Origin of the sequence: Scandinavium sp. M-37 (assembly GCF_043558715.1) — a bacterium.
GTDB classification, from domain to species: domain Bacteria; phylum Pseudomonadota; class Gammaproteobacteria; order Enterobacterales; family Enterobacteriaceae; genus Scandinavium; species Scandinavium vulneris_A.
On sequence record NZ_JBIGIN010000007.1, the window covers coordinates 114,321 to 171,991 of the forward strand.

A 57,671-nucleotide genomic window follows, 5' to 3' on the forward strand; every position below is an offset into this window, starting at 1 on the left:
ATGAACTTCACGTCACGCTCATCCTGGAAGATGTTGCCGTAACCACCGCCCCAGCTTGGGATGTCGGAGTGGTTGTCGTATTGAGTGAAGTGCAGTTTGAACAGCGTGCCTTTCGCACGGCCTTCCTGCACGGTGTACATCGCATCAAAGCTGTAAGAAGACTCTTTGATTTTGTTCGAGGCGTTGTCTTCACGCTGACCCGCGCTGTTGATATACCAGTCTGCCGGTTTGGCATCCCAGGCATACACGTAAGATGCACCGACGGCCCAGCCCGGCATATCCCAATTTTTCAGGTCATACATCGCACCGAAGAACACCGCTTTTTCGCCGTTGGCGTTGAAGTCTGAGCGGTTATCCCACCAGATATCGAGACGACCGTTGGAGGAGGCATAGGTCGGGGTCATACGCTGGAGGAAGTAACCCTGCTGGCCTTCTGCTTTTACCCACGTCCCTTCAAGGCGCAGGTCAACCACGTCAGCCACTTTATAGCCGAAGGTCAGTGCCTGTAACCACGCGGTGCCGTCGTAGATATCGTTAATGGTGTTGCTCTCAACGGTGTCACGCGCCCCATAGAATTGGTAGCTGGTCGAGAGTGGTGCACCGGCGACATCAAATTTGTAGCTGGCTTTGGCGAAGTACTGATCCATAAAGCCTTCTGCCTGACCAAATGCCGCTTCCAGCACCAAGTCATTTTTGAAATCATACTTAGCACCAATGGAGTGCAGATACTCAACTTTGGTCTTCTTATCGTTCTGATAAAAATGATCTGTTTCGAGGTGCCATGGAGCCTTGTATTCGTTGGTCCACATATAGGAGAAACTCAACGCGCCTGCATCACCGTAATCAAAGTTAGCCCCGGCTTCTGCCCCTTGATACGTACCTGGCATAAAGCTCCAGTGCGGCGCTAAAAGCGTTTGCCCGGTTGGCTGAATATAACCTGCTCGCGCCCAGGTTGGGCCCAGTTTGAATTTCGCGGCAGCTTTATAAAGGCTGATTCCACTCTTATCGCCAGAGTAATCTTCGTCGTAACCTTTATTAATGGATGAGAATGCAATTTCGTTTGGGTGTCCGCTTTCTGATGACTCCGCCATTTCAATAGCGGTGAAAGCAGCAATATCAAGGCCGATAAAATCGGCGGCATAGCCAGACTGGAAGTCGAGGTTAGCGTTCCAGGTGGAATGGGAAAGGTTGGTTTTGTACTTGTCGCCGTCGGTGACGTCTTTACGGTCACGTTCACGTTGCCAGTAATAGACACCGCCGGTTAAGGTTGAATCGTCTACGAATCCTGCTGCACTGGCTTGCGGAACTGCAATCCAGCCCGACATTGCGGTGACCCCGGCAATAGCCAGCGCCAGCGTACTACGTTTGCCACTGAACGTACGCATGTGTATATCCTCTTTGACTTTTAAAAACGCGCTCACAAAGGTGAACAGCGATAAAAATAAGTACTGCAAAAAAGTAGCGAGGCAGAAATGTCCTAACGCTATGTCGGTAGACTATTTTTCGCGACGCGAATTATCAATCCTTTTTCCGCACGAAAGCACAAGATTATGACAGGGCGCACATATTTGATTGCGTTTTGTTACAAAGTTGCGTTTTTAAAGGAGATGCCGCAAGGTGCATTAGGCTGGGGTTTTACAACGAATTAGAGAATAACGTCAGTTGAAAATGTAACAAGGCAGAGGCGGTGTTTCATAGATCGAAATGATATTATTTCGCATCACGAAAATGACATAAAAAAAGCGCCGCTCAGGGCGACGCTTCTTCATTTTGCGATAACGGAACGGTTACTCGCCCGCTTTCGCCCAGGTATCACGCAGACCCACGGTGCGGTTAAACACCAGCTTCTCAGCGGTGGTATAACGGCTGTCGAGGCAGAAGTAACCCTCACGTTCGAACTGATGCGCTTTGCCCACTTCAGCGGCTTTCAGCGAAGGCTCAGCATAGCCCTGCTTGATAACCAGTGATTCTGGGTTGATGACAGCCAGGAAGTCCTCTGCGGCCCCCGGGTTCGGCACGCTAAACAGACGATCGTACAGGCGAATCTCAACCGGCAGCGCATGCTGAGCGCTAACCCAGTGGATCACGCCTTTCACTTTACGACCATCAGCCGGATCTTTACTCAGCGTATCGGCATCATAAGTACAGAAGATAGTCGTAATGTTGCCTTCTGCATCTTTCTCTACGCGCTCGGCCTTAACCACGTAAGCGTTGCGCAGGCGCACTTCTTTGCCCATCACCAGACGCTTGTACTGCTTGTTGGCTTCTTCACGGAAGTCAGCGCGATCGATCCAGATTTCCCCACTGAACGGCACTTCACGGCTGCCCATTTCAGGTTTGCTCGGGTGGTTCGGCATGGTGACGATTTCGCTTTCACCCTGCGGGTAGTTTTCGATAACCAGTTTAACCGGATCGATAACCGCCATCGCACGCGGTGCATTATCGTTGAGATCTTCACGAATGCAGGATTCCAGCGATGCAATCTCGATGGTGTTGTCCTGCTTGGTGACGCCGATGCGCTTACAGAACTCACGAATGGACGCTGAGGTATAGCCGCGACGACGCAGACCGGAGATGGTCGGCATACGCGGATCATCCCAGCCTTCAACGTGCTTGTCGGTAACCAGCAGGTTCAGCTTACGCTTGGACATCACGGTGTATTCCAGATTCAGACGAGAGAACTCGTACTGACGCGGATGGACCGGAATGGAAATGTTGTCCAGCACCCAGTCGTACAGGCGACGGTTGTCCTGGAATTCCAGCGTACACAGCGAGTGGGTAATGCCTTCCAGCGCATCGCTGATGCAGTGAGTGAAGTCATACATCGGGTAGATGCACCACTTACTGCCGGTCTGATGGTGATCGGCGAATTTGATGCGATACAACACCGGATCGCGCATCACAATAAACGGCGATGCCATGTCGATTTTGGCACGCAGACACGCTTTCCCTTCTTCGAAGCCCCCGGCACGCATTTTTTCAAACAGCGCCAGGTTCTCTTCCACACTGCGATCGCGGTAAGGGCTGTTTTTGCCCGGCTGCGTCAGGGTGCCGCGGTATTCACGGATTTCGTCTGCGGAGAGTTCGTCCACATACGCCAGACCTTTGTTGATAAGCTCAATCGCATACTCGTGCAGCTTATCGAAGTAGTCAGAGGAGTAGCAGATGTCACCTGACCAGTGGAAGCCTAACCACTCGACGTCATGTTTGATCGACTCCACGTATTCGATGTCTTCTTTCACCGGGTTGGTGTCATCGAAACGCAGGTTGCACTGACCCTGATAATCCTGGGCGATGCCGAAGTTCAGGCAGATCGATTTCGCATGACCGATGTGCAGATAACCGTTCGGCTCAGGCGGAAAACGGGTGTGCACGGTCGTATGCTTACCAGTGGCCAGATCTTCATCGATAATCTGGCGAATAAAGTTAGTCGGGCGGGCTTCTGCCTCACTCATCGCGGGTTCCTCAAGGCGTAAACAACATATAACGGAATATGATCTTATAAGCTGAGGGCGGAGACAACCCTTAGTTACAGAAAAATGGGGGTTAACAGAGAATATTGGGGCGGCGGGAGCCATAAAAAAGCGGCGGAGGATTTCCCCCCGCCGCTAAGGCACTTAAGTTCTACTCAGGAACGATTACTTGCCTTTAATCTCATACAGCGGCGTAACGCCTGCAACAACCTGACCCTGCGCCTTGATAACCAGGCCGCTGAAATCATCGATGTTGCTGCACACCACTGGGCTAATCATTGAGCGTGCGTTAGCGTTCAGGAAGTCCAGATCCATTTCCAGGACCGGCTGACCTGCAACCACTTCGGCACCCTCTTCTACCAGACGCGTGAAGCCTTGGCCGTTCAGTGCAACGGTATCGATCCCCATGTGGACAACGATTTCCGCGCCTTTTTCAGTTTCGAGGCAGAACGCGTGGTTGGTATTGAAGATTTTAACGATGGTACCAGCCGCCGGAGAAACAACCGTTTTTTCAGTTGGTTTCACCGCCACACCGTCGCCTACTGCTTTGCTGGCGAAGGCTTCATCAGGCACCTGATCCAGAGCGACCACATCCCCGGTCACTGGCGAAACCAGTGCAGCGATGGTGACCGCGTTTGGCACAGCCTGCGGTTTAGCCGCGGCCTGGGCTGGTACTGCTGCCGGAGCGGCTTCTGCGGCGGCAACGTGACCGGTGGTTTTCATCGCGTTAGCGATTTTTTCTGCCACAAAGCCCACGATAATCTGCACGCTGGTTTTGTTCAGACGAATCACACCAGAGGCACCCAGACGCTTAGCCAGCGCTTCGTTAACCAGCGCGGAATCTTTCACGTTCAGACGCAGACGAGTGATACAGGCGTCAATCCCGGTCAGGTTGTCAGAACCGCCCACTGCGGCGATGTACTGGCGTGCCAGCTCGGACGCATCCTGCTCTTTATCACTGCTCACATTCACGTCCTGGCCATCGGCTTCGCTACCGGCAACAGCCAGTTCGCGACCCGGAGTCATCAGGTTGAATTTGGTGATAGTGAAGCGGAACACCACGTAGTAGATAACGAAGAACACCAGACCCTGAGGGATCAGCATCCACCAGTGTGTCGCCAGCGGGTTACGCGAGGACAGCACCATATCCACCAGACCGGCGCTGAAGCCGAAGCCCGCAATCCATTGCATGCTGGCAGCGATGAATACGGAAATACCGGTCAGCACAGCGTGGATGAAGTACAGAACCGGCGCCACGAACATGAAGGAGAACTCCAGCGGTTCTGTGATACCGGTGAAGAAGGCCGCGAATGCGCCCGCCATCATGATACCCAGTACCTTGGCCTTGTTTTCTGGACGAGCACAGTGGTAAATCGCCAGTGCCGCACCCGGCAGACCGAACATCATGATCGGGAAGAAGCCTGCCTGATAACGGCCGGTGATGCCCACCACTGCTTTACCGGCTTCGATAGACTGCGCGCCGCCGAGGAAGTTAGGGATATCGTTAATGCCGGCAACGTCAAACCAGAATACGGAGTTCAGCGCGTGGTGCAGACCTACCGGGATCAGCATACGGTTGAAGAACGCATATACGCCTGCACCGACAGAACCCAGTTTCTGGATGTGCTCACCAAAGGCCACCAGACCGTCGAAGATAACCGGCCAGACATACATCAGTACGAAAGCGACGGCAATCATGACGAAGGAGGTCAGGATCGGAACCAGACGGCGACCGCTGAAGAACGACAGCGCTTTTGGCAGCTCAACGCCGCTGAAGCGGTTGTACAGTTCCGCAGAGATAATACCGACAAGGATACCGACGAACTGGTTGCTGATCTTACCGAATGCCGCCGGAACCTGGTCCGCCGGAATTTGTTGGATCATGGACACCGCTGCCGGAGAGCAGAGGGTTGTTAATACGAGGAAACCCACAAAGCCGGTCAGCGCTGCTGCACCGTCTTTATCTTTAGACATACCGTAAGCCACACCGATTGCGAACAACACGGACATGTTGTCGATAATCGCGGAGCCTGACTTAATGAAGAACGCAGCCAGTGCGTTAGATCCGCCCCAGCCCACCGGGTCAATCCAGTAGCCGACACCCATCAGGATGGCTGCGGCCGGCAGCGTGGCCACTGGCACCATTAGTGCGCGGCCAACTTTTTGTAAATAACCTAGAACACTCACTTTTATTCCCCCTTGAGACCCCGACCGACTGAGTTACAGCCGTTTTTTTATAGTGTGACTATCTTGAAAGCACAGCAATGTATCACTTGCCTTCAGAGTGTGTGAAAAATTAATTCGTCTCGCAAATTAAAAGCACCTTTTTTGTGATTTTTATCACCAAATATCGTCTTCACCCCCTCATCCGACTGGCTAACAGGGAAAACTTATTTTATCATTCGAAAAATCAGGACGGATTGCCCCCTCTCCTTGCTAATCCAGGTTACTCTTAACAGAGATACGGTGCCAATCCGCCAACATTTATATTAACTATTGAGGTGAACAATGAGACTGATTCCCCTGGCGACAGCTGAACAAGTAGGTAAATGGGCCGCCCGTCATATCGTCAACCGCATCAATGCGTTCAAACCCACCGCGGACCGTCCTTTTGTTCTGGGTCTGCCAACCGGCGGTACTCCGCTCACCGCGTATAAAGCTCTGGTTGAGATGCACAAAGCGGGCCAGGTTAGCTTCAAACATGTTGTGACTTTCAACATGGATGAGTACGTGGGCCTGGCAAAAGAGCATCCGGAAAGCTACCACAGCTTTATGCACCGTAACTTCTTTGATCACGTTGATATTCCGGCAGAAAACATTAACCTGCTGGATGGCAACGCGCCAGACATCGACGCAGAATGCCGCCAGTACGAAGAAAAAATCCGTTCTTACGGCAAAATCAACCTGTTCATGGGTGGCGTAGGCAACGACGGTCATATCGCGTTCAACGAACCGGCGTCTTCACTGTCCTCTCGTACCCGTATTAAAACCCTGACCCATGACACCCGCGTGGCAAACTCCCGTTTCTTCGACGGCGACGTGACTCAGGTGCCAAAATATGCGCTGACCGTGGGCGTGGGTACGCTGCTTGACGCAGAAGAAGTGATGATTCTGGTGTTGGGCCATCAGAAAGCACAAGCGCTGCAGGCGGCGGTTGAAGGCAACGTGAACCACATGTGGACCATTAGCTGTCTGCAGCTGCACCCGAAAGCAGTGATGGTGTGCGACGAGCCGTCCACCATGGAACTGAAAGTGAAAACACTGAAGTACTTCAACGAATTAGAAGCCGAAAATATTAAAGGTCTGTAATTGAATCCCCGCCCCTCTTCAAGGGGGCGGATGCTTTTTTGACACCGGGGGTCGTAATGTATGCATTAACCCATGGCCGAATTTATACCGGCCACGAAATTCTGGATGACCATGCGATTGTTATCGCCAATAGCCTGATTGAACAACTCTGCCCACTGGCCGATTTGCCGTCCGGGATTGAGCAACGCTCGTTAAATGGCGCCATTCTTGCTCCCGGTTTTATCGACGTCCAGCTGAATGGCTGCGGCGGCGTGCAGTTTAACGACAGCCCGGATGCGGTGACCGTTGAAACGCTGGAAATCATGCAGAAAGCCAACGAGCGATCTGGTTGCACCAGCTATCTGCCAACGCTGATCACCTCCAGCGATGACCTGATGAAGCAGGGTATCCGCGTGATGCGTGAATACCTGGCGAAACACCCGAATCAGGCGCTGGGTCTACATCTGGAAGGTCCGTGGCTGAATATCGTTAAGAAAGGGACGCATAACCCGGATTACGTGCGTAAGGCTGACGACGACCTGGTCGACTTCCTGTGTGCTAACGCCGATGTGATTACCAAGGTCACTCTGGCACCGGAAATGGTTCCTGCCCAAGTTATTACCCGTCTGGCTAACGCCGGAATTGTGGTCTCTGCGGGCCACTCCAACGCCACGCTGAAAGAAGCCAAAGCTGGCTTCCGCGCAGGCGTGACCTTCGCAACCCATCTGTATAACGCCATGCCGTACATCACCGGGCGTGAGCCGGGTCTGGCTGGCGCTATTTTTGATGAACCGGACGTTTACTGCGGTATTATCGTCGATGGTCTTCACGTTGATTTCGCTAACGTTCGTAACGCCAAACGCCTGAAAGGTGACAAGCTTTGTCTGGTTACAGACGCCACCGCACCGGCAGGCGCGAATATTGAACAGTTCATTTTTGCTGGTAAAACAATATACTACCGGGATGGACTGTGCGTGGATGAGAACGGCACCTTAAGTGGTTCCGCATTGACGATGATTGAAGGCGTACGTAACCTGGTGGAACACTGCGGTATCGCACTCGATGAAGTGCTGCGTATGGCCACGCTGTATCCGGCCCGTGCCATCGGCGTCGATAAGCAACTGGGCAGCATCGCCCCTGGCATGGTAGCCAACCTGACCGCGTTCACTCGCGATTATAAAATCACTAAGACCATCGTTAATGGTAACGAGGTCGTTGCTGAGTAAGTAAAGTATGACATCAGGCGGACACGCTCAAATTGGTAATGTTGACCTCGTTAAACAACTTAACAGTGCGGCCGTTTACCGCCTGATTGATCAGCACGGACCAATCTCGCGCATTCAGATTGCCGAACAGAGCCAGCTCGCGCCCGCCAGCGTGACCAAAATCACGCGTCAACTAATTGAACGCGGCCTGATCAAAGAAGTCGATCAGCAGGCCTCCACCGGGGGCCGCCGCGCGATTTCGATTATTACTGAAACCCGCAATTTTCACGCCATCGGCGTGCGTCTGGGCCGACACGATACCACCCTCACGCTGTATGATCTAAGCAGTAAAGTCGTCGCCGAAGAGCATTATCCGTTGCCGGAACGCACCCAGGAAACCCTGGAACATGCGCTGCTCAACACCATCGCCACCTTTATTGAAAACAGCCAGCGCAAGATCCGCGAGCTGATAGCTATCTCGGTTATCCTGCCGGGGTTGGTTGACCCAGAAAGCGGCGTGATCCGCTATATGCCGCACATTCCTGTGGAAAACTGGGGACTGGTTGGCGCGCTGGAAAAACGTTTTAACGTGACCTGTTTTGTCGGGCACGATATCCGCAGTCTGGCGCTCGCTGAGCACTATTTCGGTGCAACTCAGGACTGCGAAGATTCTATTCTGGTGCGGGTGCATCGCGGCACCGGGGCTGGGATCATCTCGAACGGCCGCATTTTTATCGGCCGAAACGGCAACGTCGGCGAGATTGGCCATATTCAGGTTGATCCGCTTGGTGAACGTTGTCACTGCGGAAATTTCGGTTGTCTGGAAACCGTTGCTGCCAATGCGGCTATCGAGCAACGAGTACGCCAGCTGCTGGAAAAAGGCTACCAGAGCAAAGTCTCGCTTGATGACTGTAACATCAAAGCCATCTGCAAAGCCGCGAACAAAGGCGATGCCCTGGCCAGCGAAGTGATTGAGCATGTTGGCCGCCATCTCGGCAAAACTATCGCCATCGCCATCAACTTGTTTAACCCACAGAAAGTGGTTATCGCCGGTGAAATCACCGAAGCGGAGAAAGTGCTGTTGCCTGCCATTCAGGGCTGCATCAATACCCAGGCGCTGAAAGCGTTTCGCCACAATCTGCCGGTAGTACGTTCGGAGCTCGATCACCGCTCCGCCATTGGCGCCTTTGCTCTCGTCAAACGCTCAATGCTTAACGGTATGCTGCTCCAGCGACTGCTGGAAAGCTAAACCGCCCTCCTCCTCCCGCGCCTCAGGCGAACGGGAGGATAATGTGTATAATTACGCCTTTCTTAAATACGACGTCGGACTGTCCATGACCATTCAGAACATCATTTGCGATATTGACGGCGTGCTGATGCACGATAACGTAGCCGTGCCCGGTGCAGCGGAGTTTTTGACCCGCGTGCTGGAAAAAGGCCTGCCGCTGGTATTGCTCACCAACTACCCTTCGCAGACCGGGCAGGACCTGGCCAACCGTTTCGCCACCGCCGGTGTCGACGTGCCAGACAGCGTGTTTTATACCTCTGCGATGGCGACCGCGGATTTTCTGCGTCGCCAGGAAGGTAAGAAAGCCTATGTGGTGGGCGAAGGTGCACTGATCCACGAATTGTACAAAGCCGGTTTTACTATCACTGATGTGAATCCGGACTTCGTCATCGTGGGCGAGACCCGTTCCTTCAACTGGGAAATGATGCATAAGGCGGCGTTCTTTGTGGCCAACGGGGCGCGCTTTATCGCCACTAACCCGGATACGCATGGTCGTGGTTTTTATCCGGCCTGCGGGGCGTTGTGTGCGGGTATCGAGAAAATTTCTGGCCGCAAACCATTTTATGTCGGCAAACCGAGTCCATGGATAATCCGCGCCGCGTTGAATAAAATGCAGGCCCACTCGGAACAGACGGTGATCGTCGGCGATAACCTACGCACCGACATTCTGGCAGGCTTCCAGGCCGGTCTGGAAACCATTCTGGTGCTTTCGGGGGTATCCACGGTGGATGATATCGATAGCATGCCGTTCAGGCCGTCATGGATTTACCCGTCGGTCGCTGAAATCGACGTCATTTAAAGCATGTGCCCGGCGGCGCTTGCTGCGTGCCGGGTCTACATTCCTTCCTCGCAAACATAAAACACCATCTAATAAAACACGCCAAAAAATGCATAATCGTCAATAACCGCGACTTAATGCTGCGCGTTTTTCACTATTCTTTAATCCTCATTGCATTATTTTCTTTCAGCCCGGTAATTCTCTTGCGCAGGCGGTCGCTTTCCGGCATTTTTTAAGTCATGCAACGCCACAACAACACGCTACAGAATTAACGGAGAAGTCGCTATGTGTTCTATTTTCGGTGTACTGGATATCAAAACGGACGCGGTCGAGCTGCGTAAAAAAGCGCTGGAGCTCTCCCGTCTGATGCGCCATCGCGGCCCGGACTGGTCAGGTGTATATGCCAGTGATAAAGCCATCCTTGTCCACGAACGCCTGTCGATTGTCGACGTCAACGCCGGTGCCCAGCCGCTGTACAACGAAAAGAAAACCCACGCGCTGGCTGTGAACGGTGAAATCTACAACCACCAGGCTCTGCGCGCTGAATACGGCGACCGCTACCCGTTCCAGACCGGTTCTGACTGCGAAGTCATTCTCGCGTTGTATCAGGAAAAGGGCCCGGAATTCCTCGACGATTTACAGGGCATGTTCGCTTTTGCGCTGTACGACAGTGAAAAAGACGCGTATCTGATTGGCCGCGATCACCTCGGGATCATCCCGCTGTATATGGGCCACGACGAGCACGGTAACCTGTACGTAGCGTCTGAAATGAAAGCCCTGGTGCCGGTATGCCGCAGCATTAAAGAGTTCCCGGCGGGCAGCTATCTGTGGAGCCAGGACGGCGAAATTCGTCCTTATTACCAGCGTGACTGGTTCAGCTACGATGCGGTCAAAGACAACGTGACCGACAAAGCCGAGCTGCGTCAGGCACTGGAAGAGTCCGTTAAAAGCCACCTGATGTCTGATGTGCCTTACGGCGTTCTGCTCTCCGGCGGTCTGGATTCGTCTGTTATCTCTGCTATCACCAAAAAATATGCCGCACGCCGGGTAGAGGATCAGGAGCAGTCTGAAGCCTGGTGGCCGCAGCTGCACTCCTTCGCCGTTGGCCTCGTGGGCTCACCGGACCTGAAAGCGGCGCAGGAAGTCGCCCACCATCTCGGCACCGTGCACCACGAAATTCATTTCACCGTGCAGGAAGGTCTGGACGCTATCCGCGACGTGATTTATCACATCGAAACCTACGACGTGACCACGATTCGTGCCTCGACGCCAATGTATTTGATGTCGCGTAAAATCAAAGCGATGGGCATCAAGATGGTGCTGTCGGGTGAGGGTTCTGACGAAGTATTCGGCGGCTACCTGTACTTCCATAAGGCACCTGACGCTAAGGAACTGCACGAAGAAACCGTGCGTAAACTGCAGGCGCTGCATATGTTTGACTGTGCGCGTGCCAACAAAGCGATGTCAGCCTGGGGCGTTGAAGCGCGCGTGCCGTTCCTCGACAAGAAATTCCTCGACGTGGCGATGCGCATTAACCCGCAGGATAAAATGTGCGGCAACGGCAAAATGGAAAAACACATTCTGCGTGAATGTTTTGAATCCTATCTGCCAGCGAGCGTGGCGTGGCGTCAGAAAGAGCAATTCTCTGACGGCGTAGGCTACAGCTGGATTGACACCCTGAAAGAAGTGGCGGCGAAGCAGGTGACGGATAAACAACTGGAAACTGCCAGCTTCCGCTTCCCGTACAACACACCGTCGTCTAAAGAAGGGTATCTGTACCGCGAAATTTTTGAAGAATTGTTCCCGCTGCCAAGCGCTGCGGAGTGCGTGCCGGGTGGCCCGTCCGTCGCATGTTCGTCGGCTAAAGCTATCGAGTGGGATGAAGCGTTCAAAACCATGAACGATCCATCAGGCCGTGCTGTCGGCGTTCACCAGTCCGCCTACAAATAATGTCTTGTTTTTGATTCAGGGCCCTTCGGGGCCCTTTTGTCATTTATCAGCGGTAATCTGGCGATAAAAAAGGCGTAATAATCAATTTTTGCCGATAAATTCGCCGCGCTGTTCGCAACCTAACCAAACAGTCACATTCCAGCGATTTTCCTTGAAAAAGAAGTTGACGCTTATTGGCTCAATACGCATAATGCGCCCCGCAACGCCGATAAGGTAACGCGAAAAAAAGATGGCTACGTAGCTCAGTTGGTTAGAGCACATCACTCATAATGATGGGGTCACAGGTTCGAATCCCGTCGTAGCCACCATCTTTTTTTGCGGGAGTGGCGAAATTGGTAGACGCACCAGATTTAGGTTCTGGCGCCGCAAGGTGTGCGAGTTCAAGTCTCGCCTCCCGCACCATTTCCAAAAGCGTTGCACGGATGGGGTATCGCCAAGCGGTAAGGCACCGGTTTTTGATACCGGCATTCCCTGGTTCGAATCCAGGTACCCCAGCCATTTTTCCCTGACTAAGCATTTTTTCGCGTGAGTCATTTGGGGTATCGCCAAGCGGTAAGGCACCGGTTTTTGATACCGGCATTCCCTGGTTCGAATCCAGGTACCCCAGCCAGTCAGGCACTGGCAAAACAAAATTCAGGCTACGTAGCTCAGTTGGTTAGAGCACATCACTCATAATGATGGGGTCACAGGTTCGAATCCCGTCGTAGCCACCAAATTCTTGGGGTGTCGCCAAGCGGTAAGGCTCTGGTTTCTGATACCAGCATACCGGGGTTCGAATCCCTGCACCCCAGCCAATTTAGTAAACGATGAACCAAAACTGAAAAGAACACCTGATGGGGTGTCGCCAAGCGGTAAGGCACTGGTTTCTGATACCAGCATTCCGGGGTTCGAATCCCTGCACCCCAGCCACTTTTTCAGTCTCATCGTCAGCATCAAAAAATCTGTTGGGGTATCGCCAAGCGGTAAGGCTCTGGTTTCTGATACCAGCATTCCGAGGTTCGAATCCTCGTACCCCAGCCACATAAAACAAAAAGCTCGCTTCGGCGGGCTTTTTTGTTTTCATGCTTCAGCCTTGACAGAAAATAGAAACAGGCCACCGCGATGTCACGACGGCCTGCCTTGTTACAACCCTAACGCATACTTCAGCGCCTGACGTTTGAGCACGCCTGCACGCTCGGCGGCCATCAGGCCGATATTGCGCAGCATTCTCAGCGGGGCGAGATCGTTGCTGAAGCTGGCATAAAACAGATCCATGCCGGATTGCATTAAATAGTTATCCGCCATTCTGCGGGTCTGGTAGCGCTTGAGCACCGGCAGACTCGCCCAATCTTCGCCGTGGCTGCGGGCATTAATCAGAACGTCCAGCAGCGCATCGACGTCACGATATCCCAAATTAACGCCCTGCCCGGCCAACGGATGAATGGTATGGGCGGCATCCCCCACTAACGCAAGTCCAGGCTGAACGTAGCGCAACGCATGGCGGCGGGTCAGCGGAAATGCCCCGGCGGCAACCGGTTTGATATGGCCCAACCGCGACGGAAAGGTTCGCACAATCTCCTGCTGCAGTTGTTCTAACGACAGCGTCTGTAGCTGACGAATACGGGCCGGGGTGTCATACCACACCAGCGAGGCCCAGTGTTCGAACAGCGGTAAAAAGGCACGCGGCCCGTTCGGCGTAAACTGCTGCCAGGTACTGTCCCCCGGTTCCGCTTCGCACTCGACGGTAATCAACATGCAGGACTGGGGATATTGCCAGGCGTGAACGCCAATCCCGGCCATCTGCCGCACCTGAGAATTTGCGCCATCGGCACCTATCACCAGTTTCGCCTGCATTTCGCTGCCGTCGGTGAAGCCCAGCAGATAACCCTCAGTGCCATGCAGCATCGTTTCCAGCGAGGAAGGCACACACAGCCTGACCTTGTCATGCGCCTCCAGCGCCTGCCACAACGCGAGTTGCAGCACGTTATTCTCCACCATGTAACCGAGTTCCGGCAGCTTAAGCTCCGAGGCGTTAAACACCACGTGCGCGCTTTCCCATTCCCAGGTTTCCAGTTGGCGATAACGGTGGGTGCGCATGGCATGAATAGCATCCCACACGCCAAGCCCGCGCAACAGGCCAACCGACGAGGCACTTATGGCCGAGATCCGCACATCCGGCGGGCTCGCCGCATCAAATGCGGGCGGCGTGGTTTGCTCTATCACGGTCACGCTGAATCCCTGCTGTGCCAGGCCCAGGGCCAGGGCTGCGCCGACCATTCCGCCACCGACAATGGCGACATCAGTATGTTGATTGCTCATGGCTCGTTTCCTTAAACCTCAATCCCTTAAGTTTACCGGATTTTTTGTCCTTTGGGCGTTGAGTCGGTCATACTGGTCACACTCGCTGCAAAGCATTACAATACGCGCCCTGCGTTCCCCTGAGCATGAGCAAAGCTAAGTCGATGACAAAAAAACTCCATATTAAAACCTGGGGCTGTCAGATGAACGAGTACGATTCATCAAAGATGGCCGATCTGCTGGATGCCACCCACGGCTATCAACTGACCGATAACGCGGAAGAAGCCGATGTACTGCTGCTGAACACCTGCTCGATTCGTGAGAAGGCGCAGGAGAAAGTGTTCCATCAGTTGGGTCGCTGGAAGCTCATCAAAGCGAAACGCCCAGATGTAATCATTGGCATCGGCGGCTGCGTCGCGTCTCAGGAAGGCAAACTGATCCGCCAGCGCGCTCACTATGTCGATATCATTTTTGGCCCACAGACCCTGCACCGCCTGCCGGAAATGATTAATACCATTCGCGGCATGCGCGATCGCCGTAAGCCGATCATCGATGTCAGCTTCCCGGAAATTGAAAAATTTGACCGCCTACCGGAGCCGCGTGCCGATGGCCCGACCGCGTTTGTGTCGATCATGGAAGGCTGCAACAAATACTGCACCTACTGCGTCGTGCCCTACACGCGTGGTGAAGAAGTCAGCCGTCCTTGCGATGATATCCTGTTTGAAATCGCACAGTTGGCCGCTCAGGGCGTGCGTGAGATTCACCTGCTTGGCCAGAACGTAAACGCCTGGCGCGGCGAAAACTACGACGGCAGCACCGGTTCGTTTGCTGAATTGCTGCGTCTGGTTGCGGCCATTGACGGCATCGACCGCATTCGCTTCACCACCAGCCACCCTATCGAGTTCACCGATGACATTATCGACGTCTATCGCGATACGCCAGAACTGGTGAGCTTCCTGCATCTGCCGGTGCAGAGCGGGTCTGACCGCGTGCTGAACCTGATGGGTCGCACGCATACTGCGCTGGAATATAAAGCCACTATTCGTAAGCTGCGCGAAGCGCGCCCGGATATTCAAATCAGCTCTGACTTCATCGTCGGCTTCCCGGGGGAAACCAACGAGGACTTCGAGAAGACCATGAAGCTGATTGCCGACGTCAATATGGACGTCAGCTACAGCTTTATCTTCTCCGCGCGTCCTGGGACACCGGCGGCGGATATGGTTGATGACGTTTCGGAAGAAGATAAGAAACAGCGTCTGTATATTTTGCAGGAGCGCCTCAACCAGCAGGCAATGGCCTGGAGCCGCCGTATGGTCGGCACCGTCCAGCGTATTTTGGTCGAAGGCACATCGCGTAAGAGCCTGATGGAGCTGACCGGGCGCACGGAAAATAACCGCGTGGTCAACTTCGAAGGGACGCCTGATATGGTCGGTAAATTCGTCGATGTGGAAATCACCGACGTGTATACCAACTCCCTGCGCGGCAAAGTCGTTCGCACCGAAGCGGAGATGGGCCTGCGCGTGGCGGAATCACCGGAATCCGTGATTGCCCGTACTCGTAAAGAAAACGATCTCGGCGTGGGCACTTTCCAGCCGTGATCCCGTGGCCTGCCCCTGCGGGCAGGCCCTTGCATTTCCTCGCCCTGCCCCCACATCGATTGCAATGCTTGCACCTTTAATCGCTTGCGCGAATAATTTCCTTTGTACATGTACAAAAACGCCCGCCGTGGCACCAGGTAAAAGAGGAACAGTTTGAATACAGAAACCCGTGAAATCACCCTCGAGCCTGCGGACAACGATCGTCTGCTGAGCCTCTGCGGTCCGTTTGATGACAACATCAAACATCTTGAGCGACGACTGGGTATCGAAATCAACCGCCGCGATAACCACTTCAAACTCACCGGACGCGCTATCTGCGTGAACGCCGCCGCAGATATCCTGCGCAGCCTGTATGTCGATACGGCGCCTATGCGCGGCCAGACGCAGGACATCGATCCGGAACAGATTCATCTGGCTATCAAAGAAGCCCGCGTGCTGGAGCAAACCGCCGATAGCGTGCCGGACTACGGTAAAGCCATCAATATCAAGACCAAGCGCGGCGTTATCAAACCGCGTACCCCGAACCAGGCGCAGTACATCGCCAATATTCTCGACCACGACATCACCTTTGGCGTAGGCCCTGCGGGGACCGGTAAAACCTATCTGGCCGTTGCGGCCGCGGTCGATGCGCTGGAGCGTCAGGAAATTCGCCGCATTCTGCTGACCCGTCCGGCAGTTGAAGCCGGTGAGAAACTGGGCTTCCTGCCCGGCGATTTAAGCCAGAAAGTTGACCCGTATCTACGTCCGCTGTATGACGCGCTGTTCGAGATGCTCGGCTTCGAAAAGGTTGAGAAACTGATTGAGCGCAACGTGATTGAAGTGGCACCGTTGGCCTATATGCGCGGTCGTACGCTGAACGATGCGTTCATCATTCTGGATGAAAGCCAGAACACGACCATCGAGCAGATGAAGATGTTCCTGACCCGTATCGGCTTTAACTCGAAGGCGGTGATCACCGGGGACGTAACCCAGATTGACCTGCCGCGTAACGTCAAATCGGGTCTACGACATGCCGTTGAAGTGCTGGCGGAAGTAGACGAAATCAGCTTCAACTTCTTCCATAGCGAAGACGTGGTACGCCATCCGGTGGTAGCCCGCATTGTTAACGCCTATGAGGCGTGGGAAGAAGCAGAACAAAAACGTAAAGCCGAGCAGGCCGCCGAGCGCAAACGCGAAGCGCTGGCAACGCAGGAGCAAGAGCATAAATGAGTTCGGTTATTCTGGATTTACAGGTCGCAACGGAAGACGAAAAAGGTCTGCCGCAGGAAGCTCAGTTTCAACGCTGGCTGGATGCTACCATCCCGGCGTTTCAGGCCGAGTCTGAGGTGACTATCCGTCTGGTTGATGAAGCGGAAAGCCACGAGCTGAATCTGACCTATCGCGGAAAAGACAAGTCGACCAATGTCCTCTCCTTCCCGTTCGAGGCACCACCGGGCATGGAAATGCCACTGCTCGGTGACCTCATCATCTGCCGTCAGGTGGTTGAGCGTGAAGCCGAAGAACAGGGTAAACCGCTCGAGGCCCACTGGGCGCATATGGTTATCCACGGCAGTCTGCATCTGCTCGGCTATGACCATATTGAAGACGAAGAAGCGGAAGAGATGGAAAGTCTGGAAACGGAGATAATGCTTGCTCTGAACTATGATGATCCGTACATTGCCGAGAAAGAGTAACCTGTGCGGCGGCTAGCCGCCGCGCTGGCATTTTATGCCGTCTGATGCTGTGTTTACGCCAGACGGGAAGATTTATTTAACATGAGACCCCACACGACGCCATGAGCGACGACAACTCACACAGTAACGACACCTTAAACAGCAAAAAGGGATTCTTCTCCCTCTTACTGAGCCAACTGTTCCACGGCGAGCCTAAAAACCGCGATGAACTGCTGGCGCTGATCCGTGATTCCGGGCAAAACGACCTTATCGACGAAGATACGCGCGACATGCTCGAAGGGGTTATGGATATTGCAGACCAACGCGTCCGCGACATCATGATCCCCCGTTCTCAAATGATTACCCTAAAACGCAGCCAGAGCCTGGACGAATGTCTCGATGTCATTATCGAGTCCGCCCACTCGCGTTTTCCAGTGATCAGCGAAGACAAAGATCACATCGAAGGGATTTTGATGGCCAAGGATCTGCTGCCGTTTATGCGCAGCGATGCCGAAGCTTTCAGCATGGATAAAGTGTTACGCCAGGCGGTGGTGGTGCCGGAAAGCAAGCGGGTTGACCGTATGCTGAAAGAGTTCCGCTCTCAGCGCTACCATATGGCGATTGTGATTGACGAATTTGGCGGCGTCTCGGGTCTGGTGACCATCGAAGACATCCTCGAACTTATCGTCGGCGAAATTGAAGACGAATACGATGAAGAAGATGACATCGATTTCCGTCAACTGAGCCGTCACACCTGGACCGTTCGCGCACTGGCCTCGATTGAAGATTTCAACGAAGCCTACGGCACGCACTTTAGCGACGACGAAGTTGATACCATCGGCGGCCTGGTCATGCAGGCGTTCGGTCACCTGCCTGCGCGCGGTGAATCGATTGTCATTGATGGTTACCAGTTCAAAGTTGCGATGGCTGACAGCCGACGTATCATCCAGGTACATGTCAAACTTCCGGAAGATGCGCCACAGCCCAATCTGGAAGACTAATTTTACGGGACGACAACGCTAAATGGCATTTGCCTCTCTGATTGAACGCCAGCGCATTCGCCTGCTGCTGGCGCTACTTTTTGGTGCCTGCGGAACGCTGGCTTTTTCACCTTATGATTTCTGGCCTGCGGCGATTGTGTCGCTGATAGGGCTGCAAGGATTAACCCTCAACCGCCGTCCGCTGCAAAGTGCCTGGATTGGTTACTTCTGGGGGCTGGGCCTGTTTGGCTCAGGCATCAACTGGGTGTACGTCAGCATTGCGCAGTTTGGCGGTATGCCAGGCCCGGTGAATGTTTTCCTGGTGGTATTGCTCGCGGCATATCTGTCGCTGTATACCGGGTTATTCGCCGGGGTGCTTTCGCGTCTGTGGCCAAAAGCGACCTGGATTCGCGTGGCTATTGCTGCACCTGCGGTGTGGCAAATCACCGAGTTCCTGCGCGGTTGGGTGTTGACCGGTTTCCCGTGGCTGCAGTTCGGCTACAGCCAGATTGACGGCCCGCTGAAAGGCCTCGCGCCGGTGATGGGCGTGGAGACCATTAACTTCCTGCTGATGATGGTTAGCGGCCTGCTGGCGCTGGCGTTAATGACCCGCAACTGGCGTCCGCTGGTCGTGGCGGTGGTGCTCTTCGCCCTGCCTTTCCCACTGCGCTATATCCAGTGGTATCAGTTGCTACCCGAGCGCACCACCGGGGTGTCGCTGGTACAAGGCAATATTCCTCAGTCGCTGAAGTGGGATGAAAAAGAGCTGATCAACACGCTGCAGATTTATCTCAATGCGACCGAGAAAGTCATGGGCAAATCACAGCTCATCATTTGGCCAGAATCCGCCATTCCGGATCTCGAAATCAATCAGCAGCGCCTGCTCAGCATGATGGACGATATGTTGCGCGCCAAAAACAGCTCGTTGATAACCGGGGTCGTCGATTCGCGTCTTAACGCCCAAAACCGTTACGACACCTATAACACCATCATTACGCTCGGCAAAGATAACCCGTACAGCTACAACTCTACCGACCGGTACAACAAGAACCATCTGGTGCCATTCGGTGAATTTGTACCGCTGGAGTCAATTCTGCGTCCGCTGGCACCGTTCTTTGACCTGCCGATGTCATCGTTTAGCCGTGGGCCGTACGTCCAGCCCCAGCTCTCGGCGCATGGTCTGAAGCTGACCCCGGCGATTTGCTACGAGGTTATTCTCGGCGAGCAGGTGCGCGACAACCTCCGCCCGGATACCGATTTCCTGCTGACCATCTCTAACGATGCGTGGTTCGGTAAATCGATTGGCCCGTGGCAGCACTTCCAGATGGCACGGATGCGCGCCCTGGAACTGGCGCGACCGCTGCTGCGTAGCACCAACAACGGGATTACCGCGGTGATTAATCCGCACGGCGATGTGCAGGCGATGATCCCGCAGTTTACTCGTGAGGTACTGACCACCACGGTAACGCCAACCTCCGGCCTGACGCCATACGCCCGCTTCGGCAACTGGCCACTGTGGATCCTCACCGCACTGTTCGGTTTTGGCGCCCTGGTGATGAGCCTTCGAGGTAAACAGCAAAACCGTCGCTGATGCGATGGTTTTTAGTCCCTTCACCCTCTCCTGCGGGAGAGGGCCGGGGTGAGGGCATCAGCCTGCCCCCTAATTATCCCCTCGCCCCACCCCCATTTCTGGCACGCCAATTGCTTTGTTAATTCAGAGAGCTGCGTGATTTGCCTCAGTGCAACCCGGTCGCACCAATAACGCTCAGCGGTAGCACCCTTTCGGTGCAATGGAGCATTTTTGCCTTAAAACGGTGCGGCGCACTTCGCAAAAACAAACAATATCGCAGCAAAATCTTTACATTAAGCCAAACTAAATGTTAACAAACTGGCTTAACACTGCACACACAAGTGGCAGGCTATAACAACACAACACTCACATGGGTATCTGCGCGTCACTGACGCCACGATAAGGAAGGAGTTGGATATGCAATTACGTAAACTGGCCGCAGCAATGCTGGTGATGGGAATGTCCGCCGGACTGGCACATGCCGATGATGCAGCGCCGGCAGCAGGCAAAAGCACGCTGGACAAAATCGCCAAAAATGGCGTGATTGTGGTCGGCCACCGTGAATCATCCGTACCGTTCTCATACTACGACAACCAGCAGAAAGTGGTCGGCTACTCACAGGACTATTCCAACGCTATCGTTGACGCTATTAAGAAGAAGCTCAACAAACCTGACCTGCAGGTAAAGCTGATCCCGATTACCTCCCAGAACCGTATCCCGCTGTTGCAGAACGGAACCTTTGACTTCGAGTGTGGTTCTACCACCAATAACCTCGAGCGTCAGAAACAGGCTGCGTTCTCTGACACCATCTTCGTGGTCGGCACCCGCCTGCTGGTCAAGAAAGGTGGCCCAATCAAAGATTTCGCCGATCTGAAAGGCAAAGCGGTGGTCGTGACCTCCGGTACCACCTCTGAAGTGCTGCTGCACAAACTGAACGATGATAAGAAAATGGACATGCGCATCATCAGTGCTAAAGACCACGGCGACTCCTTCCGTACTTTGGAAAGCGGCCGCGCGGTGGCGTTCATGATGGATGACGCGTTGTTGGCAGGCGAACGTGCAAAAGCGAAGAAACCTGACAACTGGGAAATCCTCGGCACGCCGCAGTCTAAAGAAGCGTACGGCTGTATGCTGCGTAAAGACGATCCGCAGTTCAAGAAGCTGATGGATGACACCATTGCCCAGGCGCAGACCTCGGGTGAAGCGGCGAAGTGGTTCGAAAAATGGTTCAAGAACCCAATCCCACCGAAGAACCTGAACATGAACTTCGAACTGTCTGACGACATGAAGACCCTGTTCAAAGAACCGAATGACAAAGCACTTAACTAATTAAAACAACGATGGGCGGGTTCGCCTGCCCTCTCGATTGTCGGGAAGCATGGACAGACTATACGCGGAGTGGTCGTTCCCCATTCAGCGCGAAAAGAGCTTCTCACCAATCTTCGAGGGTAGCGCTGCTACCCTTTTTTTTCGGAGTCCATTTATGTCAATCGACTGGAACTGGGGTATTTTTCTGCAACAAGCCCCGTTCGGCAACACCACCTATCTTGGCTGGTTGTGGAGCGGATTTCAGGTCACCGTGGCGCTGTCTGTCACGGCCTGGATTATCGCTTTCCTCGTCGGCTCGCTGTTCGGCATTCTGCGTACCGTACCCAACCGAATCCTTTCCGGAATCGGGACGCTGTACGTTGAACTGTTCCGTAACGTTCCGCTGATCGTTCAGTTCTTTACCTGGTATCTGGTTATCCCGGAACTGCTGCCGGAAAACCTCGGTATGTGGTTTAAGTCAGAACTTGATCCCAACATTCAATTTTTTGTCTCTTCAATGATGTGTCTGGGCCTGTTTACTGCTGCTCGCGTCTGCGAGCAGGTGCGAGCCGCGATTCAGTCGCTGCCGCGCGGACAGAAAAACGCCGGGCTGGCAATGGGCCTGACGCTGCCACAAACCTATCGATATGTGCTGCTGCCAAATGCGTACCGCGTGATCGTGCCGCCAATGACCTCCGAGATGATGAACCTGGTGAAAAACTCGGCCATCGCCTCGACAATCGGTCTGGTGGACATGGCGGCGCAGGCCGGGAAACTGCTGGACTACTCGGCGCATGCCTGGGAATCCTTCACTGCCATCACTCTGGCCTACGTCCTGATTAACGCGATTATCATGCTGGTGATGAATCTGGTTGAACGTAAGGTTCGCCTGCCGGGCAATATGGGAGGCAAATAATGTACGAGTTTGACTGGAGTTCCATCGTTCCTTCGATGCCCTACCTGCTGGCAGGTCTGGTCATTACCCTGAAAATCACCGTTACCGCAATCATCATCGGGATTGTCTGGGGCACGCTGTTGGCGGTCATGCGCCTGTCAACGTTCAAGCCGCTGGCGTGGTTTGCCACGGCCTACGTGAACGTGTTCCGTTCTATTCCACTGGTGATGGTGCTGCTGTGGTTCTACCTGATTGTGCCGGGCTTTTTACAACAGGTGCTCGGGCTGTCGCCGAAGGCCGATATCCGTCTGATTTCCGCGATGGTGGCATTCTCAATGTTCGAGGCCGCCTATTATTCGGAAATTATCCGCGCAGGTATTCAGAGCGTTTCGCGTGGGCAAGGTAACGCCGCACTGGCGTTGGGGATGACCCACTGGCAATCGATGAAACTGATCATTTTGCCGCAGGCGTTCCGGGCAATGGTGCCGTTGCTGCTGACCCAAGGGATTGTCCTGTTCCAGGATACCTCGCTGGTGTACGTCCTGAGCCTCGCCGATTTCTTCCGTACCGCATCGACCATTGGCGAGCGTGACGGAACCCAGGTTGAGATGATCCTGTTCGCAGGAGCCGTCTACTTTGTTATCAGTTTAAGCGCCTCGCTGTTGGTCACCTATTTGAAGAAAAGGACCGTGTAATGATTTCCCTGAAAAATGTTTCGAAATGGTATGGTCACTTTCAGGTGCTCACCGACTGCTCCACGGAAGTGAAAAAAGGCGAAGTTGTGGTGGTATGTGGCCCATCGGGTTCCGGTAAATCCACGCTTATCAAAACCGTTAACGGCCTGGAACCGGTGCAGAAAGGTGAAATTCTGGTCAACGGCACCCAGGTTAACAATAAGAAGACCGATCTCGCCAAACTGCGTTCGAACGTCGGCATGGTGTTCCAGCATTTCGAGCTGTTCCCGCATCTGTCGATTATTGAAAACCTGACGCTGGCACAGGTCAAAGTGCTCAAGCGCGATAAAACCGCCGCGCGAACCAAAGGCCTGAAACTGCTGGAACGTGTCGGTCTGTCTGCCCATGCGGATAAGTTCCCGGCGCAGCTTTCCGGCGGGCAGCAGCAGCGTGTGGCGATCGCCCGTGCGCTATGTATGGATCCGGTGGCAATGCTGTTTGACGAACCGACCTCGGCACTCGATCCGGAAATGATCAATGAAGTGTTAGACGTCATGGTTGAGTTGGCGCACGAAGGAATGACGATGATGGTGGTCACCCACGAAATGGGCTTTGCCCGCAAAGTGGCGAACCGCGTTATCTTTATGGATGAAGGCAAAATCGTCGAAGATTCCGACAAAGACGACTTCTTCAATAATCCGAAGTCAGACCGCGCGAAAGATTTCCTCGCGAAAATCCTGCACTGATTTTACTGTTAATAGCCCGGCAGCGCTGACGCTGACCGGGCCAACAACACCGTGGTATTTGATTAAGGCTCAAACGCCTTACGCTGAAACTGGTCATGGCCACATTTCGGGCACAGGGGCAGCACGTCAGGCGAATAGACCGCCAGATGGAAATGGCATTTTTCGCACACCAGATTCCCCAGCCCCACCACTTCTCCGCTGTGATACACGCCGTGATGATTCAAGTCCTGAAACACCTCGCGCCATTCGAGCTGCGTTTTATCGGTAATATCCGCCAGTTCCTGCCAGATACTTTCCTTTATCACCCGCATAAACACGCTGTCTTTTAGCTCGTCCTGGCTTTCCCCATAGCTGATGGCGAACTCCTCGAGATCGCGGCGCACCGCCCTTGTCAGCTCGTCGACTTCGGTTCGGGTTAACTCCCCGGTCTGGCTGACACGCTCCCGCGCCTGTTCGACCAGCGCGTCAATATCGCGCTCTCCGTTACGCAGGCGTTCCGTTAGTGTCGTCACCAGTTCACGATAATATTGAGCAACCTTGTTCATTGTTTCATCTCCCGGGCGGTTAACGTCCTCTAATGATAGACCTTATTTCCTGATAGCTTTGTCAGGTTAGCCACAGAGACGGTAAATAAACGCCTGTCAGGAGTGTGCGAAAGGCTGTTTTGACGTGGCCGTTTGGGCTATGCTATGCGGATCTGAATGACCACATCCATTGGCTACGTTTGTAGCTGTATTGAAAACAGGACCACTGGCTGCCATGCAAGAGCAATACCGCCCGGAAGAGATAGAATCGAAAGTCCAGCAACACTGGGACGAAAAGCGCACATTTGAAGTGACTGAAGACAACAGTAAAGAGAAATACTACTGCCTGTCGATGCTTCCCTATCCTTCTGGCCGACTACACATGGGCCACGTGCGTAACTACACCATTGGTGATGTGATTGCCCGCTACCAGCGTATGCTGGGCAAAAACGTGCTGCAGCCTATCGGCTGGGATGCGTTTGGCCTGCCGGCTGAAGGGGCGGCGGTGAAAAACAACACCGCGCCTGCACCGTGGACCTACGACAACATCGCCTACATGAAAAACCAGCTCAAAATGCTGGGCTTCGGTTATGACTGGAGCCGCGAACTGGCGACCTGTACCCCGGAATATTACCGCTGGGAGCAGAAATTCTTCACCGAGCTGTATAAAAAAGGCCTGGTGTACAAGAAGACCTCTGCCGTTAACTGGTGTCCGAATGACCAGACCGTTCTGGCGAACGAGCAGGTTATCGACGGCTGCTGCTGGCGCTGCGACACCAAAGTTGAGCGCAAAGAGATCCCACAGTGGTTTATCAAAATCACGGCTTACGCCGACGAACTGCTGAACGATCTGGATAAAATGGATCAGTGGCCTGACACGGTGAAAACCATGCAGCGCAACTGGATTGGCCGCTCTGAAGGGGTGGAAATCACCTTTGACGTCGCCAATTACGCAGACAAGCTGACCGTGTACACCACGCGTCCGGATACCTTCATGGGTGCGACCTATCTGGCCGTTGCCGCGGGTCACCCGCTGGCACAGCAGGCTGCCGCCACCAATCCGGCGCTGGCTGCTTTCGTTGACGAATGCCGCAACACCAAAGTCGCAGAAGCAGAAATGGCGACCATGGAAAAGAAAGGCGTCGACACCGGCTTTAAAGCGATTCACCCACTGACCGGCGAAGCTATCCCGGTATGGGCCGCCAACTTCGTGTTGATGGAATACGGCACTGGTGCCGTCATGGCCGTTCCGGGTCACGACCAGCGCGACTACGAGTTTGCCAGTAAATATGGCCTGACCATCAAGCCTGTGATTCTGAACGCTGACGGTTCCGAACCGGATCTGTCCGCTCAGGCGTTGACTGAAAAAGGCACCCTGTTCAACTCTGGCGAGTTCAGCGGCCTGAGCTTCGAAGAGGGTTTCAACGCCATCGCCGATAAGCTCGCGGCACTGGGCGTCGGCGAGCGCAAAGTGAACTTCCGTCTGCGCGACTGGGGCGTTTCCCGTCAGCGTTACTGGGGGGCACCAATCCCAATGGTGACTCTGGAAGACGGCACGGTGATGCCTACCCCGGAAGATCAACTGCCGGTTATTCTGCCGGAAGACGTGGTCATGGACGGGATCACCAGCCCAATCAAAGCCGATCCTGAGTGGGCAAAAACCACCGTTAACGGTCAACCTGCGCTGCGTGAAACTGACACCTTTGACACCTTTATGGAGTCTTCCTGGTACTACGCGCGCTACACCTGCCCTGACTATCAGGAAGGGATGCTCGATTCCGACGCAGCTAACTACTGGCTGCCGGTCGATATTTATATCGGCGGGATTGAACATGCGATCATGCACCTGCTGTACTTCCGCTTCTTCCACAAACTGATGCGTGATGCAGGCATGGTGAACTCTGATGAGCCCGCTAAACAGCTGCTGTGTCAGGGTATGGTTCTGGCAGACGCCTTCTATTACGTAGGTGCAAACGGCGAACGTAATTGGGTATCACCAAAAGACGCTATCGTTGAGCGTGACGAGAAAGGCCGTATCGTGAAAGCGACGGACCCGGATGGACACGAGCTGGTGTATACCGGCATGAGCAAGATGTCCAAGTCCAAGAACAACGGCATCGACCCGCAGGAAATGGTTGAGCGCTATGGCGCCGACACCGTACGTCTGTTCATGATGTTCGCCTCTCCGGCAGACATGACCCTCGAGTGGCAGGAATCTGGCGTTGAAGGCGCTAACCGCTTCCTGAAACGCGTGTGGAAACTGGTTTACGAGCACACCGCCAAGGGTCCGGTTGCGGCGCTGGATGTTGATGCGCTGAGCGAAGATCAACAGGCGCTGCGTCGTGACGTGCATAAAACTATCGCCAAAGTAACCGATGATATCGGCCGTCGTCAGACCTTCAACACCGCCATTGCGGCGATTATGGAACTGATGAACAAGCTGGCGAAAGCCCCGACTGAAAGCGAGCAGGATCGCGCTCTGCTGCAGGAAGCGCTGCAGTCGGTGGTGCGTATGCTGAACCCGTTCACCCCACACATCAGCTTCACGCTGTGGCAGGTACTGGGTGGCGAAGGTGATGTGGACAACGCACCGTGGCCGGTTGCCGACGAGAAAGCGATGGTGGAAAACACCACTCTGGTCGTGGTACAGGTTAACGGTAAAGTTCGCGGCAAAGTCACTGTGCCGGTGGATGCAACCGAAGAACAGGTTCGTGAGCGTGCAGGCCAGGAACATCTGGTCGCAAAATATCTGGAAGGCGTTACCGTGCGTAAAGTCATTTACGTTCCGGGCAAACTGCTGAACCTGGTCGTTGGCTAAGCGCGGGAGGAAGCGTGCGATTTCTGACAACGTTATTGGTATCTCTGGCGGTGCTTGTCACCGCTGGTTGTGGCTGGCATCTGCGTAGTACTACGCAGGTTCCGGATAACATGAAAAAAATGATATTCATCTCAAGCGATCCTAACGGTCCGCTAAGTCGCGCGGTGCGTAACCAGCTGCGTCTGAATGGGATTGAGATTGTTGAGGCCAGCTCATTACGCCAGGACGTTCCGTCCCTGCGTCTGGGCGGTGCGTCGGTTGCTAAAGACACAGCATCCGTATTCCAGGACGGTAAAACGGCGGAATACCAGATGGTGATGAACGTCAGTGCCAGCGTGCTGATCCCAGGCCACGACATCTATCCAATCAGCACCAAGGTTTATCGTTCGTACTTCGATAACTCGCAGAAGGCGCTGGCGAAAGATGCCGAGCAGGACCTCATCATTCAGGAAATGTACGACAAGGCCGCTCAACAGCTGATCCGTAAGCTGCCAAGCGTCAAAGTGGCGGATGCCGAAGCCACTAAAGAGGACGAGCAGCCTGCGGCGGATGCTACCGCAGCCCCGGCCGGGACTCGCGTCTCTACGACGCTGGATAACTGATGATTCGGTTGTACCCAGAACAACTCCGCGCGCAGCTCTCTGAAGGGCTGCGCGCGGCGTATCTGCTCCTCGGTAATGACCCTCTTCTGCTTCAGGAAAGCCAGGATGCAATCCGTCATGCGGCGGCCACTCAGGGCTTTGATGAACACCACACCGTGTCGATTGACACCAGCACCGACTGGAACACGTTGTTCTCACTGAGCCAGGAACGCAGCCTGTTTGCCACCCGGCAGACGCTGATGTTAGTCCTGCCGGACAACGGTCCTAACGCCGCAATCAACGAACAGCTCGCGGCGCTGGTTGCTCTGCTCCACGACGATTTGTTATTGATCGTGCGCGGCAACAAACTGACCAAAGCCCAGGAAAACGCCGCGTGGTACAGCGCCCTCTCCGATCGTTCTGCACAGGTTTCCTGCCAGACGCCGGAACAGGCACAGCTCCCACGCTGGCTGGCAGCGCGTGCGAAACAGCATAATTTGCAGCTCGATGATGCAGCCAGCCAACTGCTTTGCTACTGCTATGAAGGCAATTTGCTGGCGCTGGCGCAGGCGCTCGAACGCCTGTCACTGTTGTGGCCGGACGGTAAACTGACGCTGCCGCGCGTTGAACAGGCGGTCAATGATGCCGCGCATTTCACGCCGTTTCATTGGCTGGATGCGCTGTTAGCCGGGAAAAGCAAACGCGCCCTGCATATCCTGCAACAGCTTCGTCAGGAGGGCAGCGAACCGGTTATTCTTCTGCGCACCCTGCAACGCGAACTGCTGCTGCTGGTCAACATGAAGCGTCAGTCGGTCTCCACACCGCTGCGCGCGCTGTTTGATAAACATCGTGTCTGGCAAAATCGTCGACCGTTGTTTACCGAAGCGCTGAACCGCCTGAGCCCCGAACAGCTACGTCATGCCGTGTCGCTGCTGGCACGAACTGAGCTGACGCTCAAACAGGATTACGGTCAGTCGGTCTGGGCAGAGCTCGATGCGCTGTCATTGCTGCTGTGCCACAAAAATCTGCCCGACGTTTTTTTCGAAGGATGATATGACGGCGTTAAAGGCACTCTACGGCGGCACGTTTGATCCCGTGCATTACGGTCACCTCAAACCAGTCGAAATTCTGGCGAACCTGATTGGCCTGTCGAAGGTCATCATTATGCCAAATAACGTTCCGCCACATCGGCCTCAACCGGAAGCCACCCCTGCTCAGCGCACGGAAATGCTTGAACTGGCTATCGCTGACAAACCGCTGTTTGAACTCGATGAGCGTGAACTGCGCCGGGACACCCCGTCGTACACGTCGGAAACGCTGCGTGACTGGCGTCAGGAACAGGGCCCCCAGCAGCCGCTGGCATTTATTATTGGCCAGGATTCGCTGATCAATTTCCCGTCCTGGCATGACTACGAAAGCATTCTGGATAATGCGCACCTGTTGGTGTGTCGCCGTCCAGGCTATCCGATGGCCATGAAAGAAGAGGCCCATCAGCAGTGGCTGGAGCGGCATCTGACAAACAGCGCCGATGATTTACACCGCTCTCCCGCCGGAAAAATCTATATCGCCGAAACGCCCTGGTTCAACATCTCCGCCACGCTGATACGCGAACGGCTGCAACAGGGTGAATCCTGCGCAGAAATGCTCCCGCAGGCCGTGCTGAGCTATATCAGTCAACACGGGCTTTATCGGTAAACTTCCGAAGACAACGGGGCGTAAATTCCGGGAACGCCTCATTTTCTCACCGAACGCTCCCTCAGACCATTGACACACCCTGACAGGCTGCTATTCTCCGCAGCCAGACTTGTCCCACCACACTGATTTACAGAAATTGTTTTACAAAAATGGCGATGCAATCATGGCCATTGGGTGGGATGATACCCCGCCGGTGCCGTCCGGCTGGCGACATTTGTCCGACTTCGTCCTGGTTTCAGGTATACTTACGGGCTGTTCAACATTTTCATCTTCACCTGACCAGGGGGAAACTTGCAGGGTAAAACGCTCCAGGATTTTGTTATCGACAAAATCGACGATCTTAAGGGCCAGGATATCGTTTCAATCGATGTTCACGGCAAATCCAGTATCACCGACTGCATGATCATCTGCACCGGCACCTCCACCCGTCATGTTATGTCCATTGCTGACCACGTTGTCCAGGAATCTCGCGCTGCGGGTCTGTATCCTTTGGGCGTGGAAGGCGAAAACGTTGCCGACTGGGTGGTGGTAGATTTAGGTGATGTTATTGTCCACGTTATGCAGGAAGAGAGTCGTCGCCTGTATGAACTGGAAAAGCTCTGGGGTTAATGCGTGAAGCTGCAGCTCATTGCCGTAGGAACCAAAATGCCGGACTGGGTTCAGACCGGTTTCACGGAATACCTGCGCCGCTTTCCCAAAGATATGCCGTTCGAACTGGTAGAAATTCCTGCCGGTAAGCGCGGCAAGAATGCGGATATCAAACGCATTCTTGAGAAAGAAGGTGAACTGATGCTGGCTGCCGCTGGCAAAAACCGTATTGTCACGCTGGATATCCCGGGTAAACCGTGGGATACCCCGCAGCTGGCCCACGAGCTAGAGCGCTGGAAACAGGATGGCCGTGACGTCAGCCTGTTGATAGGTGGCCCGGAGGGTTTATCCCCCGCCTGTAAAGCTGCCGCTGAACAAAGTTGGTCTCTCTCTTCGCTCACGCTTCCTCACCCGTTAGTACGGGTGTTGGTGGCTGAAAGCCTTTACCGGGCGTGGAGCATTACCACCAACCACCCTTACCACCGCGAGTAATGATGACCAGGTTAGATTAAGCAGCGGATGAAATTACAGAATTCTTTTCGCGACTACACGGCTGAGTCCGCGCTGTTTGTGCGCCGGGCGGTGGTCGCTTTTCTGGGCATTTTAGTGCTCAGCGGCGTGCTGGTTGCTAACCTCTATAATCTGCAGATTGTTCGTTTTACCGACTACCAGACCCGCTCCAACGAAAACCGCATCAAGCTGGTGCCGATTGCGCCAAGTCGCGGCATCATCTATGACCGTAACGGTACGCCGCTGGCGTTGAACCGGACAATCTATCAGCTCGAATTGATGCCCGAGAAAGTCGATAACCTCCAGCAAACGCTGAACGATCTGCGTAACGTTGTCGACCTTACCGATGATGACATCGCCAATTTCAAGAAAGAGCGCTCCCGCTCTCACCGTTTCACCTCCATCCCGGTCAAAGTCAATCTGACTGAAGTTCAGGTCGCCCGTTTCGCGGTGAACCAGTACCGTTTCCCGGGAGTGGAAGTCAAAGGCTATAAACGCCGCTACTATCCTTACGGCTCCGCGCTGACGCACGTCATCGGCTACGTCTCGAAAATTAACGATAAAGACGTTGACCGTCTCGATAAAGAGGGCAAGCTCGCCAACTACGCCGCCACGCACGATATCGGCAAGCTGGGGATTGAGCGCTATTACGAAGACGTACTGCACGGTCAAACCGGTTATGAAGAAGTGGAAGTTAACAACCGCGGCCGCGTAATTCGCCAGTTGAAGGAAGTACCGCCGACGGCCGGGCACGACATTCACCTGACGCTGGACCTGCAGCTACAGCAGTATATCGAAACCCTGCTGGCAGGCAGCCGTGCGGCGGTGGTGGTCACCGACCCGCGCTCCGGCGGGATCCTGGCTCTGGTCTCAATGCCAAGCTATGACCCGAACCTGTTTGTCGACGGCATCTCCAGCAAGGATTACTCCTCGCTGCTGACTGACCCCAATACGCCGCTGGTGAACCGCGCCACCCAGGGGGTTTATCCTCCGGCCTCGACGGTGAAACCGTACGTGGCAGTGTCCGCGCTGACGGCGGGGGTGATAACCCGCAATACCGGTCTGTTTGACCCAGGCTGGTGGCAATTACCGGGCTCGGACAAGCGCTATCGTGACTGGAAAAAATGGGGTCACGGTCATCTGAACGTCACCAAAGCGCTGGAAGAATCGGCGGATACCTTCTTCTATCAGGTTGCTTACGACATGGGGATTGACCGCCTTTCCGAGTGGATGGGCAAGTTTGGCTACGGTCACTATACCGGTATCGATCTGTCCGAAGAGCGTTCCGGCAACATGCCGACCCGCGACTGGAAGCTCAAGCGCTTTAAAAAGCCGTGGTATCAAGGTGATACGATTCCGGTCGGTATCGGTCAGGGCTACTGGACGGCAACACCGATTCAGATGAGCAAAGCGCTGATGATCCTGATTAACGATGGTGTCGTCAAAGTCCCTCACCTGCTGATGAGCACCGCCGAAGAAGGCAAGCAGGTTCCGTGGGAACAGCCGCACGAAGCGCCGGTGGGCGACGTGCATTCCGGTTTCTGGGAAATTGCCAAAGACGGGATGTACGGGGTCGCCAACCGTCCAAACGGGACGGCGCATAAATACTTTGCTGGCGCACCGTATAAAGTCGCCGCGAAATCCGGTACCGCGCAGGTATTTGGTCTGAAAGCGAACGAAACCTATAACGCGCACCGCATTGCTGAACGTCTGCGTGACCACAAGCTGATGACGGCGTTTGCGCCGTATGACAATCCGAAAGTGGCGGTGGCGATGATCCTCGAAAACGGCGGCGCAGGCCCGGCGGTCGGGACACTCATGCGTCAAATTCTCGATCACATTATGCTCGGTGATAACAACACCGTACTGCCGGCAGAAAATCCGGCAGCCGCAGCCGCGGAGGACCAATGACAATGACGGATAATCCGAACAAGAAATCGCTGTGGGATAAAATCCACCTTGACCCGACGATGCTACTGATTCTGCTGGCACTGCTGACCTACAGCGCGCTGGTTATCTGGAGCGCCAGCGGTCAGGACATCGGCATGATGGAACGTAAAATCGGCCAGATTGCGATGGGCGTGGTAATTATGGTGGTGATGGCGCAGATCCCGCCTCGGGTATACGAGGGCTGGGCGCCGTGGCTGTATATCTTCTGTATCATCCTGCTGGTTGCCGTCGATGCCTTTGGCGCGATTTCTAAGGGTGCGCAGCGCTGGCTTGATTTAGGCGTGGTGCGTTTCCAGCCGTCGGAGATTGCGAAAATCGCGGTACCGCTGATGGTGGCGCGCTTTATCAACCGCGATGTTTGTCCACCAACCCTGAAAAACACCGGCATCGCGCTGGTGCTGATTTTCCTGCCGACGCTGTTGGTTGCGGCGCAGCCTGACCTCGGCACCTCGATTCTTATCGCCCTCTCCGGCCTGTTTGTGCTGTTCCTCGCAGGGCTGAGCTGGCGTCTGATTGGCGTGGCCGTAGTGCTAGTCGCGGCATTCATCCCGATTCTGTGGTTCTTCCTGATGCATGATTATCAACGCCAGCGCGTGATGATGCTGCTCGACCCGGAAACCGATCCACTCGGCGCGGGCTACCATATTATTCAGTCTAAAATCGCTATCGGCTCCGGAGGGCTACGCGGCAAAGGCTGGCTGCATGGCACCCAGTCACAGCTCGAATTTCTGCCTGAACGCCACACTGACTTTATCTTCGCGGTACTGGCAGAAGAGCTTGGCCTGATTGGCTTCCTGGTACTGCTCGCCCTGTATGTGCTACTGATCATGCGCGGCCTGTGGATTGCCGCGCAGGCGCAAACCAGCTTTGGTCGCGTGATGGCCGGTGGCTTAATGTTGATTTTATTCGTTTATGTCTTCGTAAATATTGGTATGGTGAGTGGGATCTTGCCGGTAGTCGGTGTTCCACTACCGCTGGTCAGCTATGGGGGCTCTGCCCTGATCGTACTGATGGCCGGGTTTGGTATCGTTATGTCGATACACACCCACAGAAAAATGTTGTCGAAAAGCGTATAAGGGGTGCGTACTGATGCGTAAACAATGGCTTGGGATCTGCATCGCCGCTAGCTTACTGGCGGCATGTACAAGTGACGATGGGCAACAGCAGCAAACCGTCACCGCACCGAAACCGGCGGTCTGTAATGGCCCTACCGTGGAAATAAGCGGTGCCGATCCGCGCTTTGAAATCCCGAATCCGTCGGTGAATCAGGACTATCAGCGTGACGGCAAAAATTACAAAATCGTCCAGGATCCGTCGAACTTCAGCCAGGCGGGACTCGCGGCAATTTACGATGCCGAACCGGGGAGTAATCTGACCGCCTCGGGCGAAACGTTTGATCCGATGCAGTTGACCGCCGCGCATCCAACGCTGCCGGTTCCGAGCTATGCCCGCATCACCAACCTGGCAAACGGTCGGATGCTGATTGTGCGCATTAACGATCGCGGCCCGTATGGCAACGATCGCGTGATTTCGCTTTCCCGTGCTGCCGCCGATCGCCTGAATACGTCGAACAACACCAAAGTCCGAATCGACCCGATTATCGTCGCGCAGGACGGGACGATGTCCGGGCCAGGTACCGCCTGTACCACCATCGCCAAACAAACTTACGCCCTGCCGGCTCGCCCAGATTTGAACGGCGGAATGGGCAGCGTGTCCTCTACCCCGCTGGACGCAACCCCGCAAAGTGACGTGCGCGCGATCAGCAATGACACGCTGAAACCGGAAGATAACACCGGTGCGCCAGTGAGCAGCAGTGGTTTCCTGGGCGCACAGACCCCGCTGAACAACAGCGTGTTGGAAAGCAGTGCTCCGGCGGCCACGCCTGCGGTCGCAGCGGCAGCCGTACAGTCAGCCGCCCCGCAAGCTGCAGCAGCGCAACCCGCCGCCACGCAGAGTGCGCCCGTTACGGCTCCTGGCTCCACGCAGGGTAGCGTTGCTCCGGCAACCGCACCTGCTGCGGCGACTAGCGGTAGCTACGTGGTTCAGGTCGGTGCCGTCAGCGATCAGGCTCGTGCGCAGCAGTATCAACAGCGTCTGAGCCAGCAATTTTCTGTCCCGGGTCGGGTGACGCAAAACGGCGCCGTCTGGCGTATCCAGTTAGGGCCGTTTAGCAGTAAATCCGAAGCCGGAACAGTACAACAGCGCCTGCAAAACGAAGCGCAGTTGCAGTCATTTATTACTCACGCTAACTAACAAGACTGGGCATCCGAACGCAGTGCGTATGTTAAAACCGTTAACAATATCATACGCATTGCAGGATGCCTGCTCCCGGCGCATTTGCTATAGTTAGGCACTTTTTTAACTCCATCACGGATGTCGTTGTTCTGACCATGAAGACCTCTTTTTCTGCTCGCTTACTCATCACGGCATTGTCCGTCGCAGCACTGACCTCCGCTGCCCACGCTGATGACCTGAACATCAAAACCATGATCCCTGGCGTTCCGCAAATTGACGCGGAATCCTACATTCTGATCGACTATAACTCAGGTAAAGTCCTGGCCGAGCAGAATGCTGACCAGCGCCGTGACCCGGCAAGTCTGACCAAAATGATGACCAGCTACGTCATCGGCCAGGCGATGAAAGCGGGCAAATTTAAAGAATCCGACCTCGTTACCGTGGGTACCGACGCATGGGCGACCGGTAACCCGGTATTCAAAGGTTCATCACTGATGTTCCTGAAGCCTGGCATGCAGGTGCCTGTTTCCCAGTTGATTCGCGGTATCAACCTGCAGTCCGGGAATGACGCCTGTGTGGCGATGGCGGACTATGTCGCCGGTAGTCAGGACGCCTTTGTTGGCCTGATGAACAGCTACGTCAGCGCCCTGGGTCTGAAAAACTCCCACTTCCAGACTGTTCACGGCCTGGATGCAGACGGTCAGTACAGCTCGGCGCGCGATATGGCGATGATTGGCCAGGCGCTGATCCGCGATGTGCCGAACGAATACACCATCTACAAAGAGAAAGAGTTCACTTTCAATGGCATCCGTCAGATGAACCGTAACGGTCTGCTGTGGGACAACAGCCTGAAGGTGGATGGCATTAAAACCGGTCACACTGATAAAGCGGGTTATAACCTGGTTGCGTCCGCCACCGAAGGCCAGATGCGTCTGATCTCTGCGGTGATGGGCGGTCGGACCTACAAAGGTCGTGAAACCGAAAGCAAGAAACTGCTGACCTGGGGCTTCCGCTTCTTCGAAACCGTGAACCCACTGAAAGCAGGCAAAGAGTTTGCCTCTGAGCCAGCCTGGTTTGGCGACACCGACCGTGCATCGTTGGGCGTGGATAAAGACGTGTATCTGACCATCCCACGCGGTCGTATGAAGGACCTGAAAGCCAGCTACACCCTGAACAACGTTGAACTGCACGCCCCACTGCAGAAAAACCAGGTGGTTGGCACCATTAACTTCCAGCTCGACGGTAAGACCATCGAACAGCGTCCGCTGGTGGTGTTGCAGGAAATTCCAGAAGGTAACTTCTTCGGTAAGATCATTGATTACATTAAATTAATGTTCCACCACTGGTTTGGTTAAAAAATACACACTTGAAAGTGTGATTTCCATCCCCATATACTACGCATGACAATAACTGCTCCCGTGCCCTGCGCGGGAGCAGTTCTTTTTAAACCACCGGAGCTGACATGAAAACCAAACTTAACGAACTGCTTGAATTCCCTACTTCATTTACCTACAAGGTAATGGGTCTGGCGAAGCCTGAGCTGGTTGACCAGGTGGTGGAAGTGGTGCAGCGCCATGCGCCAGGTGATTACTCTCCGCAGGTAAAACCAAGCAGCAAAGGCAACTACCACTCGGTATCTATCACCATTAATGCGACCCACATCGAGCAGGTCGAAACCCTGTACGAAGAGCTGGGTAACATCGAAATCGTACGTATGGTGCTGTAATCCCGTTTGCCCGGAGTGCTCCGGGCAACTCCTTCCCTGCTCTGTGATATACTCTTCGCCCCTGTTTTCCCGTTCCGCGGAGATGTCGTTTTGGATCTGAACACCCTCCTCGTCCGCCAGCTAGGCGTACAGCCCTACGAGCCTGTGTCACAGGCGATGCATGACTTTACTGACCACCGTGATGAAACCACTCCGGATGAAATCTGGCTGGTGGAGCATCAGCCCGTCTTTACTCAGGGTCAGGCCGGAAAAGCAGAACATGTGCTGGTTCCCGGTGATATTCCGGTGATTCAAAGCGATCGCGGCGGCCAGGTGACCTATCATGGGCCGGGGCAACAGGTGATGTACGTGCTGTTAGATTTGAAGCGCCGCAAACTCGGGGTACGCGAACTGGTCACGCTGCTGGAGCAGACGGTGGTCAATACGCTGGCTGAATACGGGATTGAAGCCCATCCACGCGCCGATGCGCCTGGGGTTTATGTCGGTGAACGTAAAATATGTTCGCTCGGGTTGCGCATTAGAAAAGGCTGCTCGTTCCATGGTCTGGCGCTCAATGTTGCCATGGATTTATCGCCGTTTTTACGGATTAACCCTTGCGGTTATGCGGGAATGGAAATGACGCAAATGCAGCACTGGGTACCTGACGCCCAACCCGAAAATATTTCTCCGCTACTGGTCTCGCATTTTTTAGCCCTGCTAAACAATCCACCTCATAAATATATTACAGCTTAATATATTATACATCCGGACCTGATATTTTGTCGGGTCCCTGGTCCTTTTGCCTGGTTTTCCTTTACATTATTCACATCTTTCTATATTTTTTCTGCGCCTGGCAAAGAAGTGACTTGTCGCCTACAAAATTTGACGTTAACACACCACTACAAAGAAGAGACGGCTCCGCAGCTCAAGATATAACTCATTGTTCACCGTGAAATAAATCCTGTCTCCGCGTAAAACCGCCGCTCAAACATAATAACAATAAATATTTTTTCAACTATCATTCATATTGTGAATGAATACGGAGTACAAGTGTGGAATATAACGAAAAGCCGGAAAGCCGAATAAATCCTCGTCTGGAGAGTGATACCCCGCAAATTTTTCGAACATTGCGAAATATCGATCTCAATTTACTGACGATTTTCGAGGCCGTATATGTACATAAAGGCATCGTTAATGCAGCGAAAATTCTGAATCTTACCCCCTCTGCTATTAGCCAATCCATTCAGAAACTTCGTACTATATTTCCCGATCCACTTTTTATCCGCAAAGGACAAGGCGTCACCCCCACCGCCTATGCCACTCATCTGCATGAGTACATCAGTCAGGGCCTGGAGTCTATTCTGGGCGCGCTTGATTTGACCGGTAGCTATGACAAACAGCGAACCATAACGATTGGGACCTCACCGACGGTAGGTGCCCTGGTCATGCCGGCCATCTACCAGACCATCAAAGAAAAATTCCCCCAGTTGCTGCTGCGCAATATTCCGGTCACCGACGTTGGCCTCCAGCTCAGTCAGTTCCAGACCGATTTGGTTATCGACAGCAGCGTGCATAACACCCGGGCGTTAAGCCATCACGTGCTCTACAGCGACCGGATAGTGCTGGTGGCACGTGCGGGGCATCCAGTGTTTAAAGGCCCACATTCGCAGGAAGTACTCAGTCAGTACGAATTCACCCTACTGATGATGGAAGGGGCTACGCATGCCGACCTGCGTAAACGTGTAAATGAGATGTTCCCGGAACGGCAGATTAGCTTCAGCAGTTACAACCTTGTGACGATTGCTGCCCTGATCGGCAGTAGCGACCTGGTCGGCTTAATGCCCGCGCGCTTCTTCACGTTGTTTGCTCGCTGCTGGCCATTGCAGGTTGTCGATTTTGTACCCTTGCGGGATGAATCGGTCGATTTTTCACTGCATTACAATAAGCTCAGCATGCGCGATCCTGTGCTGCAAAGTGTGATCACCGCCATACGCCAGGCGTTCTGAGCGTTCTAAAACCCGCTCTTTTCTGCTGTTTTGTGCGGCATAAAGCACATAAAGCAACAACTGGTTTACAATTTGCCGGGCTGGCAGGCTGCTTTATCACCTTGATTGATGATATACTGCCAGCCATCAGATTCAAAAATAGTTGATAATTACAACATTCCCTTGAATTGAAACGCTTTCCTTCGTTACTCGCAACTGGAACACGCACGCTATGAGTAAACCCATTGTGATGGAACGCGGTGTTAAGTACCGCGACGCCGATAAAATGGCCCTTATCCCGGTCAAAAACGTGGCTATCGAGCGCGAAGCGCTGCTGAGAAAACCGGAATGGATGAAAATCAAACTTCCGGCTGACTCCACCCGCATTCAGGGGATTAAGGCGGCTATGCGTAAAAATGGCCTGCACTCGGTGTGCGAAGAAGCCTCCTGCCCTAACCTCGCGGAATGTTTCAACCACGGCACGGCCACCTTTATGATCCTCGGTGCTATCTGCACCCGTCGTTGTCCGTTCTGCGACGTGGCCCACGGTCGCCCTGTTGCGCCGGACGCCAACGAGCCGCAGAAACTGGCGCAAACTATCGCTGATATGGCGCTGCGTTATGTGGTTATCACTTCCGTTGACCGCGATGACCTGCGCGACGGTGGTGCACAGCATTTTGCCGATTGTATCGACGCTATCCGCGAAAAGAACCCAACGATTAAAATCGAAACGCTGGTTCCGGATTTCCGTGGTCGTATGGATCGCGCTCTGGAAATTCTTACCGCGACGCCGCCAGACGTGTTCAACCACAACCTGGAAAACGTACCGCGCATTTATCGCCAGGTTCGTCCAGGTGCTGACTACAACTGGTCATTGAAACTGCTGGAGCGTTTTAAAGAAGCGCACCCGGACAACCCGACCAAGTCTGGTTTGATGGTTGGCCTGGGAGAAACCAACGCGGAAATCGTAGAAGTGATGCGCGACCTGCGCCGCCACGGTGTGACCATGCTGACGCTGGGCCAGTATCTGCAGCCAAGCCGCCACCACCTGCCGGTTCAGCGCTACGTCAGCCCGGACGAGTTTGAAGAGATGAAAGCGGAAGCGCTGGCGATGGGCTTCACCCACGCGGCCTGCGGTCCTTTCGTCCGTTCTTCTTACCACGCCGATCTGCAGGCTAAAGGTCTCGAAGTTAAGTAATCTTTGCCGCATCAAACAGAGGCCGCCGCGTATTCGCCGCGGCCTTTTTATTTTGGCGCATGATGTACACCTTTCAGCACCATCCCGGTGCAATACACCTTCAGTGAAACTTTTGACTCACCCTTCGCTTTTGTCTTTTCTGCATTAAATCAGCGTCATCAGCCTTGGTCTGCCTTTTTTCCCTCCATCTGAATTTGTGGATCGTTTCATGCATTACCTTCTTCATCCAGAACTGAAGGAGTGGCTCCATGTCTGAACATACACCTGACTCACTGATTTACGGGCTGGAAGAGAAGCCCGCCCCGCTTCCGGCGTTTTTAACCGCACTCCAGCACGTGCTGGCGAGTCTGGTCGGGATTATCACCCCACCGCTGATTGTCGGCTCAGTTTTAGGCCTGAATGCCTATCTACCGTGGCTCATCAGCATGTCGCTGATTGTCTCGGGTGTAGGGACGTTCTTACAGGCACGGCGTATCTTTGGTATCGGCGCGGGGATGATTTGCCTACAGGGCACCAGTTTTGCCTTTCTGAGCGTGCTGCTTGCCGCCGGGTTTAGCGTCAAAAGCAAGGGCGGCGGGCCAGAACAGATCATGGCCATGATTTTCGGCCTGACGTTTGTGGCGGCGTTTATCCCGATGGTGGTCAGTCGTTTTCTCGGGCAATTACGCCGGGTCATTACTCCGCTGGTCAGCGGCACCGTGGTATGCCTGATCGGGATTAGCCTGATCAAAGTCAGCATCACCGATTGGGGCGGCGGGCATAACGTGAAAGATTTCGGCGCGCCGGGCAATTTGCTGCTCGGCCTGTTGACGCTCGGCACCATTGTCCTTTTCAGCCGCGCCCGCAGTCGCTGGCTGCGATTAAGCGCGGTGATCCTCGGGATTGCCATCGGCTGTATCGCGGCGTGGTTTAGCGGAAAGCTGAGCTGGCAGCCATTTAATCAGGCGTGGATTGCAGTGCCACAACCTTTCCGCTTTGGTTTCGATTTTGACTACAGCCTCTTTTTACCCTTGGCGCTGATCTCGCTCATCAGCATTCTGGAAGCGGTGGGCGACCTTACCGCCAACTGCCTGTTGTCACGCCAGCCGATTGAAGGTGAGCGTTATGTGGCGCGCCTGAAGGGCGGAATTCTCGCCGATGGCGTGAGCTGCATCCTGGCCGCAATGTTCTCTGCCCTGCCGAGTACTACCTTTGCGCAGAACAACGGCGTGATCCAAATGACCGGAGTTGCCAGTCGTCACGTCGGCATCTGGATTGGCGCCCTGTTGGCGCTGCTGGGGCTGTTTCCTGTCTTTGGTGCCATCGTGCAACAGATCCCCGCCCCGGTACTGGGCGGTGCGACGCTGGTGATGTTTGGCAGCGTGCTGGCCGCCGGGATCCGCATCATGACCCAATCCCCATTGACCCGCCGGGACATGCTGATTATCGCGGTCTCATTTGGTATCGGTCTGGGCATTGAGGCAGAACCTGAGTTTCTGAGTCATCTGCCTGCGGTATGCAAAAGCCTGTTTGGTTCGGCCATCGCCAGCGGTGGCTTGATGGCAATGTTGCTTAATCTGGTGCTGCCCGCTGAGCGTAACGACAGCGACGAGCTGGCCGCTCAACCGGTCATTGACCACCCCGCCATCGAAAAATAATCGCGCATCATGCGCCCCTGGATCAGCAGACAGGGCATAACTGAGCTGACTCTCTCATTCACCAACCGGAGGAGTTAGCGATGTGCGCTAGCCGTATTTGGATCCAAAACCCACAGGCCATTTTCACCCCGGACGACGTTGATGCCCGGGGTGGCATTGTCATAGAAGCAGGCAAAATCAGCGAAGTGCTGGCGGCGGGCGTAACCCCGTCCATTCCTTGTGACACCACCTTCAACGCTCGCGATCATGTGGTATTACCGGGTCTTATCAATACCCATCACCATTTTTACCAGACGCTGACCCGGGCATGGGCACCCGTGGTCAATGAGCCGCTGTTCCCGTGGCTGAAAACGCTGTATCCGGTGTGGGCGAAGCTCACCCCCGAGGCGCTAAAGCTGGCAAGCCAGGTCGCGATGGCGGAACTACTGCTTTCCGGTTGCACCACTACCAGCGATCATCACTATCTGTTCCCGGAAGGCATGGAAAACGCGATTGATGTGCAGGTTGAGGTTGTGAATAGCCTTGGTATGCGCGCGATGCTGACCCGTGGCTCGATGAGTCTCGGGGAACAGGACGGCGGCTTGCCGCCACAGCAAACGGTACAATCGGGTGAGGCCATTCTGGAAGACAGTCTGCGGCTAATTCGTCGCTATCATCAGCGCGGTGACGGGGCGCAGATACAAATTGCGCTTGCGCCCTGCTCCCCGTTTTCAGTAACCGAAGAGATCATGCAGGAGAGCGCGCGACTTGCCGCCACGCACGACGTACGCCTGCATACCCATCTGGCGGAAACGCTGGATGAAGAAGCATTCTGCCTGGAACGGTTCGGCTTGCGCACCGTCGATTATCTGGAAAAAGTGGGCTGGCTAAGTGACAGAACATGGCTGGCCCACGGCATTCACTTTAACGCCGATGAAATTCGCCGCCTCGGTGCGGCGGGCGTCGGAATTTGTCACTGTCCAGTGTCAAATATGCGCCTGGCTTCCGGGATTTGTCCGACGCTGGAACTGGAAGATGCAGGGGCGATTATCGGGCTCGGCGTGGATGGCTCAGCGTCCAACGATGCCTCAAGCCTGATGTTCGAAACCCGGCAGGCACTCTATCTACAGCGTCTGCGTTACGGGACCAAACGTATCACGCCGCAAAAAGTATTGAGCTGGGCGACGCGGGGTTCGGCGCGTTTATTAGGCCGTCACGATCTGGGCGAGATCCGGGTGGGTAAACAGGCCGATCTGGCGCTGTTTCGTCTGGACGATCTACGCTTTAGCGGCAGCCACGACCCGCTCTCGGCGTTGATCCTCTGCGGGGCTGAACGCGCTGACAGAGTCATGGTCGGGGGGGAGTGGCGGGTGGTTGACGGTGAAATTTGCGGGCTGGACTGCGAACGACTGAAGGTCTTACATCGCGAAGCGGCGAAACAGTTGGTTGCAACTTTCTGAGGAAAAAAGCGGTAAAAATGACAAGAGGCCGCAACGGAATCTGTTGTGGCCTCTCTGGCTAACTCGTTGGCGTCGATGAAATGACCTGCCCGATATACGCGTGCAGCACGTCGTTTCTGACTGCGCCGTTACTCTTTATGAGAGAGTTTTTCTGCCGGGACGTCGTCTTCTGCCGTTTTTCTGGCCGTCGTATCGTCGTCGTTCATGGCTTTCTTAAAGCCTTTAATTGCTGAACCCAGGTCTCCGCCCAGCGTACGCAATTTCTTGGTGCCGAACACCAGAACAATCAGTGCGGCAACCACCAGCAGCTTGGTAATACTAATCTCACCCATAGATACCTTCTTGATTAAAACAGGCTACAAAACGCGCCAACAAAACCGTAGCTAATTAACGGTCATTTAGCGAGGGCACACAATAGCAATCTGTAACAAGGTGAATCAAGCACTGATTAAAAAAACATCACATTATTTGCGGTGGCGCAAAGCGGCGGTTGTTAAGTACCGGCAACTGCGCACGGATCTGCTGCAATATCGCCCGACTCACGTCGGCATAAATCAGCTGCTGCGAGCACCCCGCCCCGGCCAGGGTGACACCCAGCGGATCAACAATTCGACTCTGGCCGATATTCTTGTTCCCACACTCCCCGGCTGCCACGATATAGCAGGTCGTATCCAGCGATCGGGCTGCCAACAGCGTCGCCCAGTGGTGCTCTTTCAGCGGACCGCGCACCCAGGCGGTCGGCAAGACTAAAACCTCGGCGCCCTGCAAGGCCTGCGCCAGCGCCATTTCCGGGAAGCGTAAATCGTAACAGGTCATTAGCCCAACCTTCATCCCGTCCACCTCAATCAGCGGCGGGAGCACCGTTCCGGCATCGACCCGTTTTGACTCCTGGATAGAGAACGCATCGTACAGATGCAGCTTCTGATACTGGGCAATGATTTCCCCGCCACGCAGCGCCACCAGGGTATTTGCGGCACGTCCTTCGCGGGTCGGGACGTGAACGGTCAGTACGGTGGTCATCGCATTTCGTCGGCTTTCATCGCGCAACAGCGTCAAAAAGCCGCCGTCCAGCTCCTGAGCAGACTTCACTGACATATCCGGGTCGTTATCGTCCCGGGCTAACAGCGCCTCAGGCAGCACCAGCAACGATGTCTGCTGCTCTGCCGCTTGCTGCATCAGTAAAACGCAGGTGCGGGCGTTGGTGGGCCAGTCGGGCGTAACGGCAAATTGTCCGGCAGCAACGCGCATAACATTTTCCTCGGTGTCTTGCCGTAGCCATTAACCCAGCCCGGCGCTAAGATAGAACCCTAACGTAATCAAATAGCAGGAATTGGCGGTGTTACAAATCCTTTTAGCCGTTTTTATTGGGGGAGGAACCGGCAGCGTGTTGCGCTGGCTACTCGGAATGCGCCTGAACCCACTGCATCATGCTGTCCCGATTGGCACACTGACGGCCAACCTGCTCGGCGCGTTTATTATCGGTGCCGGGCTGGCGTGGTTCAATCGGATGACCCACATTGACCCGATGTGGAAGCTGCTGATCACTACGGGTTTCTGCGGCGGATTAACCACTTTCTCGACGTTTTCGGCGGAAGTGGTGTTTTTATTGCAGGACGGGCGTTTCGGCTGGGCACTGTTAAACGTGGCGGTCAATCTGTTGGGATCGTTTGCGATGACCGCGGCGGCGATGTGGATTTTTTCAGCGGCCCGCTAATGTGATGTAGTAGCCACTGAAAAACAGGCAAAAAAAAACCCGTCATTGACGGGTTTTTATATTCTACTGTCGAAATGCTTAGATAGGCATTACGTTTGCAGCAGATGGGCCTTTGGCACCGTTAGTGATTTCGAACTCTACACGCTGACCTTCAGCCAGAGTTTTGAAACCGTTGGACTGGATTGCAGAGAAGTGTACGAATACATCTTTGCTGCCATCTTCCGGAGTAATGAAACCAAAGCCCTTGGACTCATTAAACCACTTAACGTTACCTTTAATCTTAGACATCAATATTACCTTTACATGAAAATGGACACAAATGCTGTGTCGGCTAACAGTACAGCAATTGTGGTGACTTTTGTCCAGTCCTAGATAGCGAAAAAGTGATAAAAATCGCTAAATTTTACCGAGACTGAGAGTTAGTCGTTGTTTTTACGCACGACTTAAGGCTCGCAGCCAGGAATCACACCTTTTGCCCATTAAAACTGGAAGCGCATCCACGCAAAGTAGACGTTGCCGTTGTTATAAGTGCCTGGAATGTAAGTCATCTGGAACGTCGCAGGCCCGTAACCGATGGAAGCAAGCGGTAACACCACGGGGATGGGGATATAGTTCCAGTTATCACGCGCCGTCGCCCCGACCGTGTAACCCAGGCCGAGATGAAACTTATCATCGGCCAGCGGACGCCAGGTTTTCTCCCAGCCGTAGCCGCCGATAGGCTCCCATTTATTGAAGGAGTCCTTGAATGCCATCAGATACAGGCCGTGCCAGTTCCCTTTGTCATCCCAACGTGACTGTCCAAAACCAGCCCCCCAAGGGCGCTCGTTGTATTTGTCCGTCTTTTCCTTGTCATAGGCGAAACGCGCATGCCAGGTAATCGCCGGGACGTACAAATCATAATGCTCCGGAGAAGACCACGTCTGGGCAATATTATCCCCAAGTGTAGAAAAAGCGTCGCTGACGCTGGCGCTGATAGTCGCCTTTGCGAAAGAGGCAAATAGCAGCTGACTGGATAATATCCCTGCAAGCACTAAGAATTTAATCAATTTAGACACAAAAATAACCACTTGTAGTTCGTACCTGCACAGAATAACAAGCGTAAAATTAATATAACCTTAACGATAGCGGATTAATCCTTTTTGCTTGTAGGAAAACAGCACCTTTTCAGGCGCTGTTTCTGTTCAACATCGATGAAATTACCCAGGATTATTCTTGTTTTGAGCGGTGCAGTAATTTATAGACCGCGGGAATTACCAGCATCGAGAGCAATGGGGCGGTGACCATTCCGCCAATCATTGGGGCTGCAATTCGACTCATGACCTCTGAGCCGGTTCCGCTTCCCCACATGATGGGCAACAGCCCGGCCATAATGGTCGCCACGGTCATCACTTTAGGACGCACGCGCAGCACCGCGCCCTCATGAATAGCCCTTAATAATAGGGTGTTATTCCTATCCTCGGTCGAATGCCGGTATTTCGCCATGGCGGTATTAAGATACAACACCATAATAACCCCGAATTCTGCTGCCACCCCCGCCAGCGCAATAAATCCGACGGCACTTGCCACCGATAAATTATACCCCAGAAGCCACAACAACCAGACTCCGCCAATCAGCGACAACGGCAATGTGCCCATGATCAGCAACACATCAGAAATACGTCTAAATGTCAGCCACAGCAGAACAAAAATAATCATCAGGGTCAGCGGCAGGACTATTTTTAACTTGGCGATAGCGCGTTCAAGATATTCAAATTGCCCTGACCATGAGAGCGAAACCCCCTGCGGCAGGGTCACTTTGTGCGCCACACGCTGCTGCATCTCCTCCACCGCCGATTTCAAATCACGCCCGCGCAAATCGACATAAATCCAGTTCGACAGCCGGGCGTTCTCACTCTTAAGCATCGGCGGCCCTTCGCTGATACGCACCTCGGCCAGTTCGCCCAGCGTCACCTGGTTGCCCGTGGCGGTGAGAACCGGTAACTGACGCAGTTTGTCGACGTTATCGCGTAAATCCCGCGGATAGCGGATGTTTATCGAATACCGCTCGCGCCCTTCAATGGTCTGCCCCACGTTCTCGCCGCCCACCAGCGTACTCACCAGTGACTGAAGCTCCTGTACCGACACGCCGTAGCGCGCGGCCTGTTGACGGTTAATCACGATATCCACATAGCGCCCGCCTGAAAGACGCTCGGCCAACGCCGACGTTACGCCCGGCACATCTTTCACCACCTGCTCTATCTCACGCGCGACCCGTTCGATATCCGCCAGATTATTGCCATTCACCTTAATACCCACCGGGCTTTTGATGCCGGTGGCAAGCATGTCCAGACGGTTGCGAATTGGTGGCACCCACACGTTGGCAATCCCCGGCACCTGCACCGTTTTATCCAGTTCTTCGATCAGTTTCGCTTGGGTCATCCCCGGCCGCCACTGATCACGCGGTTTGAAATGGATAGTGGTTTCCAGCATGGTGAGCGGCGCGGGATCGGTGGCGCTATCTGCCCTGCCCGCTTTGCCAAAGACGCTCGCCACTTCTGGCACCGTTTTGATCAGACGATCCGTTTGCTGCAACAGGCGGCTGGCTTCACGCACCGAAATTCCCGGCAGCGTAGACGGCATATACAGCAGGTCGCCCTCATCCAGCGGCGGCATAAATTCACTCCCCAGTCTGCTGAGCGGCCACAGCGTCAGCGCCAGCAGCGCGACGGCCAGAATCAGCGTGGTCTTTGGCCTTGCCAACACCTTATCGAGCAACGGCTCGTAGGCGCGGATCAACACCCGGTTGATCGGGTTGGCATGCTCGTCGGGAATTTTTCCGCGAATGAAATAGCCCATCAGCACCGGGATCAGCGTAATCCCCAGCCCGGCAGCCATCGCCATCGACCAGGTTTTGGTGAAGGCCAGCGGGGAGAACATTCGCCCTTCCTGCGCCTGTAACGAAAACACCGGAATAAACGACAGAGTAATGATCAGCAAACTACAAAACAGCGCGGGCCCCACCTCCACCGCTGCCTTTTCGGCGATATGCCAGTAGTCAAGTTCGGTATCGGGATTCTCGTGCCGCCACTGCTCGAGCACCTTGTGCATATTCTCGATCATCACAATCGCCGCATCGACCATCGCCCCGATAGCGATAGCTATCCCGCCGAGCGACATGATATTGGCGTTGATCCCCTGATAGTGCATCACGATAAACGCGCCCAAAATACCCAACGGCAGCGACACAATCGCCACCAGCGCCGAGCGGAAATGGAACAGGAACAGGGTGCAGACCAGGGCCACCACGATAAACTCTTCAATAAGCTTATGGGTTAGCGTCTCAATGGCATGCTCGATAAGTCCGGAGCGGTCATACACCGGCACAATTTCGACGCCTGACGGCAAGGTCTTTTGCAGTTCAGTCAGTTTAGTCTTTACCGCATGCAGCGTGTCGAGCGCGTTCTTACCGTAACGCATCACGATAATGCCGCCCGCCACTTCCCCTTCGCCGTTCAGTTCCGCCACGCCGCGCCGAATTTCCGGCCCCATTTGTACGCTCGCCACATCCGATAGCATCACCGGCACGCCGTCGCGGCTGGCGATCACCACGTGGCGGAAGTCGTCCAGCCCTTTCAGATACCCGCTAGTGCGCACCATGTATTCGGCTTCGCCCATTTCCATCACCGCGCCGCCGCTTTCCTGATTGGCCGCTTTGAGGGCGGTGACCAGCTGCTGATGCGTCACGTTCAGCGCTCGCAGACGATCGGGATTCACCACCACCTGATACTGACGCACCATGCCGCCAACGCTGGCGACTTCGGACACATTAGGCACCGTTTTCAGTTCATATTTGAGCGTCCAGTCCTGGAGGGATCGTAAATCCGCAAGGCTGCGTTTGCCGGTTTTATCCACCAGTGCGTACTCGTAAATCCAGCCGACGCCGGTGGCATCCGGCCCCAGTTCAGCCTTCACCCCCTCCGGAAGCTGAGACTGGATCTGGCTTAAATATTCCAGCACCCGCGAGCGCGCCCAGTAGATGTCGGTCCCGTCTTCAAACAGCACATACACATAGGCATCGCCAAACATTGAAAAGCCACGCACGGTTTTAGCCCCAGGCACAGAAAGCATGGTGGTGGTTAACGGCCAGGTGACCTGATCCTCAATCACCTGCGGGGCTTTGCCTGGGTAGCTTGCGCGAATAATGACCTGCACGTCTGAGAGGTCAGGCAACGCATCGACCGGCGCACGCTGCACCGCCCACACGCCCCAGATGGCCATCCCCAATGCCGCCATAATCACCAACAGTCGGTTACGCAACGCACCACGAATCACGGGAGCAATCATTGTGCGGCCTCCGGTAATGCGCTGCGCAAGCTGGCTTCGGAATCAATCAGGAATTGACCCGAGGTGACTACGCGATCGTCCGCTTTCAGCCCGCTGCGAATTTCCGTCCAGCCGTCAGCCGTCACGCCCGGGGTCACGTTGACCGCCTGAAAATGACCTTCACCACTGGCAATAATCACCCGGTTGCGGCTGCCGGTGGCTATCAGCGCCTCTTCCGGAATAGCCAGCACCGGCGAGGGGGCCTGTTTATCCGTCAGCGCGACGCGCAGGTACATCCCCGGCTTGAGTTTCTGCTGCGGATTTTCGAGCACCACCCGCGCTTTGAGCGTCCGGGTGGTGGTTTCCAGTTGCGGCAGCAGTTCACTGACCCGACCGTGAAACGCCTCGCCGGGCCAGTTCTCCGAGGAGGCCGTGACCTCACTTCCGACCGCCAGTAACGCCGCCTGGCTTTGTGGATAATCGATCACCAGCCACACCGGATCGAGGCTCGCCAGTTCAAACAGCGACGCGGTGGCGACGACCTGAGCGCCCTCCCGGGTATCGAGTTTCGCCACGTACCCTGCTTTATCCGCCCGGAGTGTGAGACGCGTCTGCGGTTTCCCGCTGCGCTCCACCTGGCGCACTATTGCCTCCGGCATAAACTGTAGCGCCAGGCGCTCGCGGGCCGCGCGGGTCAGGGCCACGTCGCCCAACTGGCGCACCGCCAGGTATTCCTGCTGGGCGGTGGTCCAGGTTGGGATCCACAGTTGCGCCAGCGGCTCACCGGCTTTCACCCACTGCTGCGGGGCGCGCACAAACAATTTTTCAACCACCCCGTTGGCGGGTGAAGGCACGATGTGCAGGCTACGTTCGTCGGTCGTCACCGTGGCCCAGGCCTGAAACGCAGGGGCAAGGCTGCGCATCTGCGCCGTTTTTACCACCATCCCCAAATTCTGTTGCTGCTGCGGGCTAATGCTCACCCCGGTTTGGGCTTGCCCTTCATCGGCATAGCGCGGCACCAGCTGCATATCCATAAACGGGGATTTCCCCGGCTTATCGAAACGCTGGCCCGGCACCATTGGGTCGTACCAGTACAAAACCTTGCGTGCTGCGGGGGCCTCTTCGGCGGGCTGAGAATGTCCGCGCGAGCCCGCATAGTAGCCACCGATGGCGGCCAAAAGTGCAACGGCCAACGCCGTCAGAATTATTTTCTTCACAGGGCTGTCTCCTGGGGGATCAGGAACTGTATTGCGGCCCAGTTACGGGCCACGGTTTTTTCGGCATCGCTTGCGGCAAGCGTGGTATCGAGCAGGTCACGGCGAGCCGCCAACAACGCCGTCAGGTCCGATTGCCCGGCGCGATACTGCGCGTTGAGCAATATCACCCGCTGCTGTTGCAGAGGCAGAACCTCGTCACGCTGGCGCAGCCACAGGGTTTGTGCCGCCTGATATTCAGCAATCAGCGTACTGAGCTGCGCCGCGTGGGCCCGCTGAGTCAGCGCCAGCTCATCGTTGGCCTGCATCGTGCGCGACACATCGGCGGCATGATCTTTGTCCTGCCGCTTCGACTGGAAAATCGGCAGATCGACGGTGAACATCACCCCGGCCATATCGTCGTAATCTTCGGCGCGATGCGCGTAATACACTTCCACGTCCACATCCGGAATAGCAGCCACCGCCGACTCTGACGAGCGAGCTTTCGCGGTATTGGCTTCGCGGGCTGCGGCAATCACTTCCGGATGCTGGGCAATGCCTTCATTCAGCGTGTTCTCATCGGCGGGAAGCCGTTGCCATGCCGGCATTGGGCCACGAACCCCGGTGACCGATTCGCCGGTCAACTGCAATAAACGCGCCTGCGCCAGGCGCACGTCACGTTCGGCGAGGGTGACCTTGTCGCGCATTGCGCTCAGGCCCACCCGCAGCGTCAGCACGCTTTCCGGGGCCGACGATCCCGCCCCAACGCTGGCCTTCTGCACGCCGAGCTGGCGTTCGGTTTCGCTGACTAACTTCCGGGCCGCCGTCAGCGTTTGTTCCGACAGCGCCAAATCCAGCCACGCCTGAGCGGTATCGCGTTGAAGAGTGGCCAGCAGCGTCTGCGCCCTGGCATTCACGCCGCGCGACTGCGCCTGGAGCGTTTCCGCTTTGCGAGAGCGTTTCTCCTCGCTGACGTAGCGCTGCATGATGCCAACCTTCTGCATGGTCATGCCTTCGCGGGTAAAACGGTGGTCGCTATTGCCCTGTACAGGGACATTTTCAAGGCCAAATTTGAGCTTCGGATCGGGCAGTTCGCGCGCCGAGTCGGCCATCGACTCCAGCGCACTGGCTTCATTGCGGCTGGCCGAAAGTTCGGCGGAATAATGGCGTGCGGCGGTCAGGGTCTGGGCGAGCGTCCACGACTCTGCATAAGCAGAAACGGGAACCAACGCGAACAGCACCCCGCCGAGCCACAGGCTCAGCGTATGTTTGTGCATGGTTTTCCCCGGCTTAGTGACGAACGGTTAAGGCGATAATTTCGTAGCGTCCGTCACGCAGAGTGACGTCGAAATCAACCGGGTCATCAACCTTGATGACGGGCAATTCGAGGGTTTGAGCCAGCGCAAAGGGCATGGTCATCGGTGGCCATTGCAGTTCAGGCACCGCGTCATGAGAAAGCGTCAGGGCATTAGCAGAAATGGCTTTGATGACACCCTTTACGTGATAAACCGGGGCTGACGGGCTAACAGCGGCAGTGGGTTCAGCGGCCTGAGCCGGGGAAAAGACGAAAGCGAGCAGCGCGCCCATCAGCGCGGTGGAAAGCAGAAATTTCATGGTGTTCTCCAGATAATCGTTAAAAGTAAAAAAATTAAGCGAGTTATCGGGAGTGTTTATTCTCTGAACCGGCAGAAGCGGATTGTTGCCGGTGGCCCCACGGCGGGCGGTTTGAGGCTCCAGCCAGCGCGGGACACTGACTGACAAGGGGTTTCCACAACCGCCAGCGCGACCGTGGTCGGCAGCGCCATAGCAGGCGGATGATCGTTGGTCTGTTGCGCGCTGTCCGGTACGCAGTGCTTTTCGCACAGCGGCGTTTTCATCGTTATCGACGACATGCCCTGATGCTCAATATGCTGGAGCATCACGCTCGCGCCGAGCGGATTCAGGTCACACTGATGAGAGGCCAGCGCCAGCTGGCTCTGCAGGATCAACACGCCAAACGCCACCAGCAGCATCGCAAGATGCCGCCGGAAGAAACGCAGGCGATAAGTCCAGGGAACGTTCATCATCAATGCCGGTCAGTGCCGAAAAGAAAAAGTGGCCAGAGTATACGCGGCAACAAAAAAGAACCGAAAGCGACTTTTACACTCTTTACACTCGCCGTCGAACCCACTGATTTCCATTCACTTTTACGTTTCAATTCCGCATCATTAGAATACAAAACATTCACCAAATAAATAGATATAATGTGATAGCGGCGTTTATTTTGACGTGCTGGCGGGACGTGGTTGTCGATTTATTGATTTCCGTCAGTAAGGTTTGGCCGTTTATTGGGCACATTCCTCTACTTATTATTTTTTATTCAGCATTTTTTTTGGGCTGTAGTCACAAAAAATCATCAGGAATCCATCATGCTAACGTTGTTTGAGCTCCTCATCGGAGTGGTCGTCATTGCGGGCGTCGCCCGCTATATCATCAAAGGCTATTCCGCGACGGGCGTGCTGTTCGTTGGCGGCCTGGTACTGCTGATCGCCAGCGCCCTGATGGGCCACAAAATCCTGCCAGCCAGCGCCAGCAGCACCGGCTACTCCGCCACTGATATCGTCGAATACATAAAAATCCTGCTGATGAGCCGTGGCGGCGACCTGGGCATGATGATCATGATGCTGTGCGGTTTTGCCGCCTACATGACCCACATCGGCGCGAATGACATGGTGGTCAAACTGACCTCCAAACCGCTGCGCCTCATCAACTCACCGTACATCCTGATGATTGCCGCTTATTTCGTGGCGTGCCTGATGTCGCTGGCGGTCTCTTCTGCTACCGGGCTGGGCGTATTGCTGATGGGCACCCTGTTCCCGGTCATGGTCAACGTGGGGATCAGCCGTGGCGCCGCAGCCGCCATCTGTGCCTCTCCGGCGGCAATTATCCTCTCTCCAACCTCCGGCGACGTAGTGCTGGCGGCGAAAGCGGCGGAGATGCCGCTGATTGACTTTGCCTTTAAAACCACCCTGCCGATTTCCATCGCGGCGATTGTCTGCATGGCGGTGGCGCACTTCTTCTGGCAGCGCTATCTCGATAAAAAAGAGAACATCTCCCACGAGATGCTCGACGTCAGCGAAATCACCACCAACGCACCGTCGTTCTATGCCATTCTGCCGTTCACCCCGATTATCGGCGTGCTGATTTTTGACGGTAAATGGGGCCCGGAACTGCACATCATCACCATCCTGGTTATCTGTATGCTGCTGGCGGCAATTCTGGAATTCTTCCGCGGCTTTAACACCCAGAAGGTCTTCTCCGGTCTGGAAGTGGCATATCGCGGCATGGCGGATGCCTTCGCAAGCGTGGTCATGCTGCTGGTTGCGGCGGGCGTCTTCGCCCAGGGTCTGAGCACTATCGGCTTCATCGATAGCCTGATTTCCATCGCGACCTCGTTCGGCTCGGCAAGCATCATCCTGATGCTGGTACTGGTCGTGCTGACCATGCTGGCGGCAATGACCACCGGCTCCGGTAACGCGCCGTTCTATGCCTTCGTCGAGATGATCCCAAAACTGGCACACAGCTCCGGCATCAACCCGGCGTACCTGTCGATTCCAATGCTGCAAGCGTCGAACCTTGGACGCACCATTTCGCCAGTTTCCGGCGTGGTGGTGGCCGTCGCCGGGATGGCAAAAATTTCGCCGTTTGAAGTGGTTAAGCGCACCTCGATTCCGGTACTGGTCGGCCTGGTGGTGGTGATCATTGCTACCGAGCTCATGGTGCCTGCGGCCGTGGTGCATTAATAACGTACCGTGATGAAAAGGCGCCTGAAGGCGCCTTTTTTGTGCTTTAATGTTTCTGAAATCTTTCATCCCGAAATCAGGAAAAACCATGTTCAGGAAGGATATAGCCGCCGTCTGCGCCGCCGCGTGGATGCTGGGCGCCCCTCTCGCACACGCCGACCCGCTCACCGCGACCCAATACGGCGATTTCGACAGCTATGTGCTGGCGCTCTCATGGCAAACCGGCTTTTGCCAGAGTATGCACGAACGTAATCGAAACGAACCTGACGAGTGCCGGTTGCAAAAAGAGGTGAAGGATAAAACCGGTTATCTGACGGTTCACGGCCTGTGGCCCAGCCTGCCAAAATCTATCGCCGCACGCGGCGTGGATAACCGCCGCTGGATGCGCTTCGGCTGCGCAACACGCCCCATCCCTAACATGCCTGAAGTGCGCGGCAGCCAGAAATGCGCCGCCGCCGAAACCGGGCTGTCGCTGGAAATGGCCAATAAGCTCAACAACGTAATGCCGGGTAGCGGTGGCACGTCGTGCCTGGAACGCTATGAATATGCCAAGCACGGGGTGTGCTTTGGTTTCGATCCGGACGCCTATTTCGGCACCATGGTGCGCCTCAACGGTGAAATTAAACAGAGTGCGTTAGGCACCTTCCTGGCCGAAAACTACGGGAAAACCGTCAGCCGCAGCGCCTTTAATGACGCGGTCGTCAAAAGCTATGGCAAACAGGGCGTGAAAGCGTTCAAGTTAACCTGTAGCGGCAATCCCGCCTATCTGACCGAAATGCAGATTGCGATTAAAACCAACGCCATTAATGCCCCGCTGGCGGAAGGCTCACTCCTGCCTCAGCCGCACCCGGGTAACTGCGGGTCGCAGTTCGTTATCGATAAAGCCGGAAACTAAGTTCACAGCCGGGCCACCCACGTGGACCCGGCCTGATTCCCCTCTCTGACTTTGCCCCTTTGTTGTCCTTCCGCCCTTCTTTGCAACGTGCCATGCGTTTTTCTTATAAACGGATGCGCATCACACTTCCTTATCAGTGCATCGAAATTCCAGCAAATGCATCTTTTATCCGGTAACGGAAGCCAGAAAGCTCTGAGCATAATCAACCCCGACGTTTACTCAAGGAGTTCATCATGGCGAAGAAATTGATTGCACTGTGTGCCTGTCCAATGGGGCTGGCCCACACCTTTATGGCCGCGCAGGCGCTGGAAGATGCCGCCACAGAAGCCGGTTACGAGGTCAAAATTGAAACTCAGGGGGCCGATGGTATTCAGAACCGGCTGACCGCGCAGGATATCGCCAGCGCCGACATCATCATCCACGCCATCGCTATCACGCCAGAAGATAACGAACGCTTTGAAACCCGCGACGTGTATGAAATCACCCTTCAGGATGCCATTAAAAATGCGGCAGGCACCCTGAAAGAGATTGAAGAACTGATCGCTGCCGAACAACCGTAATCCTCAACCGCAAGGGTGTGTGAAATGGCAATAAAAAAACGTAGCGCCATTCGTCCCGCTTCGCCAGACGGCGAAGCCATTGCGCTGAACACCGCGCCTGTAGAATCAGGTTCCGCCTTCTGGAAAGAACTGCCACAGCACATCATGTCGGGGATTTCCCGCATGGTGCCAACGCTTATCATGGGCGGGGTGATCCTCGCCATTTCACAGCTGATTGCCTATGTCTGGCTGGAGATCCCGCCGGACATGGGGATCATGGATGCGCTGAACTCGGGTAAATTCACCGGTTTTAATCTGTCGGTACTCAAGTTCGGCTATCTGACGGAATCCTTCGGCGGGCTGCTGTTTAGCTTCGCCATCCCAATGTTCTCGGCCTTCGTCGCCAACTCCATCGGCGGCAAGCTGGCCTTCCCGGCGGGCTTTATCGGCGGCCTGGTTGCCACGCAGCCCACGCTGGTGTTGAACTTTGACCCAGAGAAACTGAGCTGGCTGGCAACCAAACCGGTGCCCTCCACCTTTATCGGGGCGCTGATTATCGCCATTGCCGCCGGGTATCTGGTGAAATGGCTGAACGCGAAAATCGCCATGCCGCAGTATCTGCTGGCGTTCAAAAGCACCTTCCTGATCCCGATTCTGTCCGCCCTGTTTGTCATGCTGGCGATGTATTACGTCATCACCCCGATAGGCGGCTGGCTGAACGCCGGGATGCGCACGCTGCTGCTGGCGGCAGGTCAGGCCGGGTCGATGATGTATGCGATAGGCATGGCCGCAGCGACGGCGATTGACCTCGGCGGGCCTATCAATAAAGCGGCGGGTTTTGTGGCGCTGGGCTTTACCACCGACCACGTGCTGGCTATCACCCCGCGCGCAGTGGCGATTGTTATTCCGCCGATTGGTCTGGGGCTGGCGACGCTGATTGACCGCCGTCTGACCGGCAAACGCCTGTTCAGCCCGCAGCTCTATCCGCAAGGCAAAACCGCGATGTTCCTCGCCTTTATGGGCATCAGCGAAGGGGCTATCCCGTTCCTGTTGGAGAATCCGATAGCGACCCTTCCGGCTTACATGACGGGTGCCATTGCCGGGGCGATGACCGCTACCGCGCTCGGTGCCGTGCAGTGGTTCCCGGAATCCGCTATCTGGGCCTGGCCGCTAGTGACCAATCTGGGAGCCTACATGCTGAGTATTGCCGTCGGGGCGCTGATCACCGCGCTGCTGGTGGTGCTTATCCGTAACGGCCTGCATAAACGCGGCAAGCTGGCAATCGACACCCTGTAAGAGGAATACGGCTATGGCAGTGCTGACGGCAATACGTGAGTGGATGACGCACCAGCGGATAGACGCGATGCTTATCTCCTCTAAGCCAAACAAGCTCCCGCATCTGGGCTTCTCCAGCAGTTCAGGCTACGTGCTGATCACCCGGCAGCACGCCCACATCCTGGTGGATTTCCGCTATTACAGCGACGTGGCGGCCCGTACCCAAGGGTATCAACTGCATCGCCTGGAGGCCGGACGCACGATGCCCGGCATCGTGAATCAGATTGCGCAGGAAGAAGGCCTGCAACGCCTCGGCTTTGAAGGTGAACATGTGAGCTGGCAAACCGGCTGCGATTGGCAGGAGGCGCTGCATCCTTCGCTGGTCAGCGTGTCGCTCGACGCGCTGCGCCAGGTAAAAACCGCTGACGAAATCCAGCTTATTCGCGAAGCCTGCCGTATTGCCGACGCCACCGCCGAGCATATCCGCCGTTTTATCCAGCCCGGAATGCGGGAACGTGAAGTCGCCGCCGAGCTGGAGTGGTTCATGAAACAACAGGGGGCAGAGAAACCCTCGTTCGATACGATAGTCGCCAGTGGCCCTCGCGGCGCGCTGCCTCACGGCAAAGCGTCGGAAAAAGTCATCATCGCAGGCGAACTGGTGACGCTCGATTTTGGCGCGCAATACCAGGGATATTGTTCTGATATTACCCGCACCTTTTTGGTCGCGGGACGGTTTGCGCAGCCTGAAATGTCGCCGCTGTATGCGGTGTATCAGACCGTGCTTGAGGCACAGCTGGCGGCCATTGCCGCCGTGCGTCCTGGCGTGGTCTGTCACACGGTTGATGCTGCCGCCAGAGAGCATATCAGCCGTGCCGGTTACGGGCCGAACTTTGGGCATAACACCGGGCACGCCATCGGCATCGATGTGCATGAAAACCCGCGCTTCTCCCCGACCGACGCCACCCTGTTACGCCCCGGTATGCTACTGACAGTAGAGCCGGGCATATATCTTGAAGGTGAAGGCGGCGTGCGCATCGAGGACGTGGTGCTGGTGACCGACAGCGGTGCCGAGGTGCTCTACCAGACCCCGAAAACGCTGCTGATGACGGGAGAGGCGTGATGGATATCGCGTTACTGAAAGCGCTCAGCGAAGCCGATGCCATTGCGGCCTCCGAACAGGAAGTGCGGGAAATTCTGCTGCGCGAAGCGGACGCCCTGGGTAAAGAGGTGCAGTTTGACGGCCTCGGCTCGGTGCTCATTCGTCTCAATGAAAGCACGGGCCCGAAGGTGATGGTCTGTGCACACATGGACGAAGTGGGCTTTATGGTACGCAGCATTTCGCGCGAAGGTGCCATCGACGTTATCCCGATTGGCAACGTACGCATGACCGCCCGCGAACTACAGCCGGTGCGGATAACCACCCG

Annotated in this window: 51 protein-coding genes and 8 tRNA genes (2 of these 59 cut by a window edge); 45 read left to right on the forward strand and 14 right to left on the reverse strand. The window is 55.1% G+C overall.

Going from position 1 to position 57,671, the window contains the following annotated elements; translation table 11 throughout:
- From chiP to nagE, 3 genes are all read right to left on the reverse strand, one after another.
- Positions 1–1,385: the 5' portion of a chitoporin ChiP gene (chiP, locus tag ACG0Z5_RS07705; RefSeq protein ID WP_319629095.1), read on the reverse strand. It extends 28 nt beyond the left edge of the window; 1,385 of the gene's 1,413 nt are visible here — the first part of the coding sequence; the start codon lies at positions 1,383–1,385; the stop codon falls past the left edge of the window.
- Positions 1,386–1,787: 402 nt separating this feature from the next.
- The gene (glnS, locus tag ACG0Z5_RS07710) at positions 1,788–3,455 is read right to left on the reverse strand and encodes a glutamine--tRNA ligase (RefSeq protein ID WP_394446392.1); all 1,668 of its coding nucleotides are present in this window, start codon (positions 3,453–3,455) and stop codon (positions 1,788–1,790) included.
- A gap of 183 nt (positions 3,456–3,638) precedes the next feature.
- Positions 3,639–5,660: an N-acetylglucosamine-specific PTS transporter subunit IIBC gene (gene nagE / locus ACG0Z5_RS07715; RefSeq protein WP_394446393.1), complete on the reverse strand. Its 2,022-nt coding sequence runs from the start codon at positions 5,658–5,660 to the stop codon at positions 3,639–3,641.
- Positions 5,661–5,981: 321 nt separating this feature from the next.
- On the opposite strand from nagE, the gene nagB reads away from it, so the two are divergent.
- The 13 genes from nagB to ACG0Z5_RS07780 all read left to right on the forward strand — a co-directional run bounded on the left by nagB (position 5,982) and on the right by ACG0Z5_RS07780 (position 13,002).
- Positions 5,982–6,782, forward strand: coding sequence for a glucosamine-6-phosphate deaminase (gene nagB / locus ACG0Z5_RS07720; RefSeq protein WP_097164779.1), 801 nt, complete (start codon positions 5,982–5,984; stop codon positions 6,780–6,782).
- Between the two features lie 56 nt (positions 6,783–6,838).
- Complete coding sequence (gene nagA, locus ACG0Z5_RS07725; RefSeq protein WP_394446394.1) at positions 6,839–7,987, forward strand: N-acetylglucosamine-6-phosphate deacetylase; 1,149 nt, start codon at positions 6,839–6,841, stop codon at positions 7,985–7,987.
- A 7-nt stretch (positions 7,988–7,994) separates the two neighbouring features.
- Entirely contained in the window at positions 7,995–9,215 is a 1,221-nt protein-coding gene (gene nagC, locus ACG0Z5_RS07730; RefSeq protein WP_394446395.1) for a DNA-binding transcriptional regulator NagC, read from the forward strand.
- Positions 9,216–9,300: 85 nt separating this feature from the next.
- Positions 9,301–10,053 (forward strand): ribonucleotide monophosphatase NagD, encoded by a 753-nt coding sequence (gene nagD / locus ACG0Z5_RS07735; protein ID WP_394446434.1) that lies wholly within the window; start codon positions 9,301–9,303, stop codon positions 10,051–10,053.
- A 264-nt stretch (positions 10,054–10,317) separates the two neighbouring features.
- The gene (asnB, locus tag ACG0Z5_RS07740) at positions 10,318–11,982 is read left to right on the forward strand and encodes an asparagine synthase B (RefSeq protein WP_394446396.1); all 1,665 of its coding nucleotides are present in this window, start codon (positions 10,318–10,320) and stop codon (positions 11,980–11,982) included.
- A gap of 231 nt (positions 11,983–12,213) precedes the next feature.
- A tRNA-Met gene (locus ACG0Z5_RS07745) sits at positions 12,214–12,290 on the forward strand.
- 9 nt (positions 12,291–12,299) lie between these two features.
- Positions 12,300–12,384, forward strand: a tRNA-Leu gene (locus ACG0Z5_RS07750).
- Between the two features lie 21 nt (positions 12,385–12,405).
- Positions 12,406–12,480 (forward strand) — tRNA-Gln (locus tag ACG0Z5_RS07755).
- A gap of 37 nt (positions 12,481–12,517) precedes the next feature.
- Positions 12,518–12,592, forward strand: a tRNA-Gln gene (locus tag ACG0Z5_RS07760).
- 26 nt (positions 12,593–12,618) lie between these two features.
- Positions 12,619–12,695 (forward strand) — tRNA-Met (locus tag ACG0Z5_RS07765).
- Positions 12,696–12,701: 6 nt separating this feature from the next.
- A tRNA-Gln gene (locus ACG0Z5_RS07770) sits at positions 12,702–12,776 on the forward strand.
- A gap of 40 nt (positions 12,777–12,816) precedes the next feature.
- Positions 12,817–12,891, forward strand: a tRNA-Gln gene (locus tag ACG0Z5_RS07775).
- Positions 12,892–12,927: 36 nt separating this feature from the next.
- A tRNA-Gln gene (locus ACG0Z5_RS07780) sits at positions 12,928–13,002 on the forward strand.
- 102 nt (positions 13,003–13,104) lie between these two features.
- On the opposite strand, the gene ubiF is transcribed toward ACG0Z5_RS07780, so the two are convergent.
- On the reverse strand, positions 13,105–14,280 hold the full coding sequence (gene ubiF / locus ACG0Z5_RS07785) for a 3-demethoxyubiquinol 3-hydroxylase (protein ID WP_394446397.1): 1,176 nt from the start codon (positions 14,278–14,280) through the stop codon (positions 13,105–13,107).
- 143 nt (positions 14,281–14,423) lie between these two features.
- Here ubiF and miaB point away from each other — a divergent pair, with 143 nt between their 5' ends.
- The 9 genes from miaB to ACG0Z5_RS07830 all read left to right on the forward strand — a co-directional run bounded on the left by miaB (position 14,424) and on the right by ACG0Z5_RS07830 (position 23,682).
- Positions 14,424–15,857 carry a tRNA (N6-isopentenyl adenosine(37)-C2)-methylthiotransferase MiaB gene (miaB, locus tag ACG0Z5_RS07790; RefSeq protein ID WP_394446398.1) on the forward strand — a complete coding sequence of 478 codons (1,434 nt, stop codon included), beginning with the start codon at positions 14,424–14,426 and terminating at the stop codon, positions 15,855–15,857.
- A 153-nt stretch (positions 15,858–16,010) separates the two neighbouring features.
- A complete protein-coding gene (locus tag ACG0Z5_RS07795; RefSeq protein ID WP_319626962.1) occupies positions 16,011–17,066 on the forward strand; it encodes a PhoH family protein in 1,056 nt (351 codons plus the stop codon).
- On the forward strand, positions 17,063–17,530 hold the full coding sequence (ybeY, locus tag ACG0Z5_RS07800) for an rRNA maturation RNase YbeY (RefSeq protein WP_394446399.1): 468 nt from the start codon (positions 17,063–17,065) through the stop codon (positions 17,528–17,530). The genes ACG0Z5_RS07795 and ybeY overlap by 4 nt, the downstream gene beginning before the upstream one ends.
- A 101-nt stretch (positions 17,531–17,631) precedes the next feature.
- Positions 17,632–18,510 (forward strand): CNNM family magnesium/cobalt transport protein CorC, encoded by an 879-nt coding sequence (gene corC / locus ACG0Z5_RS07805; protein ID WP_394446400.1) that lies wholly within the window; start codon positions 17,632–17,634, stop codon positions 18,508–18,510.
- A 22-nt stretch (positions 18,511–18,532) separates the two neighbouring features.
- Positions 18,533–20,080, forward strand: a complete 1,548-nt coding sequence (gene lnt / locus ACG0Z5_RS07810) for an apolipoprotein N-acyltransferase (protein ID WP_394446401.1) — start codon at positions 18,533–18,535, stop codon at positions 20,078–20,080.
- A gap of 396 nt (positions 20,081–20,476) precedes the next feature.
- Entirely contained in the window at positions 20,477–21,388 is a 912-nt protein-coding gene (locus ACG0Z5_RS07815; protein ID WP_319785291.1) for an amino acid ABC transporter substrate-binding protein, read from the forward strand.
- A gap of 154 nt (positions 21,389–21,542) precedes the next feature.
- The gene (locus ACG0Z5_RS07820) at positions 21,543–22,283 is read left to right on the forward strand and encodes an amino acid ABC transporter permease (RefSeq protein WP_319626957.1); all 741 of its coding nucleotides are present in this window, start codon (positions 21,543–21,545) and stop codon (positions 22,281–22,283) included.
- Positions 22,283–22,957, forward strand: coding sequence for a glutamate/aspartate ABC transporter permease GltK (gene gltK / locus ACG0Z5_RS07825; RefSeq protein ID WP_319626956.1), 675 nt, complete (start codon positions 22,283–22,285; stop codon positions 22,955–22,957). Before ACG0Z5_RS07820 ends, gltK begins: the two co-directional genes overlap by 1 nt.
- Entirely contained in the window at positions 22,957–23,682 is a 726-nt protein-coding gene (locus ACG0Z5_RS07830) for an amino acid ABC transporter ATP-binding protein (protein WP_319626955.1), read from the forward strand. The genes gltK and ACG0Z5_RS07830 overlap by 1 nt, the downstream gene beginning before the upstream one ends.
- Positions 23,683–23,744: 62 nt before the next feature.
- Here the strand turns inward: ACG0Z5_RS07830 and ACG0Z5_RS07835 are convergent, their stop codons facing one another.
- Positions 23,745–24,227 (reverse strand): zinc ribbon-containing protein, encoded by a 483-nt coding sequence (locus ACG0Z5_RS07835; protein ID WP_319626954.1) that lies wholly within the window; start codon positions 24,225–24,227, stop codon positions 23,745–23,747.
- A gap of 214 nt (positions 24,228–24,441) precedes the next feature.
- Between ACG0Z5_RS07835 and leuS the strand changes: the two genes are divergently transcribed.
- The 16 genes from leuS to ACG0Z5_RS07915 all read left to right on the forward strand — a co-directional run bounded on the left by leuS (position 24,442) and on the right by ACG0Z5_RS07915 (position 42,547).
- On the forward strand, positions 24,442–27,024 hold the full coding sequence (gene leuS / locus ACG0Z5_RS07840; RefSeq protein ID WP_394446402.1) for a leucine--tRNA ligase: 2,583 nt from the start codon (positions 24,442–24,444) through the stop codon (positions 27,022–27,024).
- A gap of 14 nt (positions 27,025–27,038) precedes the next feature.
- A complete protein-coding gene (gene lptE / locus ACG0Z5_RS07845) occupies positions 27,039–27,626 on the forward strand; it encodes an LPS assembly lipoprotein LptE (protein ID WP_394446403.1) in 588 nt (195 codons plus the stop codon).
- Entirely contained in the window at positions 27,626–28,657 is a 1,032-nt protein-coding gene (gene holA / locus ACG0Z5_RS07850; protein ID WP_394446404.1) for a DNA polymerase III subunit delta, read from the forward strand. Before lptE ends, holA begins: the two co-directional genes overlap by 1 nt.
- Entirely contained in the window at positions 28,599–29,300 is a 702-nt protein-coding gene (gene nadD / locus ACG0Z5_RS07855) for a nicotinate-nucleotide adenylyltransferase (protein WP_394446405.1), read from the forward strand. Before holA ends, nadD begins: the two co-directional genes overlap by 59 nt.
- Positions 29,301–29,591: 291 nt before the next feature.
- Positions 29,592–29,909 (forward strand): ribosome silencing factor, encoded by a 318-nt coding sequence (gene rsfS / locus ACG0Z5_RS07860; RefSeq protein WP_319626949.1) that lies wholly within the window; start codon positions 29,592–29,594, stop codon positions 29,907–29,909.
- A 3-nt stretch (positions 29,910–29,912) separates the two neighbouring features.
- Complete coding sequence (gene rlmH / locus ACG0Z5_RS07865) at positions 29,913–30,380, forward strand: 23S rRNA (pseudouridine(1915)-N(3))-methyltransferase RlmH (protein ID WP_394446406.1); 468 nt, start codon at positions 29,913–29,915, stop codon at positions 30,378–30,380.
- Between the two features lie 27 nt (positions 30,381–30,407).
- Entirely contained in the window at positions 30,408–32,309 is a 1,902-nt protein-coding gene (gene mrdA / locus ACG0Z5_RS07870; protein ID WP_319626947.1) for a peptidoglycan DD-transpeptidase MrdA, read from the forward strand.
- 2 nt (positions 32,310–32,311) lie between these two features.
- Positions 32,312–33,424: a peptidoglycan glycosyltransferase MrdB gene (gene mrdB / locus ACG0Z5_RS07875; protein ID WP_319626981.1), complete on the forward strand. Its 1,113-nt coding sequence runs from the start codon at positions 32,312–32,314 to the stop codon at positions 33,422–33,424.
- Between the two features lie 13 nt (positions 33,425–33,437).
- Positions 33,438–34,601, forward strand: coding sequence for an endolytic peptidoglycan transglycosylase RlpA (gene rlpA / locus ACG0Z5_RS07880; RefSeq protein ID WP_394446407.1), 1,164 nt, complete (start codon positions 33,438–33,440; stop codon positions 34,599–34,601).
- A 137-nt stretch (positions 34,602–34,738) separates the two neighbouring features.
- A complete protein-coding gene (gene dacA, locus ACG0Z5_RS07885) occupies positions 34,739–35,938 on the forward strand; it encodes a D-alanyl-D-alanine carboxypeptidase DacA (RefSeq protein ID WP_394446408.1) in 1,200 nt (399 codons plus the stop codon).
- A gap of 107 nt (positions 35,939–36,045) precedes the next feature.
- Positions 36,046–36,309 carry a DUF493 family protein YbeD gene (gene ybeD, locus ACG0Z5_RS07890; RefSeq protein ID WP_097164602.1) on the forward strand — a complete coding sequence of 88 codons (264 nt, stop codon included), beginning with the start codon at positions 36,046–36,048 and terminating at the stop codon, positions 36,307–36,309.
- Between the two features lie 90 nt (positions 36,310–36,399).
- Positions 36,400–37,041 (forward strand): lipoyl(octanoyl) transferase LipB, encoded by a 642-nt coding sequence (lipB, locus tag ACG0Z5_RS07895; RefSeq protein WP_394446409.1) that lies wholly within the window; start codon positions 36,400–36,402, stop codon positions 37,039–37,041.
- A 299-nt stretch (positions 37,042–37,340) separates the two neighbouring features.
- Positions 37,341–38,294, forward strand: a complete 954-nt coding sequence (locus ACG0Z5_RS07900) for a YbeF family transcriptional regulator (RefSeq protein WP_394446410.1) — start codon at positions 37,341–37,343, stop codon at positions 38,292–38,294.
- A 211-nt stretch (positions 38,295–38,505) separates the two neighbouring features.
- Positions 38,506–39,471, forward strand: a complete 966-nt coding sequence (gene lipA / locus ACG0Z5_RS07905; protein WP_394446411.1) for a lipoyl synthase — start codon at positions 38,506–38,508, stop codon at positions 39,469–39,471.
- A gap of 248 nt (positions 39,472–39,719) precedes the next feature.
- Positions 39,720–41,108 carry a uracil-xanthine permease family protein gene (locus ACG0Z5_RS07910; RefSeq protein WP_394446412.1) on the forward strand — a complete coding sequence of 463 codons (1,389 nt, stop codon included), beginning with the start codon at positions 39,720–39,722 and terminating at the stop codon, positions 41,106–41,108.
- A gap of 80 nt (positions 41,109–41,188) precedes the next feature.
- Complete coding sequence (locus ACG0Z5_RS07915) at positions 41,189–42,547, forward strand: 8-oxoguanine deaminase (protein ID WP_394446413.1); 1,359 nt, start codon at positions 41,189–41,191, stop codon at positions 42,545–42,547.
- 128 nt (positions 42,548–42,675) lie between these two features.
- On the opposite strand, the gene tatE is transcribed toward ACG0Z5_RS07915, so the two are convergent.
- Together tatE and ACG0Z5_RS07925 are read right to left on the reverse strand one after the other, a co-directional pair.
- On the reverse strand, positions 42,676–42,879 hold the full coding sequence (gene tatE / locus ACG0Z5_RS07920; RefSeq protein WP_394446414.1) for a twin-arginine translocase subunit TatE: 204 nt from the start codon (positions 42,877–42,879) through the stop codon (positions 42,676–42,678).
- A gap of 127 nt (positions 42,880–43,006) precedes the next feature.
- Positions 43,007–43,795: a deaminated glutathione amidase gene (locus tag ACG0Z5_RS07925; RefSeq protein ID WP_394446415.1), complete on the reverse strand. Its 789-nt coding sequence runs from the start codon at positions 43,793–43,795 to the stop codon at positions 43,007–43,009.
- Between the two features lie 88 nt (positions 43,796–43,883).
- Here ACG0Z5_RS07925 and crcB point away from each other — a divergent pair, with 88 nt between their 5' ends.
- Positions 43,884–44,261, forward strand: coding sequence for a fluoride efflux transporter CrcB (gene crcB, locus ACG0Z5_RS07930; RefSeq protein WP_394446416.1), 378 nt, complete (start codon positions 43,884–43,886; stop codon positions 44,259–44,261).
- A 78-nt stretch (positions 44,262–44,339) separates the two neighbouring features.
- Here the strand turns inward: crcB and cspE are convergent, their stop codons facing one another.
- From cspE to ACG0Z5_RS07965, 7 genes are all read right to left on the reverse strand, one after another.
- Complete coding sequence (gene cspE, locus ACG0Z5_RS07935) at positions 44,340–44,549, reverse strand: transcription antiterminator/RNA stability regulator CspE (protein WP_004100146.1); 210 nt, start codon at positions 44,547–44,549, stop codon at positions 44,340–44,342.
- Between the two features lie 191 nt (positions 44,550–44,740).
- Positions 44,741–45,265: a lipid IV(A) palmitoyltransferase PagP gene (pagP, locus tag ACG0Z5_RS07940; RefSeq protein ID WP_394446435.1), complete on the reverse strand. Its 525-nt coding sequence runs from the start codon at positions 45,263–45,265 to the stop codon at positions 44,741–44,743.
- A 202-nt stretch (positions 45,266–45,467) separates the two neighbouring features.
- Complete coding sequence (locus tag ACG0Z5_RS07945; protein ID WP_394446417.1) at positions 45,468–48,584, reverse strand: efflux RND transporter permease subunit; 3,117 nt, start codon at positions 48,582–48,584, stop codon at positions 45,468–45,470.
- Complete coding sequence (locus tag ACG0Z5_RS07950; RefSeq protein WP_394446418.1) at positions 48,581–49,780, reverse strand: efflux RND transporter periplasmic adaptor subunit; 1,200 nt, start codon at positions 49,778–49,780, stop codon at positions 48,581–48,583. Before ACG0Z5_RS07950 ends, ACG0Z5_RS07945 begins: the two co-directional genes overlap by 4 nt.
- The gene (locus ACG0Z5_RS07955) at positions 49,777–51,033 is read right to left on the reverse strand and encodes a TolC family protein (RefSeq protein WP_394446419.1); all 1,257 of its coding nucleotides are present in this window, start codon (positions 51,031–51,033) and stop codon (positions 49,777–49,779) included. Before ACG0Z5_RS07955 ends, ACG0Z5_RS07950 begins: the two co-directional genes overlap by 4 nt.
- Positions 51,034–51,046: 13 nt before the next feature.
- A complete protein-coding gene (locus ACG0Z5_RS07960) occupies positions 51,047–51,370 on the reverse strand; it encodes a copper-binding protein (RefSeq protein WP_394446420.1) in 324 nt (107 codons plus the stop codon).
- A 56-nt stretch (positions 51,371–51,426) separates the two neighbouring features.
- A complete protein-coding gene (locus ACG0Z5_RS07965; RefSeq protein WP_394446421.1) occupies positions 51,427–51,822 on the reverse strand; it encodes a DUF2946 domain-containing protein in 396 nt (131 codons plus the stop codon).
- Between the two features lie 342 nt (positions 51,823–52,164).
- Between ACG0Z5_RS07965 and dcuC the strand changes: the two genes are divergently transcribed.
- The 6 genes from dcuC to ypdE all read left to right on the forward strand — a co-directional run.
- Positions 52,165–53,538, forward strand: coding sequence for an anaerobic C4-dicarboxylate transporter DcuC (gene dcuC / locus ACG0Z5_RS07970; protein WP_394446422.1), 1,374 nt, complete (start codon positions 52,165–52,167; stop codon positions 53,536–53,538).
- 88 nt (positions 53,539–53,626) lie between these two features.
- Entirely contained in the window at positions 53,627–54,433 is an 807-nt protein-coding gene (gene rna / locus ACG0Z5_RS07975; RefSeq protein ID WP_394446423.1) for a ribonuclease I, read from the forward strand.
- Between the two features lie 233 nt (positions 54,434–54,666).
- Positions 54,667–54,993, forward strand: a complete 327-nt coding sequence (locus ACG0Z5_RS07980; protein WP_319785302.1) for a PTS fructose transporter subunit IIB — start codon at positions 54,667–54,669, stop codon at positions 54,991–54,993.
- 24 nt (positions 54,994–55,017) lie between these two features.
- Positions 55,018–56,268 carry a PTS fructose transporter subunit IIC gene (locus ACG0Z5_RS07985; RefSeq protein ID WP_319626933.1) on the forward strand — a complete coding sequence of 417 codons (1,251 nt, stop codon included), beginning with the start codon at positions 55,018–55,020 and terminating at the stop codon, positions 56,266–56,268.
- Between the two features lie 13 nt (positions 56,269–56,281).
- Entirely contained in the window at positions 56,282–57,367 is a 1,086-nt protein-coding gene (gene ypdF / locus ACG0Z5_RS07990; RefSeq protein ID WP_394446424.1) for an aminopeptidase, read from the forward strand.
- Positions 57,367–57,671, forward strand: the 5' end (the start) of a protein-coding gene (ypdE, locus tag ACG0Z5_RS07995) for an aminopeptidase (RefSeq protein ID WP_394446425.1). It continues 736 nt past the right edge of the window; only the first 305 of its 1,041 coding nucleotides appear in the window; it begins with the start codon at positions 57,367–57,369; its stop codon lies off the right edge, out of view. The genes ypdF and ypdE overlap by 1 nt, the downstream gene beginning before the upstream one ends.

Bases quoted from the DNA above. Each gene is read 5' to 3' on its own strand.
- ACG0Z5_RS07925 (WP_394446415.1), bottom strand. From the start codon at position 43,795: ATGCGCGTTGCTGCCGGACAATTTGCCGTTACGCCCGACTGGCCCACC.
- ACG0Z5_RS07915 (WP_394446413.1), top strand. From the start codon at position 41,189: ATGTGCGCTAGCCGTATTTGGATCCAAAACCCACAGGCCATTTTCACC.
- rlpA (WP_394446407.1), top strand. From the start codon at position 33,438: ATGCGTAAACAATGGCTTGGGATCTGCATCGCCGCTAGCTTACTGGCG.
- ubiF (WP_394446397.1), bottom strand. From the start codon at position 14,280: ATGAGCAATCAACATACTGATGTCGCCATTGTCGGTGGCGGAATGGTC.
- corC (WP_394446400.1), top strand. From the start codon at position 17,632: ATGAGCGACGACAACTCACACAGTAACGACACCTTAAACAGCAAAAAG.
- lnt (WP_394446401.1), top strand. From the start codon at position 18,533: ATGGCATTTGCCTCTCTGATTGAACGCCAGCGCATTCGCCTGCTGCTG.
- ACG0Z5_RS07945 (WP_394446417.1), bottom strand. From the start codon at position 48,584: ATGATTGCTCCCGTGATTCGTGGTGCGTTGCGTAACCGACTGTTGGTG.
- nagA (WP_394446394.1), top strand. From the start codon at position 6,839: ATGTATGCATTAACCCATGGCCGAATTTATACCGGCCACGAAATTCTG.
- ACG0Z5_RS07965 (WP_394446421.1), bottom strand. From the start codon at position 51,822: ATGATGAACGTTCCCTGGACTTATCGCCTGCGTTTCTTCCGGCGGCAT.
- mrdA (WP_319626947.1), top strand. From the start codon at position 30,408: ATGAAATTACAGAATTCTTTTCGCGACTACACGGCTGAGTCCGCGCTG.
- ACG0Z5_RS07815 (WP_319785291.1), top strand. From the start codon at position 20,477: ATGCAATTACGTAAACTGGCCGCAGCAATGCTGGTGATGGGAATGTCC.
- ACG0Z5_RS07830 (WP_319626955.1), top strand. From the start codon at position 22,957: ATGATTTCCCTGAAAAATGTTTCGAAATGGTATGGTCACTTTCAGGTG.
- ACG0Z5_RS07910 (WP_394446412.1), top strand. From the start codon at position 39,720: ATGTCTGAACATACACCTGACTCACTGATTTACGGGCTGGAAGAGAAG.
- ybeY (WP_394446399.1), top strand. From the start codon at position 17,063: ATGAGTTCGGTTATTCTGGATTTACAGGTCGCAACGGAAGACGAAAAA.
- ybeD (WP_097164602.1), top strand. From the start codon at position 36,046: ATGAAAACCAAACTTAACGAACTGCTTGAATTCCCTACTTCATTTACC.
- nagB (WP_097164779.1), top strand. From the start codon at position 5,982: ATGAGACTGATTCCCCTGGCGACAGCTGAACAAGTAGGTAAATGGGCC.
- ACG0Z5_RS07820 (WP_319626957.1), top strand. From the start codon at position 21,543: ATGTCAATCGACTGGAACTGGGGTATTTTTCTGCAACAAGCCCCGTTC.
- tatE (WP_394446414.1), bottom strand. From the start codon at position 42,879: ATGGGTGAGATTAGTATTACCAAGCTGCTGGTGGTTGCCGCACTGATT.
- ACG0Z5_RS07835 (WP_319626954.1), bottom strand. From the start codon at position 24,227: ATGAACAAGGTTGCTCAATATTATCGTGAACTGGTGACGACACTAACG.
- leuS (WP_394446402.1), top strand. From the start codon at position 24,442: ATGCAAGAGCAATACCGCCCGGAAGAGATAGAATCGAAAGTCCAGCAA.
- holA (WP_394446404.1), top strand. From the start codon at position 27,626: ATGATTCGGTTGTACCCAGAACAACTCCGCGCGCAGCTCTCTGAAGGG.
- asnB (WP_394446396.1), top strand. From the start codon at position 10,318: ATGTGTTCTATTTTCGGTGTACTGGATATCAAAACGGACGCGGTCGAG.
- ACG0Z5_RS07980 (WP_319785302.1), top strand. From the start codon at position 54,667: ATGGCGAAGAAATTGATTGCACTGTGTGCCTGTCCAATGGGGCTGGCC.
- ACG0Z5_RS07985 (WP_319626933.1), top strand. From the start codon at position 55,018: ATGGCAATAAAAAAACGTAGCGCCATTCGTCCCGCTTCGCCAGACGGC.
- ACG0Z5_RS07960 (WP_394446420.1), bottom strand. From the start codon at position 51,370: ATGAAATTTCTGCTTTCCACCGCGCTGATGGGCGCGCTGCTCGCTTTC.
- ACG0Z5_RS07955 (WP_394446419.1), bottom strand. From the start codon at position 51,033: ATGCACAAACATACGCTGAGCCTGTGGCTCGGCGGGGTGCTGTTCGCG.
- nagD (WP_394446434.1), top strand. From the start codon at position 9,301: ATGACCATTCAGAACATCATTTGCGATATTGACGGCGTGCTGATGCAC.
- miaB (WP_394446398.1), top strand. From the start codon at position 14,424: ATGACAAAAAAACTCCATATTAAAACCTGGGGCTGTCAGATGAACGAG.
- dacA (WP_394446408.1), top strand. From the start codon at position 34,739: ATGAAGACCTCTTTTTCTGCTCGCTTACTCATCACGGCATTGTCCGTC.
- lipA (WP_394446411.1), top strand. From the start codon at position 38,506: ATGAGTAAACCCATTGTGATGGAACGCGGTGTTAAGTACCGCGACGCC.
- ypdF (WP_394446424.1), top strand. From the start codon at position 56,282: ATGGCAGTGCTGACGGCAATACGTGAGTGGATGACGCACCAGCGGATA.
- mrdB (WP_319626981.1), top strand. From the start codon at position 32,312: ATGACGGATAATCCGAACAAGAAATCGCTGTGGGATAAAATCCACCTT.
- glnS (WP_394446392.1), bottom strand. From the start codon at position 3,455: ATGAGTGAGGCAGAAGCCCGCCCGACTAACTTTATTCGCCAGATTATC.
- nadD (WP_394446405.1), top strand. From the start codon at position 28,599: ATGCGCTGTCATTGCTGCTGTGCCACAAAAATCTGCCCGACGTTTTTT.
- rna (WP_394446423.1), top strand. From the start codon at position 53,627: ATGTTCAGGAAGGATATAGCCGCCGTCTGCGCCGCCGCGTGGATGCTG.
- dcuC (WP_394446422.1), top strand. From the start codon at position 52,165: ATGCTAACGTTGTTTGAGCTCCTCATCGGAGTGGTCGTCATTGCGGGC.
- cspE (WP_004100146.1), bottom strand. From the start codon at position 44,549: ATGTCTAAGATTAAAGGTAACGTTAAGTGGTTTAATGAGTCCAAGGGC.
- nagC (WP_394446395.1), top strand. From the start codon at position 7,995: ATGACATCAGGCGGACACGCTCAAATTGGTAATGTTGACCTCGTTAAA.
- gltK (WP_319626956.1), top strand. From the start codon at position 22,283: ATGTACGAGTTTGACTGGAGTTCCATCGTTCCTTCGATGCCCTACCTG.